The 57,671-nt window shown below is 49.7% G+C and carries 51 protein-coding genes (1 of these 51 running past the window's edge); 34 read left to right on the plus strand and 17 right to left on the minus strand.

All coding sequences use genetic code 11. The features are described from left to right. Positions 1-205 precede the first annotated feature (205 nt). Positions 206-3,118 (plus strand): glycerol-3-phosphate acyltransferase, encoded by a 2,913-nt coding sequence (locus A8707_RS12455; RefSeq protein WP_068817447.1) that lies wholly within the window; start codon positions 206-208, stop codon positions 3,116-3,118. Positions 3,119-3,126: 8 nt separating this feature from the next. Here A8707_RS12455 and A8707_RS12460 read toward each other — a convergent pair whose 3' ends face one another. Continuing rightward, positions 3,127-3,648 (minus strand): pyroglutamyl-peptidase I family protein, encoded by a 522-nt coding sequence (locus A8707_RS12460; protein WP_068817450.1) that lies wholly within the window; start codon positions 3,646-3,648, stop codon positions 3,127-3,129. A gap of 110 nt (positions 3,649-3,758) precedes the next feature. On the opposite strand from A8707_RS12460, the gene A8707_RS12465 reads away from it, so the two are divergent. The 5 genes from A8707_RS12465 to A8707_RS12480 all read left to right on the plus strand — a co-directional run bounded on the left by A8707_RS12465 (position 3,759) and on the right by A8707_RS12480 (position 7,223). Next, a complete protein-coding gene (locus A8707_RS12465) occupies positions 3,759-3,980 on the plus strand; it encodes a hypothetical protein (protein ID WP_068817452.1) in 222 nt (73 codons plus the stop codon). Continuing rightward, complete coding sequence (locus tag A8707_RS12470) at positions 3,977-4,285, plus strand: hypothetical protein (RefSeq protein WP_068817454.1); 309 nt, start codon at positions 3,977-3,979, stop codon at positions 4,283-4,285. Before A8707_RS12465 ends, A8707_RS12470 begins: the two co-directional genes overlap by 4 nt. Positions 4,286-4,387: 102 nt before the next feature. After that, positions 4,388-5,809, plus strand: coding sequence for a hypothetical protein (locus A8707_RS12475; RefSeq protein WP_068817456.1), 1,422 nt, complete (start codon positions 4,388-4,390; stop codon positions 5,807-5,809). Between the two features lie 105 nt (positions 5,810-5,914). Then, positions 5,915-6,037: a hypothetical protein gene (locus A8707_RS30225; RefSeq protein ID WP_269452715.1), complete on the plus strand. Its 123-nt coding sequence runs from the start codon at positions 5,915-5,917 to the stop codon at positions 6,035-6,037. Positions 6,038-6,056: 19 nt separating this feature from the next. Beyond that, positions 6,057-7,223, plus strand: coding sequence for a dicarboxylate/amino acid:cation symporter (locus A8707_RS12480; protein ID WP_269452720.1), 1,167 nt, complete (start codon positions 6,057-6,059; stop codon positions 7,221-7,223). Between the two features lie 13 nt (positions 7,224-7,236). On the opposite strand, the gene A8707_RS12485 is transcribed toward A8707_RS12480, so the two are convergent. Beyond that, positions 7,237-8,421 (minus strand): TRC40/GET3/ArsA family transport-energizing ATPase, encoded by a 1,185-nt coding sequence (locus A8707_RS12485; RefSeq protein WP_068817458.1) that lies wholly within the window; start codon positions 8,419-8,421, stop codon positions 7,237-7,239. A gap of 92 nt (positions 8,422-8,513) precedes the next feature. Further along, positions 8,514-8,897, minus strand: coding sequence for a DUF2358 domain-containing protein (locus A8707_RS12490; RefSeq protein WP_068817460.1), 384 nt, complete (start codon positions 8,895-8,897; stop codon positions 8,514-8,516). A 71-nt stretch (positions 8,898-8,968) separates the two neighbouring features. Between A8707_RS12490 and A8707_RS12495 the strand changes: the two genes are divergently transcribed. Both A8707_RS12495 and A8707_RS12500 read left to right on the plus strand, forming a co-directional pair. Further along, complete coding sequence (locus A8707_RS12495; protein ID WP_068817462.1) at positions 8,969-10,147, plus strand: DUF3095 domain-containing protein; 1,179 nt, start codon at positions 8,969-8,971, stop codon at positions 10,145-10,147. 160 nt (positions 10,148-10,307) lie between these two features. Next, a complete protein-coding gene (locus A8707_RS12500; RefSeq protein WP_068817464.1) occupies positions 10,308-11,549 on the plus strand; it encodes a glutathione S-transferase family protein in 1,242 nt (413 codons plus the stop codon). On the opposite strand, the gene A8707_RS12505 is transcribed toward A8707_RS12500, so the two are convergent. Both A8707_RS12505 and A8707_RS12510 read right to left on the minus strand, forming a co-directional pair. Then, complete coding sequence (locus A8707_RS12505) at positions 11,539-12,234, minus strand: low-complexity tail membrane protein (RefSeq protein ID WP_068817466.1); 696 nt, start codon at positions 12,232-12,234, stop codon at positions 11,539-11,541. The genes A8707_RS12500 and A8707_RS12505 overlap by 11 nt on opposite strands. Before the next feature lie 82 nt (positions 12,235-12,316). Next, complete coding sequence (locus tag A8707_RS12510; RefSeq protein ID WP_068817468.1) at positions 12,317-12,544, minus strand: hypothetical protein; 228 nt, start codon at positions 12,542-12,544, stop codon at positions 12,317-12,319. 185 nt (positions 12,545-12,729) lie between these two features. Here A8707_RS12510 and thrC point away from each other — a divergent pair, with 185 nt between their 5' ends. Next, on the plus strand, positions 12,730-13,842 hold the full coding sequence (gene thrC / locus A8707_RS12515) for a threonine synthase (RefSeq protein WP_462686390.1): 1,113 nt from the start codon (positions 12,730-12,732) through the stop codon (positions 13,840-13,842). Here the strand turns inward: thrC and A8707_RS12520 are convergent. Beyond that, positions 13,839-14,291, minus strand: coding sequence for a hypothetical protein (locus A8707_RS12520; protein ID WP_068817470.1), 453 nt, complete (start codon positions 14,289-14,291; stop codon positions 13,839-13,841). The genes thrC and A8707_RS12520 overlap by 4 nt on opposite strands. A 53-nt stretch (positions 14,292-14,344) precedes the next feature. After that, the gene (locus tag A8707_RS12525; RefSeq protein WP_068817472.1) at positions 14,345-14,683 is read right to left on the minus strand and encodes a c-type cytochrome; all 339 of its coding nucleotides are present in this window, start codon (positions 14,681-14,683) and stop codon (positions 14,345-14,347) included. Between the two features lie 123 nt (positions 14,684-14,806). On the opposite strand from A8707_RS12525, the gene A8707_RS12530 reads away from it, so the two are divergent. The 5 genes from A8707_RS12530 (at position 14,807) to A8707_RS12550 (ending at position 19,863) form a co-directional block, all read left to right on the plus strand. Then, entirely contained in the window at positions 14,807-15,304 is a 498-nt protein-coding gene (locus tag A8707_RS12530; RefSeq protein ID WP_068817474.1) for a sterol desaturase family protein, read from the plus strand. A gap of 305 nt (positions 15,305-15,609) precedes the next feature. Further along, on the plus strand, positions 15,610-15,927 hold the full coding sequence (locus A8707_RS12535; protein ID WP_068817476.1) for an Mpo1-like protein: 318 nt from the start codon (positions 15,610-15,612) through the stop codon (positions 15,925-15,927). Between the two features lie 55 nt (positions 15,928-15,982). After that, entirely contained in the window at positions 15,983-17,386 is a 1,404-nt protein-coding gene (locus A8707_RS12540) for an amidohydrolase family protein (RefSeq protein ID WP_068817478.1), read from the plus strand. A gap of 186 nt (positions 17,387-17,572) precedes the next feature. Beyond that, a complete protein-coding gene (locus A8707_RS12545; RefSeq protein WP_231948041.1) occupies positions 17,573-18,859 on the plus strand; it encodes an FtsX-like permease family protein in 1,287 nt (428 codons plus the stop codon). A 236-nt stretch (positions 18,860-19,095) separates the two neighbouring features. Continuing rightward, positions 19,096-19,863: an ABC transporter ATP-binding protein gene (locus A8707_RS12550; RefSeq protein WP_068817481.1), complete on the plus strand. Its 768-nt coding sequence runs from the start codon at positions 19,096-19,098 to the stop codon at positions 19,861-19,863. 69 nt (positions 19,864-19,932) lie between these two features. On the opposite strand, the gene A8707_RS12555 is transcribed toward A8707_RS12550, so the two are convergent. After that, positions 19,933-22,524, minus strand: a complete 2,592-nt coding sequence (locus tag A8707_RS12555) for a GAF domain-containing sensor histidine kinase (RefSeq protein WP_068817483.1) — start codon at positions 22,522-22,524, stop codon at positions 19,933-19,935. Between the two features lie 436 nt (positions 22,525-22,960). On the opposite strand from A8707_RS12555, the gene psb27 reads away from it, so the two are divergent. After that, positions 22,961-23,362 (plus strand): photosystem II protein Psb27, encoded by a 402-nt coding sequence (gene psb27 / locus A8707_RS12560; protein WP_068817485.1) that lies wholly within the window; start codon positions 22,961-22,963, stop codon positions 23,360-23,362. Between the two features lie 222 nt (positions 23,363-23,584). On the opposite strand, the gene A8707_RS12565 is transcribed toward psb27, so the two are convergent. Further along, complete coding sequence (locus A8707_RS12565; protein WP_068817556.1) at positions 23,585-24,598, minus strand: adenosine deaminase; 1,014 nt, start codon at positions 24,596-24,598, stop codon at positions 23,585-23,587. Between the two features lie 237 nt (positions 24,599-24,835). Between A8707_RS12565 and ccsB the strand changes: the two genes are divergently transcribed. The 5 genes from ccsB to A8707_RS12590 all read left to right on the plus strand — a co-directional run bounded on the left by ccsB (position 24,836) and on the right by A8707_RS12590 (position 28,041). Further along, positions 24,836-25,828: a c-type cytochrome biogenesis protein CcsB gene (gene ccsB / locus A8707_RS12570; RefSeq protein ID WP_068817486.1), complete on the plus strand. Its 993-nt coding sequence runs from the start codon at positions 24,836-24,838 to the stop codon at positions 25,826-25,828. A gap of 30 nt (positions 25,829-25,858) precedes the next feature. Continuing rightward, positions 25,859-26,218 carry a KGK domain-containing protein gene (locus A8707_RS12575; protein ID WP_068817488.1) on the plus strand — a complete coding sequence of 120 codons (360 nt, stop codon included), beginning with the start codon at positions 25,859-25,861 and terminating at the stop codon, positions 26,216-26,218. 8 nt (positions 26,219-26,226) lie between these two features. Then, the gene (gene tilS, locus A8707_RS12580) at positions 26,227-27,204 is read left to right on the plus strand and encodes a tRNA lysidine(34) synthetase TilS (RefSeq protein WP_068817490.1); all 978 of its coding nucleotides are present in this window, start codon (positions 26,227-26,229) and stop codon (positions 27,202-27,204) included. 65 nt (positions 27,205-27,269) lie between these two features. Then, positions 27,270-27,500 (plus strand): type II toxin-antitoxin system HicB family antitoxin, encoded by a 231-nt coding sequence (locus A8707_RS12585; RefSeq protein WP_068817492.1) that lies wholly within the window; start codon positions 27,270-27,272, stop codon positions 27,498-27,500. A 247-nt stretch (positions 27,501-27,747) separates the two neighbouring features. Then, a complete protein-coding gene (locus A8707_RS12590) occupies positions 27,748-28,041 on the plus strand; it encodes a hypothetical protein (protein WP_068817494.1) in 294 nt (97 codons plus the stop codon). Positions 28,042-28,149: 108 nt separating this feature from the next. Here the strand turns inward: A8707_RS12590 and hmpF are convergent, their stop codons facing one another. Next, positions 28,150-29,898, minus strand: a complete 1,749-nt coding sequence (gene hmpF / locus A8707_RS12595; RefSeq protein ID WP_068817496.1) for a pilus motility taxis protein HmpF — start codon at positions 29,896-29,898, stop codon at positions 28,150-28,152. 647 nt (positions 29,899-30,545) lie between these two features. Between hmpF and A8707_RS12600 the strand changes: the two genes are divergently transcribed. From A8707_RS12600 to A8707_RS12620, 5 genes are all read left to right on the plus strand, one after another. Continuing rightward, complete coding sequence (locus tag A8707_RS12600) at positions 30,546-31,805, plus strand: response regulator (RefSeq protein ID WP_068817498.1); 1,260 nt, start codon at positions 30,546-30,548, stop codon at positions 31,803-31,805. A gap of 144 nt (positions 31,806-31,949) precedes the next feature. Beyond that, positions 31,950-32,315, plus strand: a complete 366-nt coding sequence (locus tag A8707_RS12605) for a response regulator transcription factor (RefSeq protein ID WP_068817499.1) — start codon at positions 31,950-31,952, stop codon at positions 32,313-32,315. 11 nt (positions 32,316-32,326) lie between these two features. Continuing rightward, a complete protein-coding gene (locus A8707_RS12610; RefSeq protein WP_068817501.1) occupies positions 32,327-32,857 on the plus strand; it encodes a chemotaxis protein CheW in 531 nt (176 codons plus the stop codon). Positions 32,858-33,074: 217 nt separating this feature from the next. Then, the gene (locus A8707_RS12615; protein ID WP_068817503.1) at positions 33,075-35,765 is read left to right on the plus strand and encodes a methyl-accepting chemotaxis protein; all 2,691 of its coding nucleotides are present in this window, start codon (positions 33,075-33,077) and stop codon (positions 35,763-35,765) included. A gap of 225 nt (positions 35,766-35,990) precedes the next feature. Then, positions 35,991-41,951 (plus strand): hybrid sensor histidine kinase/response regulator, encoded by a 5,961-nt coding sequence (locus tag A8707_RS12620; RefSeq protein WP_068817505.1) that lies wholly within the window; start codon positions 35,991-35,993, stop codon positions 41,949-41,951. Positions 41,952-42,177: 226 nt separating this feature from the next. Here A8707_RS12620 and A8707_RS12625 read toward each other — a convergent pair whose 3' ends face one another. Beyond that, positions 42,178-43,875: a phospholipase D-like domain-containing protein gene (locus tag A8707_RS12625; RefSeq protein WP_231948042.1), complete on the minus strand. Its 1,698-nt coding sequence runs from the start codon at positions 43,873-43,875 to the stop codon at positions 42,178-42,180. 97 nt (positions 43,876-43,972) lie between these two features. Here A8707_RS12625 and A8707_RS12630 point away from each other — a divergent pair, with 97 nt between their 5' ends. The 4 genes from A8707_RS12630 (at position 43,973) to A8707_RS12645 (ending at position 47,239) form a co-directional block, all read left to right on the plus strand. After that, entirely contained in the window at positions 43,973-45,139 is a 1,167-nt protein-coding gene (locus tag A8707_RS12630; protein WP_068817507.1) for a cysteine desulfurase family protein, read from the plus strand. Between the two features lie 466 nt (positions 45,140-45,605). Continuing rightward, entirely contained in the window at positions 45,606-46,091 is a 486-nt protein-coding gene (gene apcA / locus A8707_RS12635; RefSeq protein ID WP_068817508.1) for an allophycocyanin subunit alpha, read from the plus strand. A 62-nt stretch (positions 46,092-46,153) separates the two neighbouring features. Beyond that, on the plus strand, positions 46,154-46,639 hold the full coding sequence (apcB, locus tag A8707_RS12640) for an allophycocyanin subunit beta (protein WP_068817510.1): 486 nt from the start codon (positions 46,154-46,156) through the stop codon (positions 46,637-46,639). A gap of 396 nt (positions 46,640-47,035) precedes the next feature. Then, positions 47,036-47,239 carry a phycobilisome linker polypeptide gene (locus A8707_RS12645; RefSeq protein WP_068817512.1) on the plus strand — a complete coding sequence of 68 codons (204 nt, stop codon included), beginning with the start codon at positions 47,036-47,038 and terminating at the stop codon, positions 47,237-47,239. A gap of 154 nt (positions 47,240-47,393) precedes the next feature. On the opposite strand, the gene A8707_RS12650 is transcribed toward A8707_RS12645, so the two are convergent. Then, positions 47,394-49,658: an amylo-alpha-1,6-glucosidase gene (locus A8707_RS12650; protein WP_068817514.1), complete on the minus strand. Its 2,265-nt coding sequence runs from the start codon at positions 49,656-49,658 to the stop codon at positions 47,394-47,396. A 150-nt stretch (positions 49,659-49,808) separates the two neighbouring features. Next, entirely contained in the window at positions 49,809-49,997 is a 189-nt protein-coding gene (locus A8707_RS12655; RefSeq protein WP_068817516.1) for a hypothetical protein, read from the minus strand. Positions 49,998-50,424: 427 nt separating this feature from the next. Between A8707_RS12655 and A8707_RS12660 the strand changes: the two genes are divergently transcribed. The 4 genes from A8707_RS12660 (at position 50,425) to purE (ending at position 53,879) form a co-directional block, all read left to right on the plus strand. Further along, on the plus strand, positions 50,425-51,336 hold the full coding sequence (locus A8707_RS12660) for a circadian clock protein KaiA (RefSeq protein WP_156518528.1): 912 nt from the start codon (positions 50,425-50,427) through the stop codon (positions 51,334-51,336). 57 nt (positions 51,337-51,393) lie between these two features. Then, the gene (gene kaiB / locus A8707_RS12665) at positions 51,394-51,708 is read left to right on the plus strand and encodes a circadian clock protein KaiB (protein WP_068817518.1); all 315 of its coding nucleotides are present in this window, start codon (positions 51,394-51,396) and stop codon (positions 51,706-51,708) included. A 105-nt stretch (positions 51,709-51,813) separates the two neighbouring features. Further along, positions 51,814-53,367 carry a circadian clock protein KaiC gene (kaiC, locus tag A8707_RS12670; protein WP_068817520.1) on the plus strand — a complete coding sequence of 518 codons (1,554 nt, stop codon included), beginning with the start codon at positions 51,814-51,816 and terminating at the stop codon, positions 53,365-53,367. Continuing rightward, entirely contained in the window at positions 53,364-53,879 is a 516-nt protein-coding gene (gene purE, locus A8707_RS12675; protein ID WP_068817522.1) for a 5-(carboxyamino)imidazole ribonucleotide mutase, read from the plus strand. Before kaiC ends, purE begins: the two co-directional genes overlap by 4 nt. A 20-nt stretch (positions 53,880-53,899) precedes the next feature. Here the strand turns inward: purE and glsA are convergent, their stop codons facing one another. The 4 genes from glsA to A8707_RS12695 form a co-directional block, all read right to left on the minus strand. Continuing rightward, on the minus strand, positions 53,900-54,823 hold the full coding sequence (gene glsA / locus A8707_RS12680) for a glutaminase A (RefSeq protein ID WP_068817523.1): 924 nt from the start codon (positions 54,821-54,823) through the stop codon (positions 53,900-53,902). 61 nt (positions 54,824-54,884) lie between these two features. Beyond that, a complete protein-coding gene (locus A8707_RS12685; protein ID WP_068817525.1) occupies positions 54,885-55,208 on the minus strand; it encodes a carbon dioxide-concentrating mechanism protein CcmK in 324 nt (107 codons plus the stop codon). 92 nt (positions 55,209-55,300) lie between these two features. Beyond that, positions 55,301-56,098, minus strand: a complete 798-nt coding sequence (locus A8707_RS12690; RefSeq protein ID WP_068817527.1) for a Uma2 family endonuclease — start codon at positions 56,096-56,098, stop codon at positions 55,301-55,303. 23 nt (positions 56,099-56,121) lie between these two features. Then, positions 56,122-57,006 (minus strand): alpha/beta fold hydrolase, encoded by an 885-nt coding sequence (locus A8707_RS12695; RefSeq protein WP_068817529.1) that lies wholly within the window; start codon positions 57,004-57,006, stop codon positions 56,122-56,124. 405 nt (positions 57,007-57,411) lie between these two features. Here A8707_RS12695 and A8707_RS28100 point away from each other — a divergent pair, with 405 nt between their 5' ends. After that, positions 57,412-57,671: the 5' end (the start) of a Calx-beta domain-containing protein gene (locus A8707_RS28100; RefSeq protein WP_068817531.1), read on the plus strand. Its footprint extends 10,960 nt past the window's final position; the window shows 260 of its 11,220 coding nt (coding positions 1-260); its start codon is at positions 57,412-57,414; its stop codon lies off the right edge, out of view.

The following is a 57,671-nucleotide window of genomic DNA, read 5'->3' on the forward strand; positions in this document are numbered from 1 at the left end:
CATCAACGGTTAATTCCTGTTCGATGGCATTGCAGAAGGATGAAATAGTCTGAATCCAAAAAGCCCTTCACGTCTGTGGAGGGCTTTTTGTAGGTGTATCTGCGGTTGTGAGACAGTCGAGCAATAAAGGTTCTAAGAGAAACTTAGACTTTTTGCGGAACACGATCGTAGACTGCAAGAAAGCCTCTATCTCATATCTACAGTCATGACGCTAACGCAGGTTTGGGGGTCTCTCATAATCTTTATAGTCTGCCCGATCGTGGGAGGACTCCCTCTGATCGATTGGATGACTTATGGAATGACTAGGAAGCGGTTAAAGAATCTTGGCACTGGAAATGTGAGTGTCTCAGCTGCTTTCTATCACGGTGGGCGATTGGTCGGAATTCTAGCTGTTCTCTCGGAGGCGCTGAAGGGAATTGCAGCCGTTTTGTTGGCTCGTGCCTTTTTTCCTGATAATGCTGAATGGGAGATTATTGCGCTGATTGCGCTCGTATTTGGTCGTTATTGGATAAGTATAGGGGCGGGAACAACGAATGTTGTTTGGGGCTATGCAGTGCATGATCCGCTCTCTGCTCTGCTGGTTTTTTTGATTGGTGGCATTGGCTTTACGATTCTTCGAGAACGTACTCAAGGTCGAGTTGGCATTCTGATTTTGTTCCCTTTGGTGACAGCGCTGCGTCATTCTCAAGATTCGGCACTGATTGTCATGACGATCGCGCTAGGGTGCCTCTTAGGATGGGTTTACAAAAAGCTTCCAGATGACTTAGAGATGAGAGCTGAAACTGCACAAAAAAATTCACAATCTATGTTTAGGTTTTTTCGGGGCGATCGAGCGCTCATCTCTCTTGACCAACCACTGTCACCTCAGAAGGCAGGAGAAAAAGCGGCAACCCTGTCTGATTTGAAGCGATTGGGCTATCCTGTCCCGGAGGGTTGGGTTTTATTTCCGGGTGATGATCCTGCGCCGTTGATCGAATTCCTTCAGCCGTCTGAAGCAGAGCCTTTAGCTGTGAGATCGTCGGCGATCGGCGAAGATTCTGAGTCAGCTTCGGCAGCCGGACAATATCAAACCATTTTGGGGATCACGCGGCGGGAAGAATTGTTGCCTGCGATTTCGAGATGTTTAGAGTCTTATCATCAAGCGTCGGCAGTTCAGTATCGGCGCGATCGCGGGCTGCCAGATACTTCAATGGTGGTGCTGATTCAAAAGCAGATTCGAGGCGCGTTTTCGGGAGTTGCGTTTAGTCGCGATCCGATTTCTAGACAGAGCAGCACGGTTGTGATTGAAGCACTCCCAGGTGATGCGGCATCTGTGGTATCGGGGCAGGTGACCCCAGAGGCTTATGAAGTCCAAGTATCTGATTCTTTAGCCTCTAATTGGGTTTTGTCAGACGATCAGGTTCTAGAGGTGAATGGATTGGGGGATACTCCACCTCGATTGGTGCAACAGATTGCGTTTCTGGCACGTCGTCTTGAAAATGAATATCACGGCGTTCCTCAAGATGTGGAGTGGACTTATGATGGTCAGACTTTATGGGTGTTGCAGTCTCGACCGATTACAACGCTAGTGCCGATCTGGACGCGCAAGATTGCGGCTGAAGTGATTCCTGGATTGATTCGTCCGCTTACGTGGTCAATTAACCGCCCGTTAGCGTGTGGCGTTTGGGGGAAGATTTTCACGATCGTGCTGGGCGATCGCGCTCAAGGACTCGATTTCAACCAAACCGCCACGCTGCATTATTCTCGCGCCTATTTTAATGCCTCACTGTTGGGTCAGCTTTTTCGACGGATGGGGTTGCCTGCTGAAAGTTTAGAGTTTCTCACAAGAGGGGCAGCGTTTAGTAAGCCTCCAATCGGGTCAACGCTTCGCAACCTGCCAGGATTACTGCGATTAGTGGGTCAAGAATTGCAGCTTGAGAAAAATTTTCGTCGAGACGATCGACGCAAGTTTGCTCCATTTCTAAAGCAAGCCTCGGTGCAGCCTGCTGTTGAGCTATCTGCTTCTCACCTCCTAGAACGAATTAATTTAATCCTCGAACTACTAGAAGTGGCGACCTTTTATAGTATTTTTGCTCCGTTGAGTGCGGCATTGCGAAAGGCAATTTTAAAAGTCGATGATGGACAAATCGATAACGGAGATACGCCAGAGGTAGCAGCATTGCGATCGCTGCAAGCATTAGCAGTTTTAGCCCGTGAGAATTTACTGAGTAATAAATGGATCAATCCAGCAGAGACAGAATCTCTGAGCAGCTTGAACCTATTTAAAATGCTAGATAGAACGGTGGAGAGTCGAGATATTCTCGATCGGTTTAACCAAATCTTAAATCGTTACGGCTATCTAAGTGAAGTGGGGACGGACATTGCAGTGCCCACTTGGAGAGAAGACCCGCACCCGGTTCAAGAGTTGTTTGCCCAATTTTGTTTGAATCCGCCTCCCAAACCAAGCTCAGTTCGATCGAAGGCTGGATTAGTGCAGCGTCGGTTTAGCCTGAAAGGACGAGTGACAGAAGTTTATAGTCGGTTGTTGGCAGAGTTGCGATGGAGCTTTGTCGCATTAGAAGCTGACTGGCTCAAGTCGGCAATATTGACTGAACCGGGCGATATCTTCTTTCTAGAGTTAGCAGAAGTCCGGCAAGCCGTGAATCTTGATCAAACCATCCTTGATCAGATTCCTCAAATTATTGCTCAACGTCGATCGAGCTTGCAAAAAGATGGTCAGCTTGAGTCGGTTTCCACGATCGTTTATGGCGATGATCCCCCTATTCCCGTTTTAGAAAACTGGCAGTCTTCGCAGCAACTGCAAGGAATTGGAGCCAGCATTGGACAGGTTGAAGGACGCATTAAAGTGCTGCGATCGCTTTCTAATGTGGGAGAGATCGATCGAGAAACCATTCTCGTTGTGCCTTATACAGATTCTGGATGGGCACCGTTGTTAGCCAGAGCAGGTGGATTGATCGCAGAAGTCGGAGGTCGGTTGTCGCATGGTGCGATCGTGGCTCGTGAATATCGCATTCCTGCGGTGATGGATGTCCAGAATGCGACCAATATTCTGCGAGATGGTCAGCTTGTCCGTATCGATGGTCAGAGGGGAACAGTGGAAATTTTAGGTCAGGAATAAAGGCAAAATTAATCGGTTGTATCCGTGACACTCTCGCGATCTAGTTTGCGGACGATCATCAAAAAATCACGCATCACAGTGTCTAAATTTCGCTCACTGAGCACCGGGACGTGAACAAACAGACAAACACGGGACTGCGTTTTTTGAAGGTGCGACAAGACGGAGTAGTAAAGGTGATTGCACACAAAATTTCCGGCATCGTGGCTGATCTGAGTCGCGATCGTGCCTTCAATCAGAGCAGCCAAATCGATCGAAGTGTGCAACACACTGCGCTGAAATTTGCCGTTTGACTCCACGGTTAAGACTTGCCGACTCTCAGCCATTCCGCAGCAGATAGTCACATCTGGTTGAAGACGGTCGATCGTAGAAATCACTTCTTTGGGAGCCGTTTGAAAATCGACCCGGATTTTTCTTAAGAAATGACACGGTTGAGCGATTAGATCCCTTTGAGAAATCTCGGTTAATAAATCGTCTGAGGAATTAGAGCGTTGGTGAGGCTGCCAGGGGTCAAACGAAGTCAATAACAGCATTCTGCTATGGTCAAACAATTTATTAAAACTTCACAAGAGACATTCACGATCGTACCGGAGCTTTATCTGAATTGAGTGATGTTTGAAACATAGCATTTCCGAATTTACTCATGTTCAAGATACTCATTGGCTCTGCTCTCTCGATCGCATCTATTTCTCTGCTCACGTTGCCTGCTGCTGCTGCCACTAACCCAGATTATGGGTGCTATATACAGACTGGCTCAAGACAAATTGTTGATCTCACTCGATCGGTCTGTGGGTTTAACGCTGTCCAAGCTGCAAAAGACGCTAAAAAAGATCCGCCTATCTCTCGGCAGTTAGAACGCTCTTGAGGCAGGATTATGGCGGAAACACCTCACTCACAAATTTAGTCAAGACGAACCCAGAGTTACTAACAGCCGCCGCCAGAGACTATTGTCAAGCCCGACAAAATGGAAAGTCTGACGAAGAAATCATGGAGACCACTTATCGAGAGACGATGGAATCTCCAAGAATGGCTGACTCAAACCCTACAACCCGGCAGGAAGCTGAACAACTTCAGAGACAAATGGAAGCTAAACTCGTTCCCACCCAACTTGCCTTGTCACTAGCTTCAAAACATTACTGCCCCAATTTGAATAACCAAGCGAGTCAATAATCGGCTGAATTTCCAGCCCTTTCCTCAACAAAGTGTTTTATGCCGAGTCCCGTTTCACCTTGCACTGTGTAGTAGGCTTAGAAACGGGAACTTCGGTATTGTATGACTCCTTCGCCAGCGTTTAGTAAAGCGTCCCGTCGCAAAAATCTTTGGTTTGAGCGGCTGATGGCAACGATCGCCGCCGCCAATCTCGGTCTCGTCGCCTTCGACCTGACCTACGTGCAGTGGCGAGACTTTTGGTTTCGTCGAGCGCCCATTGTCACCCAGTGGGTTGACCCCGTAAAAGGCATCGAACGCCATCGTGAAACAGATCAATATTTGCAAACGGTTGATGACTTAAAGCGAGACCTTCAGCAAGGAGGATTGCAAAACCCGCAGGTGGAGCAACGGCTACAGGAGTTGCGAGATCGCAGCACCGACATGATCCAAACCAACCCATTTGCAGGAGCGAACAAGAGCGGCGCACTAGAGAAAATCAAAAATCGAATGCGAGAGCAGATTTTTGGGCAACGTCGCAATGAATCGGCTCGTCAAGCATTCAGTCAGTTTTGGAGTGTTAACTACCTTCAGCAGAAGGGCGTTGACCGCGAACTGCAATTCTTCGATCGCGAGATTCGTCCCTTAATCGCCGTTAATTATTATCGCTCGATCGGAGAGAATGGCGAATTCACCGACTGGTTTTGGCTGGTCGATCTGCCGTTTGTTGCCCTCTTTGGGCTGGAGTTTTTAGCCCGAACCTTCTATCTCAGCCGCAAATATAAAAGTTTGAGCTGGTTCGATGCGATGCTCTGGCGCTGGTATGACGTATTTTTGCTACTACCCTTTTGGCGGTTGCTGCGAGTCATTTCCGTTGCGCTGCGGTTAGAACAAGCGAGATTTATCAGTTGGGAACGGATTCGTGCCCAGGCGAGTCAAGGATTGATTTCCAACATTTCAGAAGAACTTGCAGAAGTTGTCGTCGTGCAGGTCATCGATCGAGTGCAGGCATCGATCGATCGAGGAGAACTCTCGCGATGGTTGACTCAAACCGCGTCTCGTCCTTATGTTGACCTCAATCAGCGTGACGAAATTCAAGAACTCACGAGCCACCTGATGAAGTTAACCGTTTATAAAGTGCTTCCTAAAATCAAGCCTGATCTAGAAGCGCTGTTGCGGCACAATGTTGAGGCAATTCTCAATCAATCTCCCGCTTACCAGGGGCTAAAAGCAATGCCTCTAATCGGCGATTTACCCCGACAAATCAATGAGCGACTGGTAAGCGATGTGACCGAAGGAGCCTATAGCGCGATCGTGGCAGCATTAGAAGATAAAGCAGGGGCAGAATTGATCAACAAATTGGTCAAAAACTTCGGGCAGGCATTAACGAGTGAGATGGGAGATCAGCGATCGCTTCAGGAAGTGCAATCACTGATCACTGATTTGTTAGAAGAAGTGAAGGTGAACTATGTGCGTCGCTGGTCAAGCGAAGACATTGAAGGAGTTTTAGAAGAAGCGCGGCAGATTCGACGAATTGATAAGCGGTAAATCGGTTTTAGAGGACACTTTACTCAAATTCTAAAGAAACTAATACTAGGGAAAATTCAAGGGTATTGTAAATGCACTGACTGATTACACTATCTGGACAAAGGCATGAGTGACGCTGAATCTGGCATTCGTCTGTTTGGGAAAACGGTTCCGCTTTATGTGCAAATTTTAGTTGCGCTGATTTTAGCGATCGTCGTCGGCGTTCTCTTCGGGGGCTGGAAACCCTGACCCAAATAACAAAGCCATCATCAATAATCTGGCGGTTCCCTGTGACTTGATTCTCAAAGCGCTCCGTGCCTTGGCGACTCCGCTGATTTTGATGGCAGTGCTGCACACGTTTATGACAGCAAATATCCCTGGTCGATCGGGGCGCAAATTAACGGTTTTATTGTTGACGAATACAACGGTGGCGATCGTCATTGGCTTGCTCGTTGCTAACGTCATCCGACCCGGAACCTGGGGACAAATTAACAAACCTGCCGGAGAAATCGCGGGCGGTGTGACGGTTGATCCCTGGTCACTCGTGCAGACTAGCGTTCCAGATGCGGTGCTGAAGCCATTAGTTGATAACAATGTAATTCAGCTCATTGTGATTGCGCTGACCTTTGGCATTGCCCTTCGCGCCCTTAAATCAGAACAGACCAAACAAGGTAAATCTGACTACAAGCCGTTAGAGCAAGTGATCACGTTTTTATATGAGGCGATTATTCATGTGCTCACTTGGGTGATTGTTTTGATTCCGTTAGCGGTGTTTGGCATCGTGGCAAGAACGATCGCGCTCGAAGGGTTTGCACCATTTAAGTCTCTTGGAGCGTTTATTTTAGCAGTGTTGCTGGCTCTGTTTTTGCAAGCCTGCTATTATCTAACTCGCGTCAAACTTGGCTCGTGGGTCAGCCCTGCGAGATTTTTATCGGGCGGCTCTGATGCGTTCTTCACGGCTTTTTCGACTTCTTCCTCAACCGTGACAATGCCCATCACCTTCGAGGCGCTGCAAACCAAAGTAGGATTGCGAGAGTCGTCTGCATCGCTAGGCGCATTAGTGGGCAGTAACTTTAACAATGATGGCACCGCCCTTTATGAGGCGATGGCAGCTTTGTTTATTGCTCAGGTGATCGGACAAAATCTGCCCTTTCCTCAGCAAATTATCGTCATTTTGACCTCGATTTTTGCGTCCGTTGGCGCAGCCGGAATTCCCAATGCGGGACTGGTTACGATGACGCTGGTGTTTTCGTCAGTAGGCTTGCCCACTCAGTATATTGCGATTTTGGTAACGGTCGATTGGTTTCTCGATCGCTGTCGCACCGCCATTAACGTGATGGGCGACATGACCGTAAGCTGTCTGCTCGATGGCAAACAGCCCAAATCAGCGATCGAACCTGCTCTCGAAGAAGCTTTGGCGATCGAAGGGGACTGAATAGCCTCTAAATTCACACTGGAGTAGCAAACCGGATTTTGAGATAGTCGTCCTCCATCTTTGCCCCGGCTGGATTTAAAGCCGCCAACGCTTGAGGCAACACCAAATTACGACGGTGATTTCCAATTCTGACGTTTAACTCGTCGCCCGTTTTGCTGAGTTCAACCTGACTTTTCTCAATGCCAGGTAGATAGATTTCGAGGCTGTATTGCCCCTGATCTTGCACGACTCGCAGCGTTGTTTCTTTGTAGTAAACCTGCGCCGGATCTTCATTGTTGGGGTAAAGCGTTTCTTTTAAGCGATCGAGCGCCTCTAACCCACACATCTCTTCCGAATAAAGCGGCACTTCCTTGACAGGTAAAGGCGCAAAGTTGTCGTGGATCTCTTGACGATATTGCGCCTGATTTTCTTTCCAGCGTTTGAAGAATGGATCGGTCACTGATTCAGGAATGATTCGATTCGCGATAATTAAATCTGTCGAAACGTTGTACAAACTCAAGTAAGCGTGAGCACGCAGCGATTCTTTAATCACCATCTTTTCAGGGTTTGTGACGAGCCGCACCGAGGTTTGCGTATTGTCAATCAAGACTTTTTGCAGCGCTTCAATTTGCTCATAAAACTCAAACGGCGCATCCATCACCTCTCTGTTGGGCAGAGAGAAGCCTGCGATCGGTCTAAAGATCGGCTCCACTAAGGGACGCAACACCACCGAAATGTTTTGAAACGGCTTGTAAAATTTTCGCATATACCAGCCGCCCACTTCGGGCAAACTCAGAAGCCTTAATGCCGTTCCAGTCGGGGCAGAATCGATAATCAATACGTCAAACGTGCCTTCGTCATAATGGCGCTTCATTCGCACCAATCCAAAAATCTCGTCCATGCCAGGGAGAATCGCCAACTCCTCTGCCTGAATGCCGTCTAGCCCTCGCGCTTGCAACACCTGGGTAATGTAGCGCTTCACCGCACCCCAATTACCCTCTAGCTCCATCAGGGCATCAAGCTCGGCACCCCACAGATTGGGGCGGACTAATTTCGGCTCGTGACCTAACTCTAGATCAAAGCTGTCTGCCAATGAGTGAGCAGGATCGGTACTCAGGACAAGGGTTCGATAACCAAGCTCGGCACAGCGAAGCCCAGTTGCGGCAGCTACAGAAGTTTTGCCAACGCCGCCTTTCCCGGTCATTAAAATTACACGCATGGTCGATCGGAGTCCTTGCCTGAGAATTGTTTACATTCTTTTACCTGACTTCATTCTCCCATAGGAATCGGGCTTTAGGGATAAAGCGATCTCTACCGAAAGTGTTGTTTCAACACATCTAATCGAGAACAGTTCCAGTAATCGATGTGTGACACGATTAAATTTTCTGCGTTGATGGTCAACTCACTCCAACCGCTAATCGAGATGCGAGGCTTCCAGGGTAAAGGCGTGTTCCAACTCAATGTCCAATCTGTCCGGATTAGATCACCGTTGCGTTGAATGTCATGTAAATCCATCTTGACGTTGAGAAACCAAGTTTTGATGAAGCCGATCGTAGCTTGATAGCGATCGCGTCCTCGAAACTCATTCATCGGATCTTTGAAATAAACGTCTTCAGCGTAAAGGGTGTAGGTTTGGTTTTCTGGGAAGCATTCATAGTCTTTTTGAAGCGTTTGTAAAAGATTTAGAGAATTCATCTTTAATAAATCCAAGTAAATGAAAGTTCGTAATAATAGTTAATATTATAAAATTTGTACCGAACGACGCTATGCCCAATCGGTATTTCTATTTCGACTTACCCGTTTTGACTGATTTTGTCCAAATCACTGACCAGCATAATTTTGTCTCGGTTCCTGATGACTGGCTGATTGTGATTACTGATATTGTCGGCTCGACTCACGCGATCGAGCAAGGTCGCTATAAAGATGTCAATTTGCTGGGTGCCTGCTCGATCGTATCCGTTCTCAATGTTGCAGGTGCGATTGATGTTCCGTTTGTGTTTGGGGGCGATGGGGCTGCGCTGCTGATTCCGCCCACGCTGCTAGAGGAGACTACCCGATCGCTGCGCTCCATTCAAACTCTTGCAAAAGACGAATTTGCTCTCAGCCTGCGAGTGGGCATCGTTCCGGTGGGAGTAGCAACTCAGGCGGGGCATCCTGTCGATATTGCCAAACTAAAGATTTCAGAAAACTATAGTCAGGCAGTCTTTATGGGAGGCGGATTGACCTACGCCACTAATTTAGTCAAAGATCCGGCGACGGCACCTTTCTATAGGCTGAATTTGATGGAAGCCAGTTCTCCAGCAAACTTTTTGGGCTTAGAGTGTCGCTGGCAAGATATTCCCAGTCGCTATGGAGAAACAGTCAGTTTGTTAGTGTTGGCAACCCAAAACGACCAGTATCGAGACGTAATCGAACAGATTCAACTGATTTATGGAGCAGGCGATCGCCACAATCCCATCACGCGCGATCGGCTCTCTTTGTCCTTCAACCCCAACAAGCTGATCAAAGAAACCAAACTCCGTGCCCCAACCAGTCATTGGTTCAGCAAACTCACCTATCTGGTCAAAATCCAGCTTGAGAATCTACTCGGCTGGATGTTGATGACCTTTAAACTCAACCTCGGTGGCACCGATTGGGGTCAATATCAAGATGTGGTGGTCGCAGCGACCGACTATCGAAAATTTGATGACATGCTGCGAATGGTGATCGCCGGAGATGCCCTTCAGCGGGAAAAACTCACCGCCTATCTGGAGAAGAAATATCAATCGGGCAACCTCGTTTACGGACTGCACGTCAGCGATCGGGCACTGCTAACGTGTCTAGTGTTCGATCGCAATGGACGACAAGTGCATTTCGTCGATGGTGCCGATGGAGGCTATACGCTGGCAGCCAAAGAAATGAAATCTCGAATGCAGAAGTCTTTAAATTCAAAGAATAGATTCTAGAATCGTGTTCACACCTTCCGCTAAAACTCGCCCTCGCAGAAACGTGCCTTAAGCTAGAAGTAGTCACTATTCGAATTTATACCGCGATCAGTCGAACGCTTGACAGCAGGCGGTCTGCTGTAGCCAAAACCGTTTTTAGACAGACAACTTACAACTCAAAATGACATCCATTGCCCCGACGATTGCTCCTCTAAGCTGGTCAGAACTCGAAGCCCTCACAGATTTTCAAGTCGAACCTGTCAATGGACTCACCAATGCTCAAGCCCGCTTGCGTCTATTCGGTCAAACTGAAGCCGATGTGCGGGTGACGCTCTATCGTGACAACCACGCCTGGTGTCCCTACTGTCAAAAAATCTGGCTGTGGCTAGAGGAAAAGCAAATTCCTTACCGCATCGAGAAAGTGACCATGTTCTGCTACGGGGAGAAAGAAAGCTGGTACAAGCGTAAAGTGCCATCTGGGATGCTTCCGGCGATCGAGTTAGACGGTCATATCATCACCGAAAGCGATGATATTTTGCTCGCCCTGGAACGCGCTTTTGGTGTCTTGGGTGCAGGCATGGACGATCGCACGGTGCTTCCCTTGCGACGACTAGAGCGGCTGCTCTTTCGATCTTGGTGCGCTTGGCTGTGCCGTCAGGCAGGCTCGTCTCGGCAAGAGCAGCGTAACCGCGATCAGTTCACAAGCGTAGTAGCTCAGGTCGAGGAGGCTCTCGATCTCACTCCAGGTCCTTACTTCCTTGAGGAGTTTGGCACCGCTGATGTTATCTTTACGCCCTACGTTGAGCGCATGAATGCCAGCCTTTACTACTACAAGGGCTACTCTTTGCGAGAAGAAAACCCGCGCTTGTCAGACTGGTTTGCGGCGATGGAAAGCCGACCCACTTATCGGGGCACCCAGAGCGATTTCCACACCCACGTGCATGATTTGCCTCCGCAGATGGGAGGCTGCTGGGAAAACGGTGAACCTCAGGCACGACTTAACCAGGCACGAGTGGATCATGGTCCTTGGGATGGGTTGCCCGATGTGACGTACCTAGAACCTGAAACCTCTCGTGCTGAAGCGCTCTCCCGCGTGCTTAAGCACCGAGACAATATCATTCGAGTTAACCCTGCTGAAGACACATTAGTGGATGTGGCTTTGCGGTGTGCTTTAACCAACTTGATGACGAGCCAAGTTTGTCCACCCCCGCCGGGGTCTGATGCGGCTCTACGATATTTGCGCGATCGCATTAATGTGCCCCGCGATATGTCTATCTATGCTGCTAAACGGCTTCGAGAAGCTCTAGAGACAACGGCGGCATTGGCAGGCGATCGCCAAGGTCCGCCCATTCCCGTTCAGCATCGACGGGATCAAGACCCGGCTGATTTTGCCAGAATTAGTAGCTTTGGCTCTAAAGGTTAGTCGTAGGATTGTCTGGGCTAGAGGTCGGCAAGTCGGCAATGGGTTCTGAGAGTAGCTCTTTGACGACTAGGGGAGTGTGCATTGTGGCTTCATCAGGCAACAGGGAAGGCAAAATTTGGTTGACACGCAGACCCAAAACTGAGAAAGCTTGAGGAATTTGTTCTACAGCAAACGGCTCAGTCGCTGCAAATGCTTGTTCACTTGTCAGCAGCACTCGAATCACGCTGAGCGGCACTTGCAGAAATAAATTGCTGGCGAGAAACGCGATCGCTGCCACTACTAACCCTAATCCTCGCAGCCCCAGAGCGAACGGAGTCACTTCAGCCGCGATCGGAGCCACGTAATAGATCTGACGCAACATTACTAGCAGCAGCAAGGTACCTAGCCCAATCCAGATCGGACTGCGACGAGTCTTGAAGAGCGTCAAGATTCGCCGTTGGTCATCGGTTAATTGGGCAGGTTTGAGAGCAATGGCAACCAAGCTGAAGATATAGAAAGGCTTTTGCCACTGCATCCAGACGATCGGAGCGATGCCAACTGCTGCAATCAGCCCCAACTCTAACCAGACAGGCAATAAAGGATCGCCGACTGCCAACCCCAATAGGCAAACTAGCAAACACAGAGGAAGGGCTGCCAAACCCGCTGCATGAACCCAAAGGTAAGGATCAGACCAGAAAGCACGCATAACTTACACTCACGTTAAACCAATGACTCATTTTAAGGGGTGCACGGTAGGGTGTGAGCTATGGAGAAGAGAGGTTGTCAGACTATTTGCTGACTTCCTGGCGCTGTTGCTTAAGAGCTTGTAGCTGATGCAGCAAAGATGCTGTTTCGGCGTGGAGATTGAGAAACTTTGTTTGCTGATCAGCTTGATAGAGTGCTTTCATCTTTTTGAGCGATCGCGCCCACTCACGATCGGAGACGCTAGAAGGGTCTTGGCGATGCTCACACACGGCGGTGTTACTAAATTGACTGTTTGAATTCGTCGTGGTCATAATGTGTTAGGAATTTGTACTTACTCACACCGAGGGCTATCTTAACCTAAACTTTATACAAGTTTTTACGAAGTGCTTCATTTTGATCGACTGGCAGAGAGTTTTCTAAGTTCCTTTGAACACGACACTCTAACCCTCTGTAGTAGACTAAGATCTAAACCTGTCGCATTCAAAGATTCAACCCTGTGACCTTAAGTCTGCCCATTCAAGATGATCTCCTCTCTGAAACGATGCCCAAAGTTCAGAACTGGCGTGGCTTGATTGAGGGCTATCGGCGCTATCTGCCCGTGACCGATAAAACTCCTGTGATCACGCTGCATGAAGGCAATACGCCCTTAATTCCGGCACCTGCGATCGCGGCTCAAATGGGTCGGCAGGTGAAAGTGTTTGTGAAATATGACGGTCTCAACCCGACAGGCAGCTTTAAAGATCGCGGCATGACGATGGCGATTTCTAAAGCCAAAGAAGCGGGGGCAGAAGCGGTGATTTGCGCCAGCACGGGCAACACCTCGGCGGCGGCGGCTGCCTATGCTCGTCGCGGCGGAATGCGGGCGTTTGTACTGATCCCCGATGGCTATGTGGCGCTGGGCAAGCTGGCTCAGGCGCTGCTCTATGGGGCAGAAGTGTTGGCGATTCAAGGCAACTTCGACCAAGCTTTAGAAATTGTGCGCGAGATGTCGCAAAACTATCCTGTGACGTTAGTTAATTCGCTCAACCCCTATCGCCTTGAGGGTCAAAAAACGGCTGCGTTTGAAGTGGTTGATGTGTTGGGCGACGCACCCGATTGGCTGTGCATCCCGGTTGGCAACGCGGGGAACATCAGCGCCTATTGGATGGGATTCTGCCAATATCATCAAGAAGGACGCTCTACCAAACTCCCGAAGATGATGGGCTTTCAGGCAGCAGGGGCGGCTCCTCTAGTGAGTGGGCATATCTTCAGCCATCCTGAAACTCTGGCAACCGCTATTCGGATCGGCAACCCTGCCAACTGGCAAAAAGCGATCGCGGTTCAAGATTCGAGCAAGGGTGAATTTAATGCGGTCACCGACGAAGAGATTCTGGATGCATATCGTCTCTTAGCGTCTGGAGAAGGAATCTTTTGCGAACCTGCCAGCGCTGCCTCTGTCGCCGGACTGCTCAAGGTGAAGGATCAAGTACCGTTTGGGGCAACGGTGGTTTGCGTCCTGACAGGAAACGGGCTGAAAGACCCTGACACCGCCATCAAGCATAGCCAAAATCAATTTCAACAGGGCATTGCACCAAAGTTAGATGCAGTCGCGACAGCGATGGGATTTTAGTCGCCCTTTTGTTCTCGTACTTTTGTCAGCAAATCTACCGTATCGCCTAATGCGGTGGTAAGGTTTTTGCGAGTTTGGGCGTGGTCGGCTTGTTCATCTTTGAGATTTTGAGCCAGTCGATCGTGCTCGGTCCACAGGTCAAGCAATCTGGCTTTGAGTTCATCAACGGTGGTCAGGGTCTCGATCGAGCGATCGAGGGTGAATTGAGCGACCAATCCGTCTGATGAGCCTTTAGGAAGGCTTTGAAGTTGGGCAATTTCAGCTTTGAGAGCGTCGATCGTTTGTCGGGTCAACACGGCTTCGGTACGTCGCTGCTGCGCCTCTGTCTCATAGAGTTTCCGCCAATTGTCAGCGCTGGCGTTTGCGGCTTCCTGTGCCTCTTGGGCGACCTGTAGTTTTTGTTTGAGGTCTTTAATCTCGTTTAGCCACTGCACAACCTGGTCAGCCATTTTTCTCGCCTCTGTTGAATTTAAATGCGGTTCAAAGATAGTCCTTTCAGACTTTATTTCCAGCCTTTTTTTGCCTGCTCTAGCACGTAAGCGGATACATCTTGAATTTGAGCTTGGCTGAGACGATCTTTGTAGGCAGACATATTATTTTTGCCATTGGTGACGAGTTGCGCGATCGCAGCCTCAGTTGCATAACCATTTTTCTGGAGTGCCTTTAGGGTCAGCGTTTTGTTGCGTCGGACAATATTGCCGCCCTGAGCGTGACACCCCGCACACTGAACCGTGAATACACTAACACCGTTGCCCAAGTCGGCGGCAAAGACAGGCTGGATCAGGGAGCTTGTCCAGAACACGATCGCGCTCAGTCCAATCATCAATAATCTTTGGATCATACTATTTGACTTAAAAGTAGTGGTGTTCTCGATCGTGACACATCTTTCAGCCCCTACCAATTCTCTTGTTGAAAGACGGTGGCACAATATTGAGAGTGATTAACCGTTGAAGGAGCAATTGCGGTGCTAGTAAAAGTGGGTGTGGGGGTCGTTTGTTTTACGATCGCGTTCGTTTTGGCAAGCTTGGTCGAATATTGGCTGCATCGTTTGATGCATGTCTCGCCAAAAGTGGGGAAGCAACATCGTGATCACCATCGCCGCAATGAGGCGCAGGGCGTGCTGTGGGAGTTTCGTGACTATGTGAGAGGGACGCTCATCGTCTTATGTCTAATGTTTTTCCACTCATTCCCGGCGGGCATCGGCTGGTTTTTAGGCGGGTTTGTCTATGCGGCGTTTTCTTCTTATGCTCATCAGCTACAGCACGAAAACCCGACTAAGTGCTTTTGGATGAAGATGCCCGTTCACTATGTGCATCACAAATATGGGATGTGGAATCATAACTTTGGACTCGCCGTAGACTGGTGGGATCATGTGTTTGGCACCTATAAACTCGTGGATTGGTTAACCGATGAAGAACTCGGTCAACCTGAAAAAAACTATTGGCAACTGCGCTGGTTTTGAGCTGAGGATCGTGGATTAAATAACCTGTAAGACTTGTGAGCGTCTTCTGCCCTCCTCACAAAGTGGGGCAAGCCCTCGCCAACCCTTCTCCCCAAGGAGAAGAGAGTCAGAGTCTTGTTCCCTCTCCCCAAGGAGAGGGCTAGGGTGAGGGTGAGAAGTTGCACCTTGATAAGTCCACGTTCATCAGCATCCTATGAGCGCAAATTTGCTGCCAATTCCAAAAACTTTCGATCGCTCCCTTCACTCCTAAATTTCTCTGTGCTATCGTTCCAAAATCCCATTAGAGAAGGACAGGGAGAAGCGATATGAGCTACTTCCAGGAAGCAAAGGCGCACTTTGTCGCCTCGCATCAAAACCCGATCAATCAAGCGTTACATCACTTAACAAACGCGTTGGCGATCGCAGCGATCGTCTATTTGTTTTACGACTGGCGAATAACGCTCGTTTGTCTAGTGCTCACCCAGATATTTGCTTTGGGTGGACACGCCTTTTTCGAGAAAAACGAACCTGCCTTTGTCAAATACCCCGGCATTACGATTCTGGCTTCTCTCTCTTGGTCATTTGAGCATTGGTTTGGGTTACGTCAGCTTTGGCACTATTTTAGGCACAAGGCAAGCGCATAGTTAAGGTTCAACTCTCAGCCCGAACTCATAGTCCTTTTATACTACGGAGAATTTCATGTATCAAGACTTGCTAGTCATCGACGCAGACGCTCACAAAATTGAGAATCCCCTCGTGATTCGTGACTATATTGAGCCACAGTATCGCGATCGCGTTGGTCTGATCGTCGATAACTTGGGCGATCAGCGGATGCGAGTCATCGACTTTAACCCCGCAACGGGCAAGAACGACTTAGAACGGCTCTATCCTCAACCGCAAGGTTTAGGAAAAGGAGGCTTTCGGAATCTTCACCCAGAAACCACGCTAGGAGCCATGTTTAACCAGGTTCGGTTAGAACACATGGATCGAGAAGGCGTGGACATTCAAGTGGTTTACGGCACCTGGAATTTGAGCTACTCCTCGATTCTGGACAAAGATATGGCGATCGCCCTCTGTCGTGCTTACAACAACTACATGGCGGAAGACTGTCGCGGCTATGGCAATCGCATTAAGCCGATCGGAGTTTTGCCGATGCAAGATGTCAACGAAGCTGTCAAGGAGATGCACCGTTGCGTCAACGAGCTTGGCATGATCGGCGTGGCGATCGCACCCAATATCGCGATTCCGCACCCGAAAGCGCCCGATGCGTTTCCAGAAATTCGCACCTGCAAAACCCTCAGCCATCCTGATTTTGAGCCAATTTTGCAAGCAGCAGTCGATTTGAATGTCTCGATCGGCATTCACGGTGGACCGGGTTCTTATATGGTCGGCGGCATCGCAGATCACATGGAAACATTTGTGCTCAGTCACATTTTTGTGCAGCGCAATCAACAGCAAATGGCACTGGCTCGCATGGTCTTTGATGGCGTATTTGAGCGGTTCCCCACTCTGCGAGTCGGCTTCCTTGAAGGAGGCTGTGGCTGGCTGCCTGACCTTGCCCACGCCTTCCATGAGCACTGGGAGAAGCGCATTCGTGACTTTGATCCCAAAACTCCCTATCGCCCCGCGTTGATGGAATTTACCAAGCTGATGATTCAGGAACGGGGCGTTCACAACAACAGCAACATCATCAGTCAGGCAAAAAATCTGTTTGATTTGATGTGGAATAAGCAGCACGACCCAGCGCAAATCGATGACTCTAGCCTATACGAGCACTACGATCTGCGTCACCGCGACCCGATGGAATATTTTGGACGCGGACAGATCTTCACCTCCTTTGAATCGGATGATCCCGCCCCGGCTTATCTGCCCCTGGCGATGGGCGAAATGGGCAAACATCTCACCTGTTTCTCTGGCGATTATGGTCACTGGGACGGCGTTCTCAAAGATTGCGTCAAGTCTGCCGCCGACGTAGCAGACTACGATCGCGATCATCTCAGCCTGCTCCTCAATGGAAATGCGCTGGCGTTATATGGCGATCGTTTACGTCAATCAATGCCAGAACATCTATCAACCGCAGCGCTGGTCGGTACTAGAGGCTAGACGCATTGATTTGCATCGCCTTTATTGAGGGCACAGCAGTGCCCTCAACCCACTACGCCGACGAGGGCTAAACGGAGCCGAAGCCCAATCCAACGCACAGACACTCCATAAACTGTCCTTAGTCAGGAACGGGTGGCACGCAAGGGCGGTCATGTTACATAGACTAGAGAAATGTAACCTGTAGATGTGTCCAGAATTACCCTTCCGTCTCCCCTCTTGCCAATGGCATCGATCGCCCGCAAAAATCTCTTTGAAGACATTCCTCGGTTTATCGTCGCTCAGGCAGGCATCGTGTTTGCTGTGAGTTTGGTGACGATTCAAGTCGGCATTCTGAAAGGATTCACTCGATCAACGGCGCTTTTAATTGATCAATCCAGTGCCGATCTGTGGGTTGCCTCCAAAGAAATGGTGCATCTGGAGTTGACCTCTCCGATCGCGGCTGAGAAAGTCGTTCAGGCTCAAAAAGTTCCTGGGGTTGAACGAGCCGAAGCATTGATGATCCGATCGAGCGTTTGGCGCAGCGATTCGGGACTCATTACTCCAGTCAGAATTTTTGGCTTTGATCCCGACAGTCGCCTGTTTGCTGGGTGGGCTGTCTCCCAGGGCAAACTGAGTGCAGCAAAACAGCCATTTAGCGTTTTGGTCGATCGCTCCAGTCTAAAAAATTTGGGGCAAACGCAACTGGGCGAGCAAGGTAAAATCGGGACGCTTCCCGCTCGGATTGTAGGGCTATCTCAAGATACGCAGTCGATCGTGTCTAGCATCTTTATCTTCACCTCGCTAGAAAATGCCAATGCCTACGCCACCGCAGGCTTAAACACGTCAGTGAGCTGCACTCGGCAAACCAAAGGCGATCTCACCTGCACTAATAATTTCGAGAATGCTCCTCTAGATGGGGTGGCTGCACCCCTTACAACTCCTCGCAGTCTCAGCATTTCTGATCCCATCTCCTATGTGTTGGTTCGCGCTAAAGCGGGGCAAGATTTGCAGCAGCTAAAACAACGCTTAGAAGCTGCCCTCCCCAACACGCGGGTCTACACTCAAGCAGAAATCGCCGACCAAACCCGCGTCTATTGGTCAGACCGAACGGGAGTCGGATTTATTCTCAGCTTGGGGGCAACCGTAGGATTTGTAGTAGGCATGGTGATTGTCGGTCAAATTCTCTACTCATCCGTGACTGACCACGTACGCGAGTTTGGAACTCTTAAAGCGATGGGCGCGTCAAATTGGGTTATATACAGCGTGATTTTAGAGCAAGCAATGTGGATGGCACTTTTAGGATACATCCCTAGTATGGCGTTCTGTCTGGGGCTTGGAGCTTGGACCCAAACCGCTAAGGGCATCATGATCCTAATTACTCCCGCTACAGCAGGGGGGGTTTTTATGTTGACGGTCGTTATGTGCGTAGGATCTGCTCTTTTTGCGGTGCAGAAAGTTACACGCGTCGATCCGGCTATCGTTTTCAAAGCTTAATGAACGCTGTAATATTTCTTAACAACTACGAGATGAGCCGTCTACGATCGTTAAAGTTCCATTCTTTCCCTAACAGAAACTCAAGCAGTCTAGGTAGACTAGATATATAAGCGAGAATTCTGACAAACTTCTGGATCTCATCTCTTCAGTGCTGTATCTATCTCTCAGAAGTCAAGCTTGTGAACTGCTCCCCACACGCTGCTGTCTAAAAATCCTTTAATTCAATAGATTAACGAATGACTGCTACCCAAATCGATTTATTGCAAAGTGCCGGGAGTGCTTCTCAAGCCAATCTCTCTATCAGTGCTGAGAGAACAGAGGTCAACGCGATCGTGGCTCGTGGCATAGAAATGATCTATCAATCTGGAGCCGAGCGGTTTCGGGCATTAAAAAACATCGACTTAGATGTCAAGCGTGGAGACATTCAGCTTTTAATGGGTCCGTCTGGCTCTGGCAAAACGACGTTACTCTCCATTTTGGCAGGCATTCTCACCCCCACCGCAGGGAGTGTAAGCTTGTTAGGAGAAGAAATCTTTAAGCTATCTGGCTCAAAATTGGCGCATTTTCGGCTCCAAAATATTGGCTTTATCTTTCAGGGATTTAATCTATTTCCGGCGTTGACCGCCATAGAAAATGTTGAAGTCGCCCTCAATCTCAAAGGCATTCGCAAAGGGGCAGCTCGCCAACAGGCGCTAGGCTTGTTAGACCAAGTAGGTCTGTCACAGCAAGCAAAACGGCACCCTCAAGATCTTTCAGGAGGGCAAAAGCAGCGAGTTGCGATCGCTCGTGCCCTAGCTGGAAATCCGCGTTTAATTATGGCAGACGAACCCACTGCCGCCCTTGACTCTCATAATGGTCACGCGGTCATTGAGCTACTGCGAAATTTAGCTAAAGAAAAAGGGCGCACGGTTTTAATCGTCACGCATGATCCTCGAATTATTGATGTGGCTGATAGTGTGGCTTATCTAGAAGATGGAGTCTTGAAGGCGGGCGCGCACCGCTAGCGAAGAGACTTACAAAAGCTTTCTTTTAGTAGGATAGATCGCAAGCAGAAGCCGATCGACACAGAATATCTATTGACTGGAATAAATCGGAATTTCAATCCAAAATTCTGTGCCGTGCCCGGGCTGAGAGTGGCACTTGAAAACGCCTCTGTGTTTCTCAACGACGATCTCGTAGCTGATTGAAAGTCCTATTCCGGTGCCTTTGCCGATCGGCTTGGTCGTAAAAAACGTCTCAAATATTTTGTCCTTTACGTCTTCAGGTATTCCCCGTCCGTTATCGCTGATGCGGATTACGACTCGATCGCTTCCTAATCGCTCAGTGCGAATCGAAATCATGGGCACGCTCACGGGGTCCAAGTGTTCTTCGAGAGCGTCGATCGCGTTGTTGATCACATTCATAAACACTTGATTAAGCTGTCCGGCATAGCACTCTACGACTGGGAGATCGCCATAGTCTCTGACTAGCTTAATGTCTACAAAGTCTGACTTTGCTTTGAGGCGATGCTGCAAAATCAGCAGTGTGCTGTCGAGTCCTTCATGAATGTTGACGGGTATCATCTCTGACTGATCGAGCCGAGAAAAATTTCTGAGAGATAAGACAATTTGGCGGATGCGATCGGCTCCCACTTTCATCGAGGTCAGCGTCTTGGGAAGGTCTTCGGTGAGAAAATCTAGGTCTATTGCATCGATCTGTTGCGCCACTTTCTCAGTTGGGTTGGGATAACAAGCTTGGTAAGTATCCACCAAGGTGAGCAGGTCACGGGCATAGTCATTGACGGGGTTAAGATTGCCATAGATAAAGTTAACCGGATTGTTGATTTCGTGAGCCACGCCTGCCACCAACTCACCCAAGTTCGACATTTTCTCGGTTTGAATTAGCTGACTCTGAGTTTTACGCAGATTGTCAAATGCCTGCGAGAGTTGTTCAGCTTGCTGTTGAGTGTGCGCTAGCAGGTCGGCTTGCTCTAGTCCAACCCCTAATTGAGCCGCTACTTGAGTCACAAACTGAATCTCTGAGGGCTGCCACTCACGAGCTTGGCTACACTGATGAACGCAGAGCAACCCCCAAAGTTCATCTCCTTTAATCAGAGGTGCTGTGAGAAGCGCTTTGATCTGAAATTGGTCAAGCGTTTCTAGAAAGCAGTCTTGTATTCCAGCCTTGTGAATATCGGTGACGGTGTGAACGCGCCCCTGCCGATATCTTGTTGCATAAGTATCGCCAAAGCAGTGGTCATAAATTTTGACCGTGAGGGCAGATAGAAATCCTGGCAAAACCTCTTCTGCAACAAATTCGCCTGTGTTGAAATTTGAGTTGGGGTCTAAGCGATAAACGCCGACGCGATCGGCACTCAGCAATCGCCTCAGTTCGCTTGTGACGGTTCTAAAAATTGTGCTGAAATCTAACGACTGCCGCATTTTGGTGACGACTTCAAACAAAATGCGCTGCTGTTCGGTTGCTTGTTGCAGTTGAGTAGTGCGTTCAATCACTTGGGCTTCTAAACTGGCATTGAGAACGTGTAGCTGGTGGTGCATCTCATGCTGCTGAAAGGCAGTCGCAAACTGGTTTCCCAGCGCCTGAGCTAGCTCAATATCTTCGGGCATCCACTGATGCACCTGTTTAGAGACGACTTGAGTACGAAAAATGCTCAAATATCCCAGCAGGCGGTGGCGATACCAGAGTGGCATCATCAGCACGCCTCGCACTGATGTTGCACTAAAAGCAGATTTCACCTCCTTAAAGTCTGGCTCGTAGTGGAGGTCATCGATCGCCCAAACTTGAGCCTCTCTCAGCTTGAAATGGGTTTGCCAAACGCTGCACTGCTCAATCAAATGATAGGGCGGCTCGTCAGGAAAATTGGGTTGAACGCCATAGGTGTAGAGTCGAATATTGTTACTAGGCGCGATCGAGCTTTTGGGCGATGGCGGCTTGTGCACGTCTAAAGGTTCGGCTTGAATCCAAAGTCTGCCGCCTGACCCTTGAAGCGTGGCAACCGTTTCTTCTAGAGCGGCTTGTAGCTCGATCGTCGATAGCGAATGCAGCAAACTAGAGATGCGCTGAACAGCGGCTTCTCGATCGGTCATCTCGCAGACATGACGCATCAAACTAGACTGCGCGATCGCCATTGACAACTGATCGACTACCCACTGCACGGTTTGAACGTCACTCTCTAAAACGTCGTGAGACTCAAGGTAATGGGAGACGACTAAGCCCCAAAGCCCGTTTTGGGAGACGATCGGCACAACCAGCGAAGACTGTACGCCCATCTCATTCAGGGGATTGAGATGATCGAGTTCTGCGGGGCGATATTGAATCGGTTCAAACCCGGTTTCGTCATTTTGCCAGCGACTTTGCCCGATTTGCCCAGAGGTGACATTGACGATCGATCGAACCTGCGACTCGATCAGCAATTCTTGCGCGTCGGCAGAGATATCGTCGGCTGGAAGCCTTAGACCTAGCAGCGATGGCAAGCGATCACCTCGAATCGATTCGGCAATCACCTGACCGCTTTCATCTGCGTGGAATTGGTAAACGGCAACCCGATCGCTGTCTAAAAACGCCCGAACGTCTGTCACGGTTGCAGTGAGAAGGTCTTTTAACGGGAGCGATCGCTGAATGCGATGGGTGAGGCGGCGCAATAACTTTTCTTGCTCAAGGCTCATTGCAGGTCTTTACCCAAATTTGAGAAGGGTGTCAATACGAGTCAGACAGAGAGATGATTGTTCCATCTGCCATCTCTGGTAAAGAGTATGGGCAGTGCCGCTTCTAAAATTCACATTCCCTTAAGTGACAAAAGCCTGCCATTTTTTGAACTAATTGAGATCTTGCACCTGATTAAAACCCCTCGTTCGTGGCATTCAACAGCCCTGAACTGAAGTTCGAGCTAATGGTGGAAAGTCCGTCAAAACGGACTGAAGGTCAATTCTAGTCTGCTCTTGAGTCCGTTTCAACGGACTTTTATACTTTCTGACGGGTAAGATTTATGAGGAAAGCGTGACTTATGGGTTCGATCGTCTATCTCAGTTTCTAGGAGGATGATCCCCTCGTCCCTAATCGCGATAGGATTGTGAAACTGTCACGTCTCCTCACCCATTGCTTATGAAGCGCTTTTTGTCTCGCATATTGGCTCTGGTGTTGGTCGTAGCGATCGGGCTAACGGGTTGCTCTTCTGACTCCACGACCGGACTCACTGGAAACTACCGTGAAGACACGTTAGGAGTGATTAGCAGCTTGCGGTCTGCTTTGACACTGCCAGCAGATTCTCCTGATAAGGTTACGGTTCGCACAGAAGCCCGTAAAAGCATTAATGACTTCGCTTCGCGCTACCAGCGTGATCCGGCAATTCTAAAACTAAGCTCATTTACGACCATGCGGACGGCGCTTAACTCGCTGGCAGGTCACTATAGTTCTTATCCTAATCGTCCGGTTCCCGACAAGCTGAAGACTCGCCTAGAACAAGAGTTTCAGCAAGTCGAAGTGGCTCTCAAACGGGGAATTTAGAAATCGAATTTTGAGGATTGAGTTCTGAATTTATTCACAAATCAGAACTCATCAAGCCTCTTGCAAAAGTCCGAAGATGCCCTCATCCCCCAACCCCTTCTCCCAAGCTTGGGAGAAGGGGAGCCAGATTTCAAAATCCCTCTCTCAAGCCTGGGAGAGGGATTTAGGGTGAGGGCAGGGACTTTTGCAATAGACCTATTCTTTTGACTAAACTGCGCCCACTTATGTCTTCATTAAGGTTGTCAGCATCGATGCAGGACGCTGAGCATAGTTCCAGGCAAAGGCATGTCGGAATGCGGCATCTTGACAGGCTTGTAGCTGCTCAAACCCGATGATGTCGTGAGTGAGTAGACTTTCATACTCAAACGGCAACCGGACATCGTGCAGTCCAGCGTTGTCGGTGCAGATAGCAATATCGACCCCGGCATCAAAGCAGCGATCGAACACCAATTTCAGTTGGCGAATGTCGTCCAGCGTCCCGGTTTTTAAATACGTGGTCGGACACACTTCTAAACACTGTCCCCGGCGAGCCACCTCTTTCAGCAAGTGGGGCTGAAGGAGCGGAATCTGAATGCCGTGCCCGATTCTCATCAGGTAGGGCAGCAGTTCTGGATAGCAGCCTTCGCTAGTTTCATAGACGTGCCCGGTTGTTTTAATGTTGAGCGATCGAGCATAGTCATACAATTCGACAAACTCATCGAGCCGTTCGGCATAGTGAGCATCACCGCCTGCCACATCGATCGCGCACACATAGTCAGGAGATTGAGCGGCTAAATCGACGATCGCTCGGTTCACCTCATAGGGCAATCGAGAGTGCATACAGAGAATTTGGCTGCTGACGATCGGGTACTCTTTAACCTGACTCGCTTGACCGACGATTTGGACAATTTCCGCCATTTGGTCAATGCGCTGAGACTGGCTTAATTGAGAGTCCGTTCTCAGAAATGGCGTGTAGCGCAACTCTAGATATGCGAGATTCTCAAAAATGTATGCCCCCCGCATTAGACGATAGATGAAATAGGGCAACGCCTCAGCCGTCTGAACCCCCTCAACCAGAGTGTGGAGTTCTAAATACTCGTCTAACGTGCTGCGAGGTCGAGTATAAAAGTCTTCAAACTCAGAGTAGTCAGGAAAGCGCGCGGCTAACGCAGACTCACTCCGATGCAAATAACGCCAAAGCACCCTGGGAACCACCGATCCCCCCAGATGGCGATGTAACTCAGCATATAAAGCCACGAGCACCTCTTCTGATCTGATGATGTAGTTCCTCCTATTCTGACGTTTGTAACAAAAGTTGTCTGGCTCCTATTGAACCTAAACGAGAAGAAACCCTAAAGAAGTGGGAATTTTTGCGGGTCAGACAGGGCTTCGTTTGTGCACTTCCTGGTCACTCCATCACCCCTTACAATGGATCTTGCAGATGTCATGCTGCAAAGACTAGAGATGTAGCTCAGACAAGGGGAGAAACACCGCATGGATTTGGTCGCGCTTCAAGGCATATTAGACAATCTCTCGTTTGCTGTCCTATTCGTCACGATGCTGGTTTATTGGACGGGTGCGGCATTTCCTCAGATTCCCTATCTACCTGCACTAGGGATGGCAGGAATGGCGATCGCAAATCTCTGCATCGCAACTCTCTTAGGCGCACGTTGGCTAGAGGCAGGTTACTTCCCGTTGAGTAACCTCTATGAGTCGCTGTTTTTCCTCGTCTGGGGGATCACGACCATCCATTTGTTTGCTGAAAATATGAGCGGCAGTCGCTTAGTCGGGGTTGTAACCACACCTGTTGCGATGGCAATCACCGCCTTTGCAGCGTTGACCCTACCTGACGGAATGCAAGCGTCTGCGCCATTAGTGCCTGCGCTCAAATCTAATTGGTTAATGATGCACGTCAGCGTCATGATGTTGAGCTATGCCACGCTGATGGTCGGGGCGCTGTTGGCGATCGCCTTCTTAGTGGTGACTCGCGGTCAGAATGTTGAACTGCGCGGTAGCTCAGTCGGGACAGGTGCCTACCGCGATAAAGCATATCGATTAACTCGATCGAGTGAATCAAAAGTGCCTTTGACGACGGTTGCGATTCAAAGCGGCGGGACTGCGGTGCTTTCCGCCCCGACCCAGGCGATTTCGCTATCTCCTCAACGCTTAAATTTGGCTGATACGCTCGACAACATCAGCTATCGGATCATCGGCTTGGGGTTTCCGCTCTTGACGATCGGAATTATCGCTGGGGCAGTTTGGGCAAATGAAGCCTGGGGTTCTTATTGGAGTTGGGACCCGAAGGAAACGTGGGCAATGATTACCTGGCTTGTGTTTGCGGCTTATCTCCACTCTCGGATCACCAAAGGGTGGCAGGGTCGTCGTCCTGCAATTCTCGCGGCGACGGGCTTTGTCGTCGTTTGGGTCTGCTATCTTGGCGTTAACCTCTTGGGCAAAGGGCTTCACAGCTACGGCTGGTTCCTTTAGTCACTCTCAAACCTTTACGATAAAACCAATATGGATAACGGCTATAGCCCCTTAAGAGATGACGAAGTGCTGTTCGTCGATCGCGGTCGAGTTCTGATGTCAAATCCGACGTTTAAGGTCAGTGAGTTTCTGGAGGCTCTGGCTGAAACGATCAATGAGCAAGAAGATAACTGGTCAGAAGAGAATGAAGACTGGTTTGGCGATGGTTTGGCGTGTGAAGCGCTGCGATTTGGCACAGGCGGCTGGCAGCGCGGCAAAGTCAGAATTCGCCTAGAATTTGTGCCGGACAAAGAGCTTGGACGGTTGCCAGAGCGATCGACCGCACCGGGGCGACTTCGCACCAAGCCCATCGAAAACATCTACGAAGATTTAGACGAAGGCACCTATTAAAGCCATCCATGAGCCGTAATGCTTGGACACCGCTCCACGATCGACTGCATCGCACACTCAAAGAGCGCAGCTTATTAGCGCAGGGCGATCGTGTTCTGGTGGCGGTGTCTGGAGGGCAAGATTCTCTCTGTTTGATTAGACTCATACTCGATTTGCAACCCAAGTGGAATTGGCAGTTAGCGATCGTGCATTGTGACCATCGCTGGCGATCGGACTCTTCCCAAAATGCGGATTTTGTATCGGCGCTAGCTAAGTCTTGGCAAGTCCCGTTTTATTTAGAGACCGCAAGTCAAATCCCTATAAGCGAAGCTGAGGCGAGACAGTGGCGCTATGAGTGTTTTACAAAGATTGCTCAGACGGATAGATTCACCGCGATCGCAACGGGTCACACGGCTAGCGATCGGGCTGAAACTCTTCTCTACAATCTGATGCGAGGCAGTGGAGCCGACGGACTTCAGGCACTTTCCTGGAATCGATTGCTCACTCCAACCCTCAGTCTTGTCCGACCCCTTCTAGACGTAACTCGCGCTGAAACCGCTCAATTCTGTCAAGACTCAGATCTTCAGATCTGGGAAGATACCACCAATCAAGATTTAACTTACGCTCGAAATCGTATCCGTCGAGAACTCATTCCTTATTTGCAAGCTCACTTCAATCCGCAAGTTGAACAGAACCTTGCTCAAACTGCCGAACTCCTCGTCGCAGAAGTTGAATATCTCGAAGCGATCGCCTCTGAACTGAGAGAAAAAGCAATGAGTGTTGATCGCTTAGCATTAAACCGATCGCTGCTCCGCTCCGCTCCTCTAGCACTTCGGCGGCGCGTCGTTCGCCAATTCCTGCAAAAAGCTCTGACGTTCAGCCCCAACTTTGACCATATTGAGAAGATGACCGCTTTGATTACCGCCCCCAATCGATCGCGCACTGATCCATTTCCGGGCGGGGCGATCGCTGAAGTTCAAGGCGACTGGATTTGGCTCAAAACCTAGCTGGTAGCAATTTCTGCTCTCTTTGAGCGTGTCGGCATTCTGATAAAGCACTAAGCCTCCGAGCCATGACCATCACTCAACCTCAAGCCCCATCCCATCAAAAAGTCTTGCTCTATCCCGGTGAAGATGGTTATTTTGTGGTCGAGGTGCCGAGTTTACCAGGTTGCATCAGTCAAGGAAAAACTCGCGACGAAGCCATAACGAATATTGAAGAAGCGATCGCTCTCTATATCGAGGTGTTATCCGATCGAGGCGAAACTGTCCTAGACGACAGAATTTTCGATTTCAGCTTGTGATTGGGGAAGCGCGTAAGTTTCAAGAGACACGTTAGCTTTACACTGCCAACACAGTATTTTCACACTTAATACTGTATGTTCGCGTACCAGAATTCATGTGATAGTTTTGATATAGCCGTCGCCACTTTGCTTAGGACATTTTTGGCAGTGTGCTTCGCGTGCTGCCGAAGATGTCTCTGTCCTAACCTATGTGGCGACGGCTATATATGGGGCAGGAAACCTTGCTAATTTTATACAGGAGAATCTCATGAGAAACAATAAATCGTTGGCTGCTGGTGCTACTCCTGCTGCTGCCGGTATTGCTACAGGCGCTGCTACGGGTGCTGCAGTTTATGGGAGTGCTGTAGCAGCAGCAAACGCGGCTGGTATATACGGTGCAGCAGCAACTAGCTCTGCTCTTGCTAGTCTTGGCGGCGGAGCACTTGCTGCTGGTGGTGCTGGCATGGTTGGCGGAGTTGCAGTCGTTGCTGCATCTGTTGCTTTGCCTGCGGTCGCAGTAACTGCGCTAGGCTATGGTCTTTATAATCTGTTCAAATCTTAAATCTGAATTCTCGATTTGATTTGCTTTAAATGGTAAGCAGGGGAGGCGCTGTCTGCTCTGCTTTTGTAGGTAACTTTAAAACTGAACTCTTCATTAACAAATATCAATTCAAGTGGGCGCGAACTCAGGCTTATTGGTTAGGTTGGTGACAATTTGCTGCATCTCAGCGATCGCCCCGCTCTGATTATTCTTCGCCTCGTTGACTTGTGCGATCGTGCCCTGCATGTCCTCAAGCTGATGTCTCAACCCGTCCACCGTGTCTTGAATCGGCTGCATTATCTCCTGATAAAGACTGACTTTGCCTGCGAGTTCGGCGGCAGTGACTCTTTGAGATTTCAGCGTTTCTTCTAGGTGTTTCAATTCGCTGCGAGTGGCTTCTTGCTCGCCCGATCGCCCATTCACCATTCCCTGAGTTTCCTGAATGCGATTGCGAATTTGCTCAAGCTCATTCTCAATTTTTTGCAACTCATCTGCTTGCTGCTGCCGAAGCGAATCAATCTGGGTAAACACTTGGCTCAGATCGAGATTCCCCTCTTTTGCCTCTGGGTCACTTCTGCCCTGTCTTCGTGCCAACCCCGATCGGTGCTGACGCAAAACGCTTTCCTTCTCTTTGAGACTGCGACGTTGCCCCACCAATGTTTGATTGAGAAACTGAGAGGCATCTTGTTCATCTGCAAGCTCAGATTCTAGAGCGATGCGATCGTACTCCCCAGATTTCTCAATCTTGGCTTTCAGTTCCTCAAGCTCTCTCTGTTTAGACTCCAGTTCTTCTTCTTGCCCGTTGACAAAGCTAGAAGACATCTCAAAGTCACGCTGAAAGTCTTGAATGACTGCCTGAAGATGATCTAAGGGCATTTTATCCAACATCTCGACATCCACTGAACTGATGGTTGCATCCATTCCTTCGGCGAGACGAAAAAGCTGCTGGTGCAGATCGTCATGATGCTGGATCTGTATCCCCAACATCTGAGCATAGTCTTGCTTAGTCTGCAAAACAGCTCGCTGAAGCTTGACCTCGGTTTTTGCCTTTTCTAGCGCTTCTTGGGATTGGTGCCACTCTTGCCAGCGGCGATCGAGATCTTGAGACTGGCGATCGATCTCCTCCTGCATCTGAGGTGAAGCCTGTTGTTGTTGCTCTAAACTCTGCCAATGTTGGCTCAAAATTGCCTGATGCTGACTGGCTAACTCAGAAGCCTGATTAACCTGCTCCTGCATCAATTCGGGCGAGAAGTCTGAACTAGACAGCCGACCCAAAAGCTCCTGAATGGCTTGAGCTTGTTCGTCATCTAGAACAGACGCTTGTTGCAGCTCAGATTGCTGCTCATCGACTCGCTGCTTCTGCCCCTGTAGCTGATCCCAAGCGCCCTCTAGCTCTTGGCGGTTTCGATCGATCTCTGCCTGTTGACGCAAGATCTCGTCGCGGGTCGTCTCAAACTGTTGACGCTGTTGCTCTAACTGCTCAAAGTCTTCTTCTAACTGCTGAAGTTGCTCACGCCGAGTCTCCATCTCCATTTCACGCCGATTTAGCTCTTGGCTTTGGTAGGTGAGCGACTGCTTCCACTGCTCAATCTCGTCTTCCTGATTTTTAAACTTTTCTTGCAGGCGAGAGAAGTTTTGCAAAATGCTGACCAAAGGTCGTCCAGCTTCTTGGACGCGCTGCACCTGCTTGTTGACGGTCAGGTCTACCAGCAGCAAAGTTCCGGGGCTAAACCGACTCGCTTCGTCTGACTGAATGGCTTCATCGCTGGCTGCGCTCCAATTTTGCTCAGATCGTTGACAGGCAAGCAGTTTGAATTCAGACTTACCGCCGCCGATAATTCCGCCTTTCTTTTGTATAACTTCTGCTAGATACAGCACACTGATAGCCCTCTTCTGTGTCTATGCCCAATCCTAGAGCAATTTGTCCGAATGGTCTAAAGTTCTCGTCAGCTTAGCTTAACGGAGCCAGAAACAGGCTAGCGGTTCCAAGTTTTCACCCCAGCCATTCAGTTTGTCAATTATCTTAGCCAAACCAACTGGGCTTCAGCGCTCTTAAACTCATTATGCCCACGACTTTTTATCCCCATCGGCTAACTGAGCACCCATTCAAGAGATTTATCTTGCCTACCGAATGACGTATTTCAGTCCATACAAGTTGGCTCAAACGAAACTTAAGATTCTGCAATTTGAGCCACTGCCCTCTAATCTAGCACTGCCTTTGCTCGTTCGCATCAAGAAATCTCATCAAATTCTCAAGAGATGCAGGCATTAAATTAAGCCGTGGGATTTGCGGCAACCTTTTGATGCTTAATTGACTAAATGAATACAGTGCCTCCACTATTATCTTTCTGTGACGATTTTCAGGAAATTACCTTAGATTGAGTTTGAGATCGACCTAACACTGAAGATGCCAAGAGATAATAAATTGGCTTCTCAGATGAGCAAAAAAACTATTGCTCTCATTCAAATCGAGGGCAAAATTGATACGGAGCGCCGGATTGCTTTGAGGAGACAAATTAACTTGAATGCAAGGACAACTGAGTGAGATTGATATCCGTAGCATCCTGCAACTGATCGAGCTAGGTCAGCGCACAGGCGAACTTTTTGTTGAAGCCTATCCTTCTTCTTCGCTGCCGCCTACTCATGTTGCATCCCCGATCGAGACTCGTTCTACCAAGTCTTTGAGTGGTCATTCCTGGTTTGCTTTTTTCCTCAATGGTCAAATCGTTTACGCCGGGGAGACTGACGTTAGTTTGCTTCGACTGCGAGACTACCTGCGTCGCTATCAGGCAGAATCTGCGGTAGACGACATCGCGTCTTCGTCGATCGCTGCCTTCAATGCTCCAGAATATGGCTATTTGTGGGCGTTAATGGAGAATCACAGCCTCACTCCTGCTCAAGCACGCAGTGTAATTAAAAGCATGATTCACGAAACGCTGTTTGACCTCCTGAGTTTGCATCAGGGGTCTTTTATTTTTGAGATGGGCACTCCCCTCGCACCGCAGCTAATGACGCTAGAGACTGCCCCTCTGGTGACGAAGATCATTAAGCAGGTGCAAGAGTGGAAGCAGTTCTATCCTCAGATTCATTCGCCCGATCAGTGTCCTGTAGTTGCGAACAGAGCTTCATTAAAAGAGGTCCTGCCTGAAACCACGTTCAGTACGCTCGATCGCTATGCAGATGGCAAAACGTCTCTGCGGCAAATCGCGCGTTATCTAAATCGTGACATCTTAACCGTTGCCAGGGCAATCTATCCCTACGTAAAGCGGGGCTGGCTTCACTTAGCTCATTCTTCCTCTGAAGAGTTAGGTGGCGGGTCAAAAGTTCGGGCTAGAGATCTCGATTTTTGGCAAATTAATAAGACCCCCAGAGTCGTTTGTATTGATGATGGTGCCACGATCCGCAAAACCGTAGAATATATTCTCAATCAACATGGCTATGAAGTGACGGCGATCGACAACCCGCTCAAGGCGCTCAGTCTCGTGTTTCAACTCAAGCCAGACCTGATTCTTTGTGATATTGCCATGCCAGAATTAGATGGCTATGAAATCTGCGCTATGCTTCGCAAGTCAACGGCGTTTCGTCAAACCCCGATCGTCATGTTGACTGGTAAAGATGGCTTTATCGATCGGGTTAAAGCCCGAATGGTTGGTGCGACTGATTATTTAACCAAACCATTTGGAGAAAGTGAGCTATTAATGTTGCTAGAAAAGTACATAGGTGTGGGACATCCTGACCAGCCAAAAGCCGACCAACTTTTAACAGATGCTCTCGAAGAAGGGTAGAAATCGATCTCACCTAAGGCGGCTTATTTTTGGCGAAGAGCTGATTCTTTCAGGGATTGGGGTACTTTAGTGATTACATAGTTTAAGGTAAACAACGGTGGATTTCACCCGTCATCGGTCAATCCAGCAAATAGGTAAGGGGTTATGAGTACAGTTCTGGTCGTGGAAGACAGCGTCACTCAACGGGAAATGATCACAGATCTGCTAAAGGGAAGTGGGCTAACCGTCACCATTGCGACAGATGGGGTCGAAGCGTTAGAGCAGATCCAAGTGCATCGTCCTGACCTGGTTGTGCTGGATATTGTGATGCCTCGAATGAATGGTTATGAGGTGTGCCGTCGGCTCAAGGCAGACCCCAAAACGCAGAAGGTTCCCGTGGTGATGTGTTCTTCCAAGGGGGAAGAGTTCGATCGCTATTGGGGCATGAAGCAAGGGGCGGATGCCTATATAGCAAAGCCGTTTCAGCCCACTGAATTAGTGGGTACGGTTAAACAACTATTGCGAGGTTAGGGATAGAGGTCATGGTAGGGAATTCAGACTTTTTAACGGGTGGAGGCTACGATCAAGCTCCTGAGTTTCAGGAACTAGAAAGCCCTGAAGGGGAGTTGCACCTGCGGTTCTATATCCCATCAGGCAGCGAGTTTGCCCTACCTGCGGCTGGGATTCGAGAGGTGCTGTCTCCATCGCCCGATCGAATTACTCCTGTCCCTAATGTTTCGCCTCTGCTATTGGGCACACTCAACGTGCGAGGACGAGTAGTTTGGGTCGCAGATTTAGGTCAATTTTTGGGCGATCCAGTCCCTTTAAATACAGACCGTCCTGAGATTTCTGTGATAGCAGTCGAAGATCAGGACATCATGTTAGGGTTGGCAGTCGATCGCATCGTCGGCATGGATTGGCTAGACATTGATCATGTGCAGATGTCAACCGCTGCCCCTGATAGTGTTGCACCTTTTTTGCGAGGTGAGTGGGTGTTAAATGACCAAGACAGTCAGTTTTTGCGGTTGCTCGATCAGGTAGCGATTTTACGATCGGCGCGGTGGGCAGCATAATCAATGAGCCAAAACCGATCCCTATCTGTACAATCAATGCAACGGACTGATCGAAGACAACTTTTGGAGTCTCAGGCAGCATCGACCACTACTCAGATGCATTATTTTCACTCTACACCGACTGCTCACTTTTTTCTAAGTTTGCCACCTATCAAACTCAACTTTAAGAGCAGAACTTCGAGAACAACGGCATACAAGCACTTGCAGGAGAAGGCACATGGCACGCGGGACTGACTTTGCCCAAGACTATCAACAGGCTGAAAGAGCCTATATGCAGGGCAAGTATGAAGAAGCGGCGAAGATTGTCGATCGCTTAGTCGATGAATACCCCCAAGACCCTAGCGCTCGACTTCTGCGGGGACACATCTACTGCTATGGGCTTCAGCAATATGGTGTTGCTCAAGAGCAATATCAAACGGTTCTCAACCTCACGTCTGATACTGAGTTTGTCGATTATGCCAACAGCGGTCTGACTTATGCAAACCAGTTTGCAGGCGAGCCAGCGAATGGCGTTTCTGATAGTCACGAAGCAGAAATTGGGGCGTTTGATAAGTTTGATGCCGCAAACCGTGCATCGGTGACTCAGCAGCAGCCAGATGACTTTAATGACTTTGTGCTCGATGAGATGGATTTAGATATGCCCGAATCGCCGCCATCTCAAAGCGGTGAACCGTTTGGTAGCCCTTTTAATAGCCACAACGATAATGGAAGGGCACCTGCACAAAGCAATACATTTACGGACGATCCATTCGCGCTGACTGACCTGGATGATTTTGGCGCAAATGCAAGTAGCGGGGCAAACGATTCATTCGCATTAGACAGCCAATCTAGTTTCTCCGCTGCTGATACCAGCTTAGACAGCAGCTTTCCGGCTGCGATGGACGAATTTGACAGTGTATTCTCTAGCCCAGATTTTTCAACCCAAACCGACGAATCTCCGTTCCCCTCGTTTTCTGAGCCAGCAGCGCCGATCAACTCCCCTAATCGCCCATCCAACAATCGTGCAATGGGCGAAGACACGCTCTTTATGGGCGACCCTGACCTGTATGAATCGGCTGAGTCAAATTTTGATGCACCAGTCGAACCCAATCAGTTCGATTCGCTTTATAACGGCACTCTTTCTGAACCAAGCCTGAATCCTGGCTCAAGCTCAACGGGAAGTCGGAGCAACGTTGATTTTTTGGACGACTTTGAAGACTTCGACGATTTGGGTAGCTTGTCTGATTTCGACCTCTCTGAAGACTCAGCGGGATTCACCAGCCCTTCGATCGGGAGTGGTTTTGGGCTGTCTACAAACGGGATGGCGATCGGGTCAGACAGCGGCACGATGGATTTTGGAGATCACGATCGCTCCACCATTCGCGATGACGAACTGTTTAGCATCTCCAATACGTCTGAGCAGGTTCCCAGCTTTACCCAGATCGACAGTTCGGCGGCAGATCCCAGTCCTACCGTCGAACAGGGTCCTTTAGCATTCATCGATAACCGCCCGCTGGCAACCAAGCAGTTAATCGTTGCAGGGGCGGCGGGAATTGTCTCAGCCGTGGCAGTGGCAGTGGTGAGCTTTCTCTCAGCGAATGGTGCCGCCCAGCAGAATAATCCAACCGTAGTATCTCAACTCCGCAATACAGGGCTGTTGATGGCTCTAGCAGGTGGCGTGTGTGGAGGAGGCGCAGCGTTTGTGGTGGGGCAAATTACCGCCAAGCAAATGAAGCGATCGACAGATGACTTAAAAGCCCAGTTTGATGCGGTGTGTCAGGGCAACCTCAACGCTCGCACCACGGTTTATTCAGAAGATGAGCTAGGTCAGTTGTCGAGTGGGTTTAACCAGATGGCGCGAGTCATTCTGACTACCACCAGCGAAGCGCAGCGCAAAGCAGAAGAACAAGAGCAAGCAAAAGAAGACTTGCAGCGTCAGGTGATCCGCCTGCTTGACGATGTGGAGGGCGCGGCGAGAGGTGACTTGACGGTGCAGGCAGAGGTGACGGCAGACGTGTTAGGCGCGGTTGCTGACTCTTTTAACTTGACGATTCAAAACCTGCGAGAAATTGTGCAGCAGGTGAAGACAGCCGCCCGTCAGGTCAGCAAAGGCTCGACTGAGAATGAAATGTTTGCCCGCAGTTTGTCGTCAGACGCGCTGCGACAAGCCGAGGAACTTGCCGTTACCCTCAACTCAGTCCAGGTGATGACCGACTCGATTCAACGGGTGGCAGAAAGCGCTCGTGAGGCTGAAGAAGTGGCACGTTCTGCATCGGCAACGGCTCTCAAAGGCGGCGAGGCGGTAGAGCGCACCGTGGCAGGTATTTTAGAAATCCGAGAAACCGTGGCTGAAACCACTCGCAAGGTGAAACGTCTGGCGGAGTCTTCTCAAGAGATTTCTAAAATTGTGGCGTTGATTTCTCAGATTGCGTCTCGCACCAACTTGCTGGCTTTGAACGCCAGTATCGAGGCAGCACGGGCAGGTGAAGCGGGACGAGGCTTTGCGATCGTCGCCGATGAGGTGCGTCAACTCGCAGACCGAGCCGCCAAAGCGTCAAAAGAAATCGAGCAAATCGTGCTGCAAATTCAGAGCGAGACTGGCTCGGTCATGACCGCGATGGAAGAAGGCACCCAGCAGGTGATCGAGGGCACTCGACTGGCAGAACAGGCAAAGCGATCGCTGGAAGACATTATTCAAGTGTCAACCCGCATCAACACGCTCGTGACTTCGATTACTGCCGATACGGTCGAACAGACCGAAACATCTCGTGCGGTAGCTCAGGTGATGCAATCGGTCGAGCTGACAGCTCAAGAAACCTCGCAAGAGGCGCAGCGAGTCTCCGGTTCGCTGCAAAATCTGGTCGGCGTTGCAAGAGATCTACTGACCTCAGTGGAGCGGTTCCGCGTTGAGGCGATCGAGCGAAAGTAGTGAAAATCACAGGCACTTATAGTAAGGAGCCTCTATCCTAATTGAGTTACCCTAAAGCCATAGACTCAACGCCATCTCAGATGATCTCAGTTCAAAACCTTGGATGATCTCGACCCGCAATTTAGCTCTCATTCTCAGATCATCTATCTTCTCTAAGACTCCTCTAAATGACCCACTGAATGGGTTTGAACGGGGGTCAATCTAACCATAGAAAGGGACAATGCGATGCAGCCAGAACAACAGCGGCGAATCATGGGCTACTTCATTGAGGAGGCAAAAGACCATCTCAATACCATTGAGCAGGGTTTGTTGAATCTGCAAGGCACGATCGCAGACCCTGAAAGGGTGAATGAAGTCTTTCGGGCGGCTCACTCGGTTAAGGGTGGAGCTGCGATGTTAGGTCTGAGCAGCATTCAGCAGACCTCGCATCGCTTAGAAGATTTCTTCAAAATCCTCAAAGAAACTCCTGGAATCAAGCCGGATCAAAAAGTAGAAACGCTTCTGCTACGGGTGTTTGATACGCTCCAGGAACTGTTAGAGCAGTTGCAAGGTCCGTTTGGTTTGAGCGAAGAAGCGTCGAATGCGACGATGGCTAGCGTTGAGCCTGTTTTTGAGGAACTTCAGCAACATCTCAGTCTGCTAGAGCGTCAGAGTGAGGCAGCCACGCCTACTCCTGTGATGACGCGTCCGACGATCGCAGCGACTCCAGCCACGTCTCAAGACAGCTCATTGGTGCTGATTTTTCAAACCGATGTGCCTGTCCAACTGCGTGAAATGCTGCAACTGTTCCGACAGGCGGAGGCGCTGCCCGACGGACGCGATCGCCTTCAAGAAATTTGCACTGGGTTAAGGGGGTTGGGCGAAGCCTTCGATCTCGATCAATGGTGCAGTTTGGTGAATCTGGCGAGTCAAGCGATCGCCGATCCCAATAATTCCTATCGAGCGCTGGCGCCGATCGTCATTAAAGACTTTAAGCAGGCACAGGAATCTGTTTTAGCAGGTCGGGTTTGGGAGGTTGCACCGAGCGAACAGCTAATCGCCCTTGTGCCGATCGATGCGGCATTACCGTTAGCAGTCGATGACGATCTGGCAGATTTCTTTGCTATTACAGATCATCTCGATTCAGATGATGACCTAGACCTGTCGGAAATGGATTTTGCGGCTGAAGCCGATTCTCTAGACGCGTTGGAGTTAGACACTCTAAACCTGGATGCTCCTTTGTTTGAGTCTAGTCGTGACAGCAGTTTGGTAGAAGAGACTGAACTGTCTAGGGCAAGCGATCGCGACGGTCCTGAAGTCGGCATGGCAGAACTCAACAGTCTGGCAGACCTGTTTGAAGGAGAAATGCCCGATCTCGGTGCCACCTGGCAAGAAGAAGAGGTGATTGGAAGTTCTCGATCGGCGGCGCTTGACTTCAATAATCCACTGGGAGAGGAGAGCAGCGACTTTTCAGACTTGCTGTTTGACGATTCTGCTGCGACTCCTGCTAGCGTCAGCGAGGAGGATGACGACGACTTTACGAGTCTGTTTGGAGACAACTCTTTAGAGGATCTGCTCGATTCTGAAGTGACTTCGGGTGCGATCGTAAACCCAACTATTCTTGAAACCGCCTCAGACACCGAAGATTTTGATCTGTTTGGTTTAGAGACCTCTGAAGAGAGTTTGACTCCTGCTGATAATCTGTTTGATGAACTGAATCTAGACGACTTTGACGACCTGAATTTGACCAGCGAGATCGCACCCTCAGATGATCTCTTAGAGATACTTTCTTCACCTCAAGTAGACAATGAAGCGACTCCGATCGGATTGGGCGAGTTATTTGCAGGGCTAGACGAGGAGGAGTTGAACTTTGATCAGCCTTTAACCGACTCGATCGCGTCGCCTAGCCCCGTGGTGAATGAATCGACGTTTGACGACCTAGATTTTGACCTCGCGTTAGACGACGAAGCCCCTGCGCCTGCTGCCGCGATCTCCGACCCGTGGGAAAGCTTAGATCTAGAAGAATCTCCTCAAGCTTCAACGCTTGAATCAGACAATCAGAATGAACTCGGTGCTTTGACAGACGACCTGTTTGGGGATTTGGATGATCTCGATTTCGGTTTAAATGAAGCCCCTTCAACCTCTGTAGAGAGCTTAGAAGCACTTTCTCTTCCTCCTGATGATCAAGAGACGAATGATCTCTCACCCTTTGACAATCTTTGGAGTCAATCTGATCTGTTGCCAGACGATGAATCTCTAGATGCTGGATTAGAAGAGTTAGACGTTGGCTCTGATACCTCGAATTTTTCAGTAGAAGATTCTAATGATTTGTTGACAGATGCTAGAAGCGATGACTCAGCAGAATTCGATTTAACGTCGGCAAACAGTGAGTTTCCATTTAGTTTAGAAATAGCTTCAGAGGAAAGCGATGACCTGCTGACAAGCCTTTTTGAGAGCGAAGAACCCCTGGACTCGCTAGAGATTAATCCCGTAGAGCCTGAAGCTTCCTTAAATGAACTAGCGTTTGATAGTGTCTTTGAGTTTGACTTGACGTTAGACGACCTGAATTTATTGACAGAAGGAAGTGAGTTAGAGCCAAATGCTTTACCTAACTTAGAGCTGACCAATTTAGACGATGACTTCTTAGGGTTAGAGGGTGAAGATGAGATTGATCTGGCTAATCTAGTAGACGAAAGCTTTGCTGCCGAGACTCCTTCGCTGAGTTTGGACGCTGATTCCGAGTCAGAAACCGCTGATTTAGCAGGACTACTTGAGTCCGAAGACCTATTCAACTTTAACCAGTCTGAAGAGTCGCTAGACTTGAATCTTAACGCTTCGGAAACCAGCGATGATCTTGACAGTCTGTTCGATGAAAACTCTGAGGAGATGGGACTTTTATTTGCTGAGACTCCTATCTCAGAATTAGAGACAACAGACCTTTTTGGCTTTTTAACAGCAGATGACCCACAGGCTAGCGAGGAGTCGATCGCTGATTCACCGCTCTCACTCGATCGCTCTGAGTCTGAGCCGCTCTCAAACGATTTAGATGATTTGCTGAATCTAACTGCGATCGGAGAAGAGACTGCGCTAGACCTTGATCTGCTTTTAGATGATGACTCATTGAATAGTCTAGATGACCTGCTAAGTGACGATCTTGGGTCAGAACTGACGAAACAAACCTTTGACCTTTCTCTTAATCTAGAAAGCGAACTGTTTGAGACAGCTTACTATCAAGAGAATGAGCCGTTAGAAATTCCCGATGAGTTTGGCTCGATCGCGGCTCAAAGCGTTTTTGGACTCGACCCAGACGAACTATCTCTAGAATCTTCTACAGATGACTTAGATGAGTTGAACTTTGACCTCTTTTCTTCTTCAGAAGATATGACTTCTGAACCAGACACTTTAGATACTCTGCTGAATGATTTAGGACTCGACTCTCCGATCGAAGCCGTCTCTGTGCAAAACATTGGAGAAGCAGACGACCTGGATCTGCTGTTCGACTTAGAGGATTCAACCAGCAGTGCAGAGAATGATGACTTCGATTTGGAGTTTGACCCCTTCGATGATTCTGCACTCGCATTGAGTGACTTTGAGCCACTAGAAACCGAAGCCTCGTCTACTGAACCTGCTGACCCTTCAGACCTCGATTCTCTCTTTGGAGCGAGCATCGCAGCGGCATCTGTGATCTCCTTGGGGGCAGCAATGGCAGCCTCGCTCAATCTTGACGAATCTGACGAAAACGACTCTGAGCTAAATGTTCTAGAAACAGAATCTAATCTGGCGACGGACGATGAGTTTGGCGACTTAGATGATTTATTAAACGCAACCCTTTCAAGTACCTCTGAACCCTCTGACCCAGAAGACTTTGATGACTTAGATTCTTTGTTTGGAGAAGAGACGGCTGACTCGGTGGCAGAAGCAGAGAGCCTAGACACTTTGCTAGATGAGACCCCCGCGAACTTTGATGACCTAGACGATTTGCTCGGCGACGACCTATCTCCGATCGCCCAAGATTTAACCTTTGAGAACTTTGATGACCTTGAATCTCTTTTAGCAGACGCACCTGAAACGTTTGCGACCACGGCTCAAACAGGCTTCTCTGCTACTGATGACTCTGATATGGAGTTTGACGATCTAGAGAAGATGCTGGAGGACGCTGACAAAACGATGGGAGGAACCCCAGCCGCCAAGAGTCTAACCAGCACTCAATCGGCACGGCGCACCAACCGACTTGGGAAAGGACTCAGCGAACAAACCATGCGGGTTCCGGTAAAGCACCTGGATAACCTCAGCAACCTGGTCGGCGAACTGGTGGTCAACCGAAATAGCCTGGAGCAAGACCAAGAACGGCTGCGGCAGTCGCTCGATAACCTCCTCTATCAGGTTCAGCAACTGAGCGATGTCGGTCAGCGAATGCAGGACTTGTATGAGCGATCGCTGCTAGAAAGCTCCCTTCTTGCCAGCCGCAATCAGCGCACGCCTTCTATCTTTAGCGCGTCCATCCGAGACAGTAGCGCGATCGCCCCAAGCAACTCATCTGGAGTCGAGTATGACCCCTTAGAGATGGATCGTTTTACAGGCTTTCACTCACTCTCGCAGGAAATGATTGAGCTGATTGTGCGAGTCCGAGAGTCTGCGTCTGACATCGAGTTCATTGTCGATGAAACCGATCAGGTGACGCGGATGTTCCGGCAGGTGACGACCCAACTGCAAGAAGGGCTGACCCGTTCTCGAATGGTGCCGTTTGCCCAAACCGCCGATCGTCTTCCTCGTGCCGTGCGCGACATCGCGATGAAGTGTGGCAAACAGGCAGAACTGGTGATTGAAGGTCGCGACACGCTGATTGACAAGATGATTCTAGAGCATCTCTACGATCCGATGACTCACCTGGTTAACAATGCGATCACTCACGGCATCGAAACGCCTGATGTGCGTCGAGCAGCCGGAAAATCGCCCGTCGGTAAAATTACAATCCGTGCCTTTCATCAGGGCAACCAGACGGTGATCTCGGTTTCTGATGATGGGGCGGGGGTCGATATTGAGCGAGTCAAAGTCAAAGCGATCGAGAAAGGATTGATTACGTCATCTGAGTCTAAAGCGATGGCTCGGTTAGATATCTACGATCTCCTCTTCCATCCCGGCTTCACTACCAAAGATCAGGCAGATGACTTCTCTGGTCGAGGAGTGGGCATGGATGTGGTGCGTACTAGCTTGAGCGAGATTCGGGGAGTCATCAACACCGATTCAGCCCTGAGTAAGGGCACCACATTTACCGTGCGGTTGCCGCTCACCCTCAGCATCTCGAAGGCGCTGTGCTGCATCAGCGATCGTGCCCGCATTGCCTTCCCAATGGATGGGGTGGAAGATATGCTCGACATTCCAAAAGAGCGCATTCAAACCGACTCAGAAGGAAATCCGGTGATCGCGTGGCGAGATGCAATCTTGCCCTTGCGCCCCTTGACTGATTTGTTGGGCTATAGTCGCCATCTCAGCCGAGGCAATGTTTACGGCGGCAACCAGGAAGACGATATGGTGTCTGTGGTGGTTCTCCGCAGTGCAGGCAATTATTTGGCGCTGCAAGTCGATCAGGTGCTCGGTGAACAAGAGATTGTGATTAAGCAATTAGAAGGTCCGGTGCCGAAGCCGATCGGGGTTGCAGGTGCGACGGTGCTAGGCGACGGTCGAATTATGCCGATCGCAGACGTGCTAGAACTCATCGATCTCTCAATGGGTCGGATTCGTCGCGATGTTGGCACGATGTGGGATCAGGGAGCATCGCAGTCAACCGACACGATCACGATGAAGACCGAGCCAACGGTGCTGATTGTAGACGACTCGATTACGGTGCGCGAACTGCTGTCAATGACTTTCAATAAGGTTGGCTATCGGGTGGAGCAAGCTCGCGATGGTCAAGAGGCGTGGGAGAAGCTGCGAGCAGGTCTGCCGTGTGATATCGTCTTCTGCGACATTGAGATGCCTAGAATGGATGGTTTAGAACTGCTGTCGCGGATTCAGAAAGATCCCAATTTAAGCAGTCTGCCGATCGCGATGCTGACTTCTCGTGGTGCCGATCGTCACCGTCAAATGGCAGCGTCTCTAGGGGCAAGTGGCTATTTCACAAAGCCCTATTTAGAAGAAGCGCTTTTGGATGCGGCTCAACGAATGTTGAAGGGCGAGATTTTGATCGTCAACAATCGAGATTCGTGAGTCTGATGTGAATTTAATATTTTGGAGGGATGGGTTTTTAGCCTGTCCCTCTTTATTGGTGTAATTAGGAATGGTTTGCTGTGCTCGAAAATTAAGCTTGGATTACACCAATTATTGTGAATGAATGAATGAATGAATGAATGCGATCGACCGTGCGTTTACCCGATGACGTGGAGACGTTCCACCGAAACGTCTCCACGCGATGGTATTGAATTTGGGTTGATGCTTACCAGGTGACTCGATCGCGCAATTTTTCCAGCAATTTGGGTCCGACTCCTGAGACTCGATCGAGATCTGCCAATGAAGCAAAAGGTTTCTGTTCACGGGCGGCAATAATCCGCTTTGCCAAACTGGGACCGACTCCCGGTAGAGCTTCCAGTTCTGCTTGGGTCGCTCTATTCAGGTTCACTGGCTGATTGGTAGACTCAGCAGAAGGTTTTGGTGCAGACGGCTGCGGTTTTGTGGGCGTGTCTCGTTTCTCAGGGGTGGGGACGATCGACGCGGATGGTGTGGGCTTTCCGCACTGTTGTTCGTAAGCGTCAGCTTTGCGACGAATGGCAGGAGGTACCCCTAAAATCGCATCTGCATAGAGGCGATCGAACTCTCGCTGATAGTGCGCCACCACTACAGGGCTGTGAATCACTAGCAGGGTTTCGTCGTTGCCCTGATTCGCTGCCTTTGTCCAGTTGTGTGACCCAGTGATTACGGTCTGCCCATCGACGATGCCAAACTTGTGGTGCAGCAAGTCACCCGGCGGCAAGCGGGGCACTCCAACCGTCGTGATTGGGTTCTGCCAAGGACGGTTATTCGGGTCGGGTTTGCAGGTGTCTCCCAGCGAAACGCCCAGCATATCTAACCCTTCGCTATAGGGGCGAAACATAAAGCTAGGCTCGATCAACGCTTGAATCTTTGCCCCTTTTTGACGTTGAGTGTCTAGTAGATTCACAAGTGGCTGATCAGAGAAGACAAATAGCGCCATCTCGATCGAGTCATTGGCTTGACTCAAAGTTTTGCCAATTAGACCGTTGGTGGTTTGCTCCCATGGCAGCGAGGGCGATGACGGGGAGAATTGCACCTCGATCGAGACCTCTCCTAACTGCACTTGTTGAGGAGCACGATGCGGCTTTTTGTCTCCGAATAGACTGTCTGGTTTGCCGCCAGGTCCGTCGCCCCACATGAGATTAAATTCTTGGGTAAACAGAGCCGCTAACTCTGAGCTATCAATTTTGAGAAGGTTATTGGCGTTGCCTCGACTGGTGAGGGTTTTGAAGTCGCCATGAACATCGGACGGGGTGAAATTCGCGGAGGTAACGACGATCGCGCGTCCATCTACAATCACAAATTTGTGGTGCATCAGATTACTGCCGCGAGTCCCGCCAGCCGTGTCGTCAATGCGAGGAATTTTGGCGTTATCAAGCATTACCAGCGCATCACCCTGATTGATTTCAGTGGGGCTGAGTTGTCCGTCTCCATTTTGATCGATCAGCTTGATGGACTCGCTGTAACGATCGCGATCGCGTTCTGGAAGTTTGGCGATTTCATCGGAGCGAATGCTACTAACCGGGCGCGAATAGCTATTTTCTAAAATCACCCGCACCTTCACCCCAGCTTGGGCGCGATCGCTCAAAGCCTTGGCAATTTTTGGCAGACGAAATTCTTGAACGGCGACATCGACACCGGTTTGAGCCGACGAGATCGCATCCACGATAATTTGTTCTAGGTCATCGCCCGATCGAGTCTGTTTGCGATAAGGCTCTGTGTACTGCGACGCAGGTTCATGATTCGTGTAAACCTGCACCCGCGCATCTTGAGCTAACGGAGTAGGACGAGAGGGCGGCTGCGGTTGAGCTTGCTGACAGGCGGTTAAGCCAAGTGCCAGGGCAGCAGCGTATAAACTTCGGGAGAGGGAGTTGATTGGACGCACAATAAGCTAGATTGAGAATTCTGGGGAAAACCTATGTCTTTGTAGCGTACCCAAAAAGAATTGCGATTTTTTAATCTGTTCTGCTGCTGAGTGACTTATGCAAATCTATTTAGATTACAGTGCGACCACGCCCACTCGCCCAGAGGCGATCGCGCTGATGCAAAAAGTTTTAGCCGAACAGTGGGGAAACCCTTCAAGCCTCCATGCTTGGGGGCAACAGGCGGCTATCCTACTAGAACGTGCCAGAGTTCAGGTGGCGCGGCTACTCAACGCTCCGTCTGAAACGATCGTGTTCACCTCTGGCGGCACGGAGTCAAATAATCTGGCGATTATGGGCGTGGCGCGAAACTACACGACCCCGCAGCACATCATTATTTCTAGCGTCGAGCATTCAGCGATCGCCGAACCTGTGAGGCTTTTAGAGCAGTGGGGCTGGCAAGTCACACGGCTAAACGTCGATTCTTTAGGGCGAGTTAACCCAATCGAGCTTCAATCCGCGCTGCGTCCTAACACGGTGCTGGTGTCGATGATTTACGGTCAAAGTGAGGTGGGAACGATTCAGCCGATCGCACAGTTGTGTGAGATCACTCGCGCTCATGGGGCGTTATTTCACACCGACGCGGTGCAGGTAGCGGGACGGTTGGCGATCGACGTGCAGCAACTCCCCATTGATTTATTGTCTCTGTCGAGTCATAAGCTCTATGGACCGCAAGGAGCCGGAGCGCTCTATGTCTGTCCAGGTGTGGAATTAGTGCCGCTCTTCGGAGGAGGCGGACAAGAATCGAAGCTAAGATCGGGCACTCAGGCAATTCCAGCGATCGCGGGGTTTGGCATCGCGGCAGAGTTGGCAGCTCAAGAAATGGCGATCGAAACGCCTCGCTTAATCCACCTGCGCGAACAGCTCTTTGATCAACTGGCTGATGTAGCGGGATTAGTGCCAACAGGCGATCGCTGGAATCGTCTTCCTCATCATGTCAGCTTCTCTGTGCACTCTGCGGGTGGAGAAATTTTCAGTGGCAAAACTCTAGTGCGGCAGATGAATCTAGCAGGAATTGGCATCAGCGCTGGGTCTGCGTGCAATAGCGGCAAGCTGGTTCCGAGTCCGATTTTGGTGGCGATGGGCTATTGCGATCGCCTCGCTAAATCAGGCATTCGCCTAACGCTGGGACGAGACACCACAGGTGCAGATATCGATTGGACGGTCATGGTGCTGAAGCAAGTCCTGGCTCGCCTTGCACCACAGCCCACCCTTTTAAAGGTTTGACGAGTGTTAAGAATCTGATCCTCTACTCAATCAATCGATACAAATCAGCCTTTGACTTAGAACAGCATCAGCCGTAACATACGGAAACGGAGCTTTCTTAAAGTCAGTGTGATAGCCGCTTGACAGTCTGCGTTGTCGTTTCAAGACAGCACAGGTTGAGACGAAATTGTCATGTCCTCAATAAAAAACAAACATGAGGATAATATTACAAGATGTTGCGGACTGACTAGGATGGTGAACACAATGCCGCAAAATTAATTGCGGAAGGCAACTAAGTCAAAAACGCTTGTGTCGCTAAGATTACCGATTCTGTGCCTCGAATCTACTCAACCAGGTTCAGCCCAGATATCAGCTTCAACGATTTACCTCAATGAGCTGAGTAACTAGCCACAAGTAGACTTAACCCAACCATACGGAACTCCCGTTTAAACATACTCGGTTACACTACTTTTGGAGGAATCCATCAATGAGTATTGTCACGAAATCAATCGTGAATGCTGACGCTGAAGCTCGTTACCTCAGCCCCGGCGAACTAGATCGAATCAAAGGCTTTGTCACCACGGGTGAGCGTCGCCTCCGGATCGCTCAAACCCTGTCCGACTCCCGTGAGCGCATCGTCAAGCAAGCTGGCGATCAACTGTTCCAAAAGCGTCCTGATGTTGTTTCTCCGGGTGGAAACGCATACGGCGAAGAAATGACTGCAACCTGCCTGCGTGACCTTGACTACTACCTCCGCCTCGTGACCTACGGAGTGGTTGCGGGTGATGTGACTCCGATCGAAGAAATCGGAATCGTCGGCGTTCGTGAAATGTACAACTCTTTGGGCACCCCCATTCCTGCGGTTGCTGAAGGCATTCGTGCGATGAAGAACGTAGCTGCTTCCTTGCTGTCTTCTGAAGACGCGTCTGAAGCTGGCTCCTACTTCGACTATGTGATCGGTGCAATGCAGTAATCACTGCCTCCGATTGTTCACGCATTTACATATAAGACCACGCGACTTACGGGAATTAAATCATGCAAGACGCAATTACCTCCGTTATCAACACGTCTGACGTTCAAGGCAAGTATCTCGATACTTCCTCCCTCGAAAAGCTTAAAGGCTACTTTGCAACAGGCGAACTTCGCGTTCGTGCAGCCACCGCGATCAGCGCTAACGCAGCGTCGATCGTCAAAGAAGCCGTTGCCAAGTCCTTGCTGTACTCGGACATCACCCGTCCCGGCGGCAACATGTACACGACTCGTCGTTACGCTGCTTGCATTCGTGACCTCGACTACTACCTCCGTTACTCCACCTACGCAATGTTGGCTGGCGACCCCTCCATTCTCGACGAGCGCGTGCTCAACGGCTTGAAGGAAACCTACAACTCTTTGGGCGTACCCATTGGCGCAACCGTGCAGGCGATTCAAGCGATGAAAGAAGTCACCGCTGGTTTGGTCGGTTCTGATGCTGGTAAAGAGATGGGCGTTTACTTCGACTACATCTCTTCTGGCTTGAGCTAATCAAAGGATGGAACGTGAAGCGTGAGAGATGAATTTAGGTTCATTGTTCAGCCTCTAGAGTTCATCATTCACTTTGAGGTGTTGAAAGTCTGGAATGAGTGTTAGCTCGTCAAAGGCTAGTCTGAGAAATGGTTTTAGCGATCTAGCATTGATTCTCGACTTTCAACCTTCTCCCCATCAATCTTTGTTTACACATCTAAAAGATTTGCACTCGCTCTCTAAGGTCTGCACCTGCGCCGATCGGCGTTGACATCATAGAGAAGCTGATTTGCTAACTTTTTGAGGATCTCTCTCTAACGATCCGATTTTTGACGTGCGGTACGAGTTGGTTTATTCAAAGCTCAACACTCACGACTCAACCCCTATCCTCAGCCTACTCAGGAGATTATAAGACCCATGAGAATGTTCAAGGTTACTGCCTGTGTTCCTAGCTTGACCCGCACCCGCACTCAACGGGAACTGCAAAATACCTATTTCACCAAGTTGGTTCCTTATGACAACTGGTTCCGTGAGCAGCAGCGGATTCAAAAGATGGGTGGAAAGATTGTCAAGGTTGAATTAGCGACGGGCAAAGCTGGCGCGAATACGGGCATTGCCTAAGAGCTAGGCTGAGCCTGATTAGGTTTTTCAAATGCTAACTCTGAGCATTAGCTGTGGAGGTCTGTTCGACCTCCTTTTTTTATGCAGGTCATTAGTAGTTTGTTCGAGAAAGCTGAACGCTGAATTGTTATTTCAAATCCAGCGATCGGCTTGTTTACGCTTCGATCACTACCCGCAGATTTCCGCGTTTTTTGGAGACGCGGCAGGCAGTTGAGGAACCCGATCGCTCAAACTCCAGATCTAGCAAGGTCGAACCGACGCGCAAATTCTGCAATCCTAAGTAGTTAATTGACTCAGGCAAGGCAGGGTCAATAATTCGCAGATAGTTGCTCGGCGCATCGGGGACTAGATTCACAATCATGTGAACAAGCTGAAAAATGCTGCCTGTTGCCCACGCTTGCGGCGAACACGCAACCGGATATTGAACAGGCTCATTGTCATCGGTGCGATCGTAGCCGCAAAATAACTCTGGCGGTCGTTGATAAGCCTGGTATCGCGTCATGTCGAGCAAGCCTTCACACAGTTCTAACGCTTGATCAACGAGACCGAGAGAACGCAGCCCGATCGCAACCATTGCATTGTCGTGAGGCCACACCGAGCCGATGTGATAGCCCATCGGATTGTAGGCGGGCGACGACTTGCTGAGGGTGCGAATGCCCCAACCGTTAAACATATCAGGCGCGCGCAACCGTTCTGCCACGCTATAGGCTCTCTCTGGCGTGAAGATGCCCAAATTTAGACAGTGACCTGGATTGGAGGTAATGCTGTCTACGTGCTTACCGTCTCCATCTAACGCCAGCGCACAGAAATCTTGATCATCCATCCAAAAATCTCGGTTAAAGCGGACTTTGAGATCTCTGGCTTCTTCTTCCCAACGATCGGCGAGGTCAATGCGCTTTTTCATGCGAGCGATCTGACTCAACCGGACTTTTGCAGCGTAGACATAGCCCTGCACTTCGCAGAGGGTGATCGCGCCGAGTGCCAGTTGCCCTTTGCGATTGACGATGCAGTTGCTCGAATCTTTCCAGCCCTGGTTATCGAGTCCGCGTTTTGATTTGCGGGCATAGCTGAGATACCCCGTTTCTTTGAGGTTGCGATCGCACCAATCCATCGCGGCGATCGCATTGTCCCATAAGAGATCGAGAGTTTCATAGTCAGCAGTCCAGGCAAAATATTCGGCGTAGAGCATCAGCCAGAGCGGGGTTGCATCCACCGTGCCATAGTAGGGCGTGTGGGGGATTTCTTGACAGCGTGCCATCTCCCCAAAGCGAATCTCGTGCAGGATTTTACCAGGCTGTTCTTCGCGCCACTCGTCTTCGACTTTGCCCTGGTAATGAGCCAAGATTGTGAGCGTTTCACGAGCAATTTGGGGGTCGAGTAGCAAAGTTTGGGAAGCCGCAATAATCGAGTCGCGACCAAATAGCGTTGAAAACCACGGAACTCCGGCTGAGAGGGCTTTTCCTTTGCCAAAAGTCTGTCGCAGTAGATAGACATCTTGCTCGGCGCGTTCAATAACTCGGTTGAAGGTGGTTTTGTCCGATCGGATCTGAGTCACCTGCTGCTGCCAGGTGTGTTCCTCCATCACCTCTGCTGCTTTTGCCTGACCCAGCGTTCGGGGGGCATCGACGTTTGAAACCGATCGCCCATTACTCAACATCTGTAAGCGATAGCTGAGAATTTTGGTTTCGTGAGACTCTAGCTGAAGCTGCCAGATCGCCGTATAGCCTTTAAAGCAGTCGGGCTGATGGTGGAGAAATTGAATCCGCGATTCTAGCAGGGCGTTGTCTAAGCCTAAATAAGCCAGCACCAACTCGACGGGCATTCCTTCAGAGACTCGTAGCGCAAACCGGGGTTCTGACTCTGCTGAAGGCTCGATCGGATGATCGGGCAATTGCCGCAATAGCTGACCGCGCTGAGTCCGATCGAACCCTCTGACCTCAAACAAATCAATGAAGTCGGCATCAAAGCTAACGCTGAGTTCAAAACTCACGGCTTCGGTGCTGTAGTTAGAGATTTCAATCTCTTCAAATAAGCCGCCGTTTAGGACGAGTTCGCGCTTGATGCCGATATTTTCTGCTGAGACTTTTTCGTCTAACCGGGGATTGGTACACAGCACGGAGAGGGCAAATCCTTTTTCAGCCGTGCTGCTCAACAGAATGGGCGATCGTCCATCGATCTGCAATTCTAAACGGCTTAAAAATCGAGTGTCATTGCAAAATAGCCCCATGCTGCTGTTGCGCCCGTCGTCAGCAGAGCCACCGATGTTGCCGAAGGTGTCAGTCAGCAGAAACATGTCGTCGTCTTTGAGCGTCAGCACGGGCTGCGGACGATCATTTAAAACGCACGCCCAGTCTGGCAGAGGCAATTGATCAGCAGGGGCAAACTTTCTGCCATCAAGTTCAATAATATCTAAAGTCATGAAATCAATCTTTTCCAGTGGAGCGTAGAGAGTTCTGGAATTAAATTTAGTCTGGTTTGGGCTGAAGATCTTGGGAGTTTTAGCGTAAATCAAGATCTCATGACTCTACGAGTTAACCGATGTCAAAATGATCACCCGTAAATACTGTTGTCAAGTCAAAATTTGATAAACCTGAGTCAACAATTCCTCGCTTGAGAGCGAGTGCGGCAATACAGAAGCCGCCATCTCGTGCAGGAGGGCTAACACTGAGAAAACGTCTTGCGGCTCAGAATTCTCTCTCATCCCAGAACGATGAGCGGGGATCAGAAAGTCACTGAGAGAGGCAGTCTGCACTACCATGAAAAACTCGTCAAACTGTGAGATAAACCAAAAACTAGCGCCAAGTGTTTATAGAGTGGTGATTCGACAGTTTTATACGGATACTGAAGCGGGAAACAAATTTAGATATTCCATTTTCTAGGCGGGCTTTGGGAAAAACCAAATTATTGCAGGGATGCCATGAACAGCAACGAACTTGGACACGGCTCAGAATGGGTGTAGAGCTTGAGTTCTAAGTCGATCGTGGTGACAGATTGAGCAGCCTGCGCCCATTTTTGTGTAACGATCGTTAATCAAACATCGTATTCTTAAATAAGTATTAAGCAGCGAGTTAAAAATCTTGCTGCGAAGACTTTTGAGACTTTAGCAGCCGATTTTCAACTCGATCGTGCTTCACTTCGTCAGAAGTCCATTCCACTTTTTTCTTATTCCGTGGGTCTATTTAGCCTTGACAGCCTCACCGTTTAGCGTCCACCGTCCGCAGAGATTTGTTTGCGTCTTCCTAGATTCGAGTCAGTTGGCTCAGTCAGTTCAGCAGGTTCTGAGCCGTGACGCACTTCAAGAAGAACGCTACACCGTCACCCTACCCCAGTCTGATCAAGCGTTCTTCTCATTGATTGAGCAACAGCGGCAGCATCTAGACTGTTTGATTTTGCAGAACGGCTCTAAACTGCCGCGCCTGATTGCTTGGCTGCACAACCACTCAACCCTGTTGCCAACCATTATCTTAGAGGCAACGTCAGAAGTCTATTCGGGGATTGCGGCGTTAGAGGCGCAGTTAATCTTTTTCTATCATTCAGCAGAAATTAGGCTGGCTCTCAATAAAGTAGAGGAGACTGCCGAATTTATTGATCAGGCGATCGACGAATTTCTCAACCTCTCGCCATCGTGTCGTCTGTCTGACCCCTCGTCTAAACCAGATCTCACCACCGATCTCAGCCCTCAAAACTTTTTGCTGTTGCATCAGCGGCGGTTGACTGAGAAGCTAAAACGATCGGGCTATCTAGGAATTTATGACAAGCGCAACCCTAAGACGTTTTTGCGATGTCTACCGCTGGCTGAACGAGAACAGTTTTTAAGTCAGTTGCGGCTCGATTATCGGGCGATCGTTTTGAATTACTTCATGAATGACAGTCGGCTAAATCAAAGAATTGATGACTTTGTAAATACGATTTTCTTTGCTGATATCCCCGTCGCTCAGATTGTTGAAATTCACATGGAACTAATGGATGACTTTGCCAAACAGCTAAAATTAGAGGGGCGCAGCGAAGATATTTTGCTCGATTATCGATTGACTTTGATTGATACGATCGCGCATGTATGTGAAATGTATCGGCGATCGATTCCCAGACAGTCTTAAAATTTGCAAATGAAGTTTTATTGATCCGCGGCTGGCTTTTAAAGCTTCCTAGAAACCATGAGTCCACTAAAGAAAATCTACGTTCTCAAGCTCTATGTCGCTGGAAACACGCCTAACTCGGTTCGAGCGCTCAAAACGTTAAACAATATTTTAGAGAAAGAATTTCAAGGAGTTTATGCGCTGAAAGTGATTGACGTACTCAAGAATCCGCAGTTAGCCGAGGAAGATAAGATTTTAGCAACGCCGACGTTAGCCAAGATTTTGCCGCCCCCTGTTCGTAAAATTATTGGCGACCTTTCAGATAGAGAAAAAGTCTTAATCGGACTCGATCTCCTCTACGAAGATCTTCGGGAAGAGGAAGCCGATGGCTAGAAAAGCTGGCTAGAAAACTCTCGATAGACAATCTTTAGTAAACAAATTTAATGCAGTCGCCTTTAGTTTTAGACGCTTGCGGCTCTGGTTTGAACCACACCTCTTATGAATCAAACGAATCAAAGCGAATCGCACAATCAAGTAGAAACGTCAGGCATTCAAAAAATTCGTACCCTGATTGAGGGCTTTGATGACATTAGTCATGGAGGCTTGCCTATCGGTCGCACCACCCTAATTAGCGGCACATCTGGCACCGGGAAAACCCTCTTTTCGGCTCAGTTTCTCTACAACGGGATTACCCAATTTGACGAGCCAGGAATTTTTGTCACCTTTGAAGAATCCCCGGCAGATATCATCACAAATGCGTTGAGCTTTGGGTGGGATCTCCAGAAATTTATCGACGAAGGGAAGCTGTTTATTCTTGATGCGTCCCCCGATCCCGAAGGGCAGGATGTGGTGGGAAACTTTGATTTATCGGCTCTAATCGAGCGAATTCAGTACGCCATTCGCAAATATAAAGCGCGGCGGGTGTCGATCGACTCGGTGACAGCGGTGTTTCAACAATATGATGCGGCGGGTGTGGTGCGTCGAGAGATTTTTCGATTGGTGGCACGACTCAAGCAGGTGGGCGTGACCACGATTATGACCACTGAACGAATTGATGAATATGGTCAGGTGGCTCGATTTGGGGTCGAAGAGTTTGTCTCCGACAACGTAGTCATTGTGCGAAATGTTTTAGAGGGTGAGCGGCGCAGACGGACGGTTGAAGTGCTCAAACTGCGCGGCACCACCCACATGAAGGGTGAATATCCCTTCACAATCACCAATCAAGGGATCAATATTTTCCCACTCGGAGCGATGCGCCTGACTCAGCGATCGTCCAACATCCGCGTCTCGTCGGGGGTGACGATGCTCGATACGATGTGTGGCGGCGGCTTTTTTAAAGACTCGATTATTTTAACCACTGGGGCGACTGGCACCGGGAAAACGCTGCTGGTCAGCAAGTTCTTGCAGGAAGCGTGTCAGAGGGGCGATCGAGCCATCTTGTTTGCTTACGAAGAGTCTCGCGCTCAACTGTCTCGCAACGCCTATTCGTGGGGCATCGACTTTGAAGATTTAGAGCAAAAAGGCTTGCTCAAAATCATTTGTGCCTATCCTGAGTCGGCAGGGTTAGAAGATCACTTGCAGATTATTAAGTCAGAGATTGCCGAATTTAAGCCCTCGCGGATCGCGATCGATTCACTCTCTGCCCTTGCCCGTGGAGTCAGTAATAACGCCTTTCGTCAGTTTGTGATCGGTTTGGCAGGCTTCGCTAAGCAAGAAGAGATTACCGGATTCTTCACCAACACTACCGATCAGTTTATGGGTTCTCACTCGATCACTGACTCCCACATTTCGACGATCACCGACACGATCATCATGCTGCAATATGTGGAGATTCGCGGTGAGATGTCTCGTGCGCTCAACGTTTTTAAGATGCGCGGCTCCTGGCACGACAAAGGCATCCGTGAATACACCATCAGCGCTCAAGGTCCAGACATCAAAGGCTCGTTCCGCAACTTTGAGGGCATCATCAGCGGTTCACCGACTCGAATTGCGGTCGATGAAAAGACGGATTTGTCTCGGATTATTAACAGCGTCAAAGACGGAGACTCATGACTCAACCGCTAATCGGGATTATTATGGGCAGTGACTCAGACTTGCTCACCATGCAAGGCGCGATCGCAGCCTGTGAAGAATTTAATGTACCTCATGAAGTGAGCATTGTCTCAGCTCATCGCACCCCCGATCGCATGGTGGACTATGCCAAGCAAGCCCATCTCCGCGGACTCAAAGTAATCATCGCAGGCGCAGGCGGCGCCGCCCATCTGCCCGGAATGGTCGCTGCCTTAACGCCTCTGCCTGTGATTGGTGTGCCCGTGTCGAGTCGGCACCTCCAAGGCGTAGATTCTTTGTATTCGATCGTGCAAATGCCTGCCGGAATTCCAGTGGCGACGGTGGCGATTGGCAATGCTAAAAATGCGGGTTTGTTAGCGGTGCAGATACTTGCAAGTCACGATCCCGATCTGCTAGCACAGGTTCAGCGCTATCGTCAAAGTCTCGCTGATTCAGTGATGGAAAAACAAGCCAAGCTAGACGAGGTAGGCTACAAAAAATATCTGGAATCTTGATACCAATCCACCTTTTTGCTTCACCCGAAAACGCTGAGGGTGAGTTGGGCAGCTAGCTTTTCTAGAAGAAAAAGTCCGGCAACCGAGTTTCCGGTGGGGTCGATCGCCGGACTGTACCCCGCGATCGCGCCCTGTTTAGGAACGATTGATAACAATGCTCCACTCACGCCTGACTTGGTAGGCAATCCGACCCGAACGGCAAATGCACCCGATGCTTCATAGAGTCCACAAGTCAGCATTAGGGCATTGACGATTTGCTGATGCTGTCGAGCAATCTTATAGGGCGACGCGAGGAGTAAGCCTAATCGTGCCAAATCTTCGACCGTTCCTGATAGACAGCAGATGTGATTATAAGTATCTAGCGCTGTCTCGACGGACGTTAAATGCCCAGCTTGTGAGAGCATATTTGCAATCGCTCGGTTCGATTCATTCGCCATCGATCGCACCGAGGTCAGCATGGCTTGATCTAGCGTCAGATGGGCATCTGCGAGGCGGTTGAGCCATTCACACAACCCTTCACATCGAGCCGCGCCCTCTTTTCCAGGCAGCAGAGACGCTAGGGCGATCGCTCCACTGTTAATCATCGGGTTGCGGGGATGCCCGCGATCGGCACTCAGTTGCGTGAGCGAGTGAAACGGCTGATCAGAGGGCTGCATCCCCACTTGCTTGAAAACTTCATCCGCGCCAAGTCGCTCTAATGCAAACAGCAGCAAAAATGGCTTAATCACGCTCATTAAGGCAAACGGTTGTTTGACTTCACCTGCCGAAATCGTGTTTCCGATCGTAGTTTGAATCTGAACCGCAACCGTATTGGGTCTTGTTTGAGCAAGAAGCGGAATATAGTCAGGCAGCCGTCCTAGTTGCGCTCTTGTTTTTGCAATCGCGACCCAGGCATCTAATTGATCCTGAGTTAAGGCATTCAGTCCTACCAAAGAATTGTTCAATGTCAATGCCTTCAATCTCTAGCTTCTCGCGTCAGGGAGAATTAGACATGAGATTCACAGTCTAGACTCTAAATTCGTCGGTTTCTTCGGTGTATTCGATCGGCAGTATTACCATCAAATTATCGCTGGGGCGCGGGATGTAGTGAGAAGACAGGAAAAGCTTATCGCCTTCTTTGTTGGAGTGAATTTTTTTAGCGGCTTCGATGCCCGCCTCGACTGCCATCTTGACTTCGGACACATTTCCTCGAACAATAATCGTCACGTAGGCACCGCTGACTTTCTCCATATTGACCAAGGTGACACGGGCAGCTTTTACCATCACATCCGCAACCGCCAGTGCTGGAGGTAAACCCCGCACTTCCACCATTCCAACGGCGTTACCCATACTAATTTCCCTTTCGATCTCGCGACGATACCATCACTCATTCTACGCAGGTTCTATGGCTTTTTTGCAATCAGCCAGATCTTTCGCGTCAATCAAATTTCGTCTGGATTCACCCCCATGGCTCGTAGGCATTCAGCTAGATGATCTGCCCGTTGCCGTTCTGCGTCTGCCCGTTGCCGTTCTGCGTCTGCTCGTTCGGCTCCAGTGAGAATAATTTGCCCATCGCGATCGCACCACCGCAACCACAGCCGAGTGACTTCTTCTTCAAACTGCCCCGACCAAAGCGTGAGTCCTAATCCCACCTCCTCTAAACAAATCGACTGCCCAACTTCGCTCATTCCCTGATGGGGGGTCAACTCTGTATAGCGACCTGATACATTCGACCAGACCCGTAACAGCGCCCCGTTCATCTCGTTTTGACCCTGAATCTGTTGCAGTGGGTCAAACACAACGTAGTAGGGAATGCGGATTTGAGCGTACAAATCTTTCTTGATCGTCGTCTTTCCCTTTTGCTGCGACTTTCGGCTCAGGGTGAGTTCGTCGCCTTCTTGATTGGAGACAATCTCAACGCAGACTTCTGGCGGCTTGCCAAACTCCCAGACAAAATACGAGCGGTTTTGTTTTTTGGAAAAGTCGTCCGCGCACTGCACTCCTAGACTCAGCATCATATCGGGCACGACCGGATCGCCCTTGAGTTTGTAGAAAAGTCCTACATTAGCAGCCGCGAGGAACGGTGGAGATAATGCTTTGGAACTGTAGAGCGGTTCTACTAACAGTCGTTGCTGCTTTTCAGATTGAAGGTTGTCCACGGGCGTATCGTCCTCGATCGTCAGATGGCTGATGTCAAGCTCAGTGACGATTTCTTCATCGTTGACAAGCTGTTGAGTCATGGGCAGTAACCAAACCCGATGCTTTATTGTCGTCCGAATCGGATGGTCTCAGCCGTGATCATTGGTTGTTCAAGATGGGGCACATGTCCGCAGTGCTGAATCCAATGCAGTTGGCTCGTTGGAATTGCGTCTCGAAATCGCTCTGCGTCTTGGGTGCCTAGAATTTGATCTGAGTCACCCCAGAGAATTAGCGTGGGCTGCGAAATCTGCGAAATCCTACCATTGAGAAAGTTATAGCCGCCGCTTTTGGTGAACGCAATGATCGATCGACTCCATCCAGACATCTGCAAATGCAGCGCGGCACAAAGCTCGGCATCGGCAGTCACCAAGCGACGATCGGCATACGCTTTTAAACTCACTTGGCGACGAACTTTGGGCTGGCGCAAAAATTCGGTGGCTAAATAACCGAGAGGCGGCACCAAAAACTTAGAGACAGCCGGACCTGCGGCAAATCCGGCACTGTCGATGAGAACGAGCTTTGCGACCGCTTCGGGATAGGTGAGCGCAAAATCGATCGCCGCCGCTCCGCCCATTGATGCCCCCACCAAAATCACGGGCTGGTCAATCAGAGTCTTCCAGAACGAGTGCAAATGAGTTTTGATAGCCATCGGATTAAACGGGGCTGAGATCGGGCGATCGGTAAACCCAAATCCCAGTAAATCAACTGCCCAGGTGTCTTGCTGATCAGCCAGGATTGGCAGGAGTCGTCGAAACTCAAACACAGAGCTATCAAACCCGTGTAATAGCAAAATCGGAGTTCCGCCTGCACCTTGGTGAATGTAAGCCGTCTCGATCGAGTCTTCGATCAAAGGAGTCGCGATCGCATGACGAGTGATCTGATGAGCAATCGCGATCGAGGTTGCTTCGCTCAGACGGGCAACGTCAGCAGGTAAAAAATTCGCAAACATCTCTTCAGTGTATTCTGATTCGAGACTCGAACGGCACACAACACGCATCTAGACAGGGCAAACGCATCTAAATTGCTTAGAGAATAGTAGTAGCGTTCTGGGTAATAAACGGCGCTATCTTTAGCCAAAGTCATTCTCAATAAGCTCCAACTATTGCGGATCTTCTCAATAAGGTAAGCAAAATGGCTGCTTGTTGACATGATGCGTTTGCCCTGGCATCTAGAGCGATCGCCTCCTTAATCGCCAACAACTTCCGGTCACAGAAGTGTAAAGACTTTACGTTCGAGGGCGAAAGAACTGCGTGTTTGTTCTCAAGAATGTGTGTTCTACTGACATTCGGGGAAAGATAGCTGCGGCTATTCAGTCATCTCTAGCCCCTAGTCACCTTGCGAGAAGTTCAACATTATGGAATTTACTGGGTCATCTGCTTGGAACCGGAACTCGCTGTCCCCCGATGCTGCGCCTGCTGCGGCTGCGGTTAGCAATTCTCTCGCAGCCCCGATTTCCACTCTCGCACTGCGGACTCGTGCAGCCACGTCTCTATTATTTATAGAGGCTAACGTCACCGATTATCAAAGCCTGGTGGCTGGGGTAAAGGCGGGAACTGAGGTTCATGTGCTCGACCCGATCGCAGATGCAGTCACCCAAATTACCCAAACTCTTGT

The organism is Phormidesmis priestleyi BC1401, from assembly GCF_001650195.1.
Lineage (GTDB): Bacteria > Cyanobacteriota > Cyanobacteriia > Leptolyngbyales > Leptolyngbyaceae > Phormidesmis_A > Phormidesmis_A priestleyi_B.

What these genes read in the sequence shown, in the direction of transcription:
- A8707_RS12455 (WP_068817447.1), top strand. Translation starts at nt 206, where the DNA reads ATGACGCTAACGCAGGTTTGGGGGTCTCTCATAATCTTTATAGTCTGC.
- A8707_RS12460 (WP_068817450.1), bottom strand. Translation starts at nt 3,648, where the DNA reads ATGCTGTTATTGACTTCGTTTGACCCCTGGCAGCCTCACCAACGCTCT.
- A8707_RS12465 (WP_068817452.1), top strand. Translation starts at nt 3,759, where the DNA reads ATGTTCAAGATACTCATTGGCTCTGCTCTCTCGATCGCATCTATTTCT.
- A8707_RS12475 (WP_068817456.1), top strand. Translation starts at nt 4,388, where the DNA reads ATGACTCCTTCGCCAGCGTTTAGTAAAGCGTCCCGTCGCAAAAATCTT.
- A8707_RS30225 (WP_269452715.1), top strand. Translation starts at nt 5,915, where the DNA reads ATGAGTGACGCTGAATCTGGCATTCGTCTGTTTGGGAAAACGGTTCCG.
- A8707_RS12485 (WP_068817458.1), bottom strand. Translation starts at nt 8,421, where the DNA reads ATGCGTGTAATTTTAATGACCGGGAAAGGCGGCGTTGGCAAAACTTCT.
- A8707_RS12490 (WP_068817460.1), bottom strand. Translation starts at nt 8,897, where the DNA reads ATGAATTCTCTAAATCTTTTACAAACGCTTCAAAAAGACTATGAATGC.
- A8707_RS12495 (WP_068817462.1), top strand. Translation starts at nt 8,969, where the DNA reads ATGCCCAATCGGTATTTCTATTTCGACTTACCCGTTTTGACTGATTTT.
- A8707_RS12500 (WP_068817464.1), top strand. Translation starts at nt 10,308, where the DNA reads ATGACATCCATTGCCCCGACGATTGCTCCTCTAAGCTGGTCAGAACTC.
- A8707_RS12505 (WP_068817466.1), bottom strand. Translation starts at nt 12,234, where the DNA reads ATGCGTGCTTTCTGGTCTGATCCTTACCTTTGGGTTCATGCAGCGGGT.
- A8707_RS12510 (WP_068817468.1), bottom strand. Translation starts at nt 12,544, where the DNA reads ATGACCACGACGAATTCAAACAGTCAATTTAGTAACACCGCCGTGTGT.
- A8707_RS12520 (WP_068817470.1), bottom strand. Translation starts at nt 14,291, where the DNA reads ATGGCTGACCAGGTTGTGCAGTGGCTAAACGAGATTAAAGACCTCAAA.
- A8707_RS12525 (WP_068817472.1), bottom strand. Translation starts at nt 14,683, where the DNA reads ATGATCCAAAGATTATTGATGATTGGACTGAGCGCGATCGTGTTCTGG.
- A8707_RS12535 (WP_068817476.1), top strand. Translation starts at nt 15,610, where the DNA reads ATGAGCTACTTCCAGGAAGCAAAGGCGCACTTTGTCGCCTCGCATCAA.
- A8707_RS12540 (WP_068817478.1), top strand. Translation starts at nt 15,983, where the DNA reads ATGTATCAAGACTTGCTAGTCATCGACGCAGACGCTCACAAAATTGAG.
- A8707_RS12550 (WP_068817481.1), top strand. Translation starts at nt 19,096, where the DNA reads ATGACTGCTACCCAAATCGATTTATTGCAAAGTGCCGGGAGTGCTTCT.
- A8707_RS12555 (WP_068817483.1), bottom strand. Translation starts at nt 22,524, where the DNA reads ATGAGCCTTGAGCAAGAAAAGTTATTGCGCCGCCTCACCCATCGCATT.
- psb27 (WP_068817485.1), top strand. Translation starts at nt 22,961, where the DNA reads ATGAAGCGCTTTTTGTCTCGCATATTGGCTCTGGTGTTGGTCGTAGCG.
- ccsB (WP_068817486.1), top strand. Translation starts at nt 24,836, where the DNA reads ATGGATTTGGTCGCGCTTCAAGGCATATTAGACAATCTCTCGTTTGCT.
- A8707_RS12575 (WP_068817488.1), top strand. Translation starts at nt 25,859, where the DNA reads ATGGATAACGGCTATAGCCCCTTAAGAGATGACGAAGTGCTGTTCGTC.
- tilS (WP_068817490.1), top strand. Translation starts at nt 26,227, where the DNA reads ATGAGCCGTAATGCTTGGACACCGCTCCACGATCGACTGCATCGCACA.
- A8707_RS12585 (WP_068817492.1), top strand. Translation starts at nt 27,270, where the DNA reads ATGACCATCACTCAACCTCAAGCCCCATCCCATCAAAAAGTCTTGCTC.
- A8707_RS12590 (WP_068817494.1), top strand. Translation starts at nt 27,748, where the DNA reads ATGAGAAACAATAAATCGTTGGCTGCTGGTGCTACTCCTGCTGCTGCC.
- A8707_RS12600 (WP_068817498.1), top strand. Translation starts at nt 30,546, where the DNA reads ATGCAAGGACAACTGAGTGAGATTGATATCCGTAGCATCCTGCAACTG.
- A8707_RS12605 (WP_068817499.1), top strand. Translation starts at nt 31,950, where the DNA reads ATGAGTACAGTTCTGGTCGTGGAAGACAGCGTCACTCAACGGGAAATG.
- A8707_RS12610 (WP_068817501.1), top strand. Translation starts at nt 32,327, where the DNA reads ATGGTAGGGAATTCAGACTTTTTAACGGGTGGAGGCTACGATCAAGCT.
- A8707_RS12615 (WP_068817503.1), top strand. Translation starts at nt 33,075, where the DNA reads ATGGCACGCGGGACTGACTTTGCCCAAGACTATCAACAGGCTGAAAGA.
- A8707_RS12620 (WP_068817505.1), top strand. Translation starts at nt 35,991, where the DNA reads ATGCAGCCAGAACAACAGCGGCGAATCATGGGCTACTTCATTGAGGAG.
- A8707_RS12630 (WP_068817507.1), top strand. Translation starts at nt 43,973, where the DNA reads ATGCAAATCTATTTAGATTACAGTGCGACCACGCCCACTCGCCCAGAG.
- apcA (WP_068817508.1), top strand. Translation starts at nt 45,606, where the DNA reads ATGAGTATTGTCACGAAATCAATCGTGAATGCTGACGCTGAAGCTCGT.
- apcB (WP_068817510.1), top strand. Translation starts at nt 46,154, where the DNA reads ATGCAAGACGCAATTACCTCCGTTATCAACACGTCTGACGTTCAAGGC.
- A8707_RS12645 (WP_068817512.1), top strand. Translation starts at nt 47,036, where the DNA reads ATGAGAATGTTCAAGGTTACTGCCTGTGTTCCTAGCTTGACCCGCACC.
- A8707_RS12650 (WP_068817514.1), bottom strand. Translation starts at nt 49,658, where the DNA reads ATGACTTTAGATATTATTGAACTTGATGGCAGAAAGTTTGCCCCTGCT.
- A8707_RS12655 (WP_068817516.1), bottom strand. Translation starts at nt 49,997, where the DNA reads ATGGTAGTGCAGACTGCCTCTCTCAGTGACTTTCTGATCCCCGCTCAT.
- kaiB (WP_068817518.1), top strand. Translation starts at nt 51,394, where the DNA reads ATGAGTCCACTAAAGAAAATCTACGTTCTCAAGCTCTATGTCGCTGGA.
- kaiC (WP_068817520.1), top strand. Translation starts at nt 51,814, where the DNA reads ATGAATCAAACGAATCAAAGCGAATCGCACAATCAAGTAGAAACGTCA.
- purE (WP_068817522.1), top strand. Translation starts at nt 53,364, where the DNA reads ATGACTCAACCGCTAATCGGGATTATTATGGGCAGTGACTCAGACTTG.
- A8707_RS12685 (WP_068817525.1), bottom strand. Translation starts at nt 55,208, where the DNA reads ATGGGTAACGCCGTTGGAATGGTGGAAGTGCGGGGTTTACCTCCAGCA.
- A8707_RS12690 (WP_068817527.1), bottom strand. Translation starts at nt 56,098, where the DNA reads ATGACTCAACAGCTTGTCAACGATGAAGAAATCGTCACTGAGCTTGAC.
- A8707_RS12695 (WP_068817529.1), bottom strand. Translation starts at nt 57,006, where the DNA reads ATGTTTGCGAATTTTTTACCTGCTGACGTTGCCCGTCTGAGCGAAGCA.